Source organism: Actinosynnema sp. NPDC020468, assembly GCF_040642015.1.
In the GTDB taxonomy this organism is placed as follows: Bacteria; Actinomycetota; Actinomycetes; order Mycobacteriales; family Pseudonocardiaceae; genus Actinosynnema.
In genome coordinates this window covers 1-57,671 of sequence record NZ_JBFAEO010000043.1, presented here as the reverse complement: position 1 = coordinate 57,671, position 57,671 = coordinate 1, and the positions used below count along the sequence as shown (strand labels likewise).

Below are 57,671 nucleotides of genomic sequence, written 5' to 3'. Positions count from 1 at the left end.
AGTGCCTGAAGCCCGCCCACCAGCTCCCGGCGCGAGGAGCCGATGACGACGGCGCGGTGCGGGAAGTGGGTGCGAGTGGTCAGCGTGTGGGCGATGTCGGCCGTGGTGCCCGGCGCCCCGTCGGCGAGGTGGCCGAGCACCCGGGCGGCCTGCGCCCGCAACGCGGCGGGGGTGGTGGCCGACAGCACCCACGGCAGCGGCACGTCCGGACCCTCGGTCCGCGGCGGCGGTGTGGTGACGGGTGGTTGTTCCAGGATGAGGTGGGCGTTGGTGCCGGAGATGCCGAACGACGACACCCCCGCACGCCGCGGCCGACCGTTACCCACCCACGGCCGCGGCTCGTGCAGCAGGGCGACGTCGCCGGTGGTCCAGTCGACGTGACTCGACGGCGTGCCGGCGTTGAGGGTCGCGGGCAACGTCTCGTGCCGCAGCGCCAGCACCATCTTCAGCACACCCGCCACCCCGGCGGCGGCCTGCGTGTGACCGATGTTCGACTTCACCGACCCCAACCACAACGGCCGATCCCGATCACGCCCGTAGGCGGCCAACAACGCGGCGGCTTCGATCGGGTCACCCAACACCGTGCCGGTGCCGTGCGCCTCCACAACGTCCACATCGGACGGACGCAACCCCGCATTCGCCAACGCCTGCCGGATCACCCGCTCCTGCGCCGGACCACTCGGCGCCGTCAACCCATTGCTCGCACCATCCTGGTTCACCGCCGAACCACGAATCACCGCGAGAATCGGCCGACCAGCGCGACGAGCGTCGGACAACCGCTCCAGCACCACCACCCCGACGCCCTCGCCGAGCGCGGTCCCGTCCGCGTCGGCGGAGAACGGCTTGCAGCGGCCGTCCGGCGCGAGGCCTCCCTGCCGGCCGAGTTCCAGGAACGTGCCGGGGGTGCTCATGATCGTGACGCCGCCGGCCAACGCCGCGGACGACTCACCCGACCGCAACGACTGGCACGCCAGGTGGATCGCCACCAACGACGACGAACACGCGGTGTCCACGGTGACCGCGGGGCCTTCGAAGCCCAACGTGTAGGAGATCCGGCCGGCCATGACGCTCGCGGTGTTCCCGGTGGCGATGAAACCCTGCAACTCCGCCGGTGCGTTGCGGAGCAGTGCCAGGTAGTCCTGGCCGTTCGTGCCGGTGAACACCCCGGTCGGCGTGGCGCGCAACGAGGTCGGGTCGATGCCGGCGTTCTCCAGCGCCTCCCACGAGGCTTCCAGCAGGTGCCGCTGCTGCGGGTCGAGGGCCAGCGCCTCGCGGGGACTGATGCCGAAGAACTCCGAGTCGAACCCGGCCTCGTTCCCGGTGAAGTGCCCGTGCCGGGTGGTCGTGGTGCCGGGGTGGTCCGGGTCGGGGTGGTACAGCGCGGAGAGGTCCCAGCCCCGGTCCGCGGGGAACGCGGCCGTGGTCTCGCGTCGGGCGAGGAGTGCTTCCCACAGCCCTTCGGGTGTCGTGATGTCGCCGGGCAGGCGGCACGCCATGCCGGTGATCGCGATCGGCTCGTCGGTGGCGGTGGCCGGGCGCGCCGGTGCCGCGGTCGGGTGGGCGGCGGTGAGGACGCCGAGCAGGTGGTGGGCGAGGGCGTCGACGGTGGGGTGGTCGAAGGCGAGCGTCGTGGGCAGGTCGAGACCCGTCGCCCGGCGGAGGCGGTTGCGCAGTTCGACGGCGATCACGGAGTCGAAGCCGAGGTCGCGGAACGCGCGGGACGGGGCGACGTCCGTCGCGGAGGCGTGGCCCAGGACGGCGGCGACGTTCTGGCGCACGAGGTCCCGCACGGCGGCACCTCGGTCGGGGACCGCGTGGAGCCACCGCGCGTCGCCCGTCTCGCGGCCGGGCCCGGTGTCGGTCAGCGCCCGGACGTCGGGCAGGTCGCCGAGGAAGGGGCTCGGCCGGGCGGCGGTGTAGGCGGTGTGGAAGCGCGGCCAGTCCAGGTCCGCGATCGACACGACGTCGTCGCCGTTGGCGATGGCTCGTCGGAGCGCGGTGAGCGCCTGGTCGGGGTGCATCGCGCGGGCGCCGTGGCGCCGGGCGAGTTCGCCGATCGCGCCTTCGCCGACGCCCTGGCCCGTCCACAGCCCCCAGGCGACGGCCGTCGCGGGCAGACCCAGCCCTCGCCGGTGCTGCGCCAGGGCGTCGAGGAAGGCGTGCCCGGGGGCGTAGTTGCCTTGACCGGGGGCGCCGAACGTCCCGGCGAACGACGAGAAGAGCACGAACGCGGACAGGTCGAGCTCCCGGGTCAGCTCGTGCAGGTGCAGCGCGCCCTCCACCTTCGACCTGGCCGCCGCGCGCAGCCGGTCGGGGGTCAACGCGTCGATCGTGGCGTCGTCGAGAACTCCGGCCGCGTGGACGACCGCCGACAGCGGGTGTTCCGACGGCACCGCGGCGAGCAACCCCGCCACCTGGTCGCGGTCGGCGACGTCGCAGGCGACCGCGGTGACCTCGGCGCCGAGGTCGCGCAGGTCGGCCGCCAACTCGGCCGCACCGGGACTCGCCCCGCCCCGCCGGCTCGCGAGCAGCAGGTGCGGGGTGCCGTTGCGCGCCGACCAGCGCGCGAGTTGCCCACCCAGGCCGCCGGTGCCGCCGGTGATCAGGACGGTGCCCGCCGTGGGCCAGGCGGCTCGCGGGGTGGCGCGCCGCCGCGCGCGGTCGAGCCGGCGACGGCGGATGCCCGAGTGCCGCAGCGCGACCTGGTCCTCACCGTGCCCCTCGCCCAGCACGGCCGCCAGTTGGCGACGGGTCCGCCCGTCCGGGTTCTCGGGCAGGTCGACCAGGCCGCCCCAGCGGTCGGGGTGTTCCAGTGCCGCGATCCGCCCCAGGCCCCACACCGCCGCCTGACCCGGATCGCGCACCGGGTCCGCGGCGTCGGTCGAGACCGCGCCACGGGTGACGTACCACAGCGGCGCGGCGATCCCGCTGTCACCGAGCGCCTGGACGACGGTGAGGGCGGTGGCCAGGTGCCGGTGGGTGGTCTCGGCGTCCGGACGGGCGGCACCGCCGGCCAGGGTGGCCAACACCCCGGTGATGTCCGGGTGGGCGGCGTGGACATCCCGCAGCCGGCCCGCCAGGTGGGCGCGGTTCGTGGCGTCGTCGGCCGCTACGGACACGACCTGCGCACCGTGTTCACCGAGCGCGGTGACGCACAGATCGGTCGTCGGCCCGCCCGGTGGTGCGAGGACGAGCCACTTCCCCGCGAGCGCGGCGGCGCGGACGTCCAGGAGCGGCCAGACGACCCGGTACCGCCAGGAGTCCAGGACGTCGTCGGGTTCGGTCGAGGTCTCTTCCGGGCGGAGCCAGTAGTCCTGGTGCCGGAAGGGATAGGTGGGCAGGTCGGTGTGATGTGGTTGGTGGGGTTGGAGAACGGGCGTCCAGTCGACGGGGACGCCTCGGGTGTGCAGGTGGGCCAACGCGGTGAGGATTTGAGTGGTGGTGCCGTGGTCGCGGCGCAGGGTTCCGGTCACCGTGGCCGTGTCCTCGGTGATGCGCTCCACCGCGGTGGTCAACGTCGGGTGCGGGCTGGCTTCCACGAACGTCCGGTAACCCTCGGCGTGCAACGCCTCCACCGCCCGGTGGAACCGCACCGGCTGCCTCAGGTTGTCGAACCAGTACCGCGGAGTCAAACCGTCGGTGTCCTGCCACTCCCCCGTGACCGTCGAGAAGAACCTCGTGCCGGTGGTCTTCGGGGTGATCCCGTCGAGCTCGGCCGACAACCGCTCGCGCAACGGCGCGACGTGGACCGAGTGGGAGGCGTAGTCCACGATCCGCTTGGCGCGGACACCACGGGACGCACAAAGCCGCTCGACGCGCTCGATACCCGCCAGGTCGCCGGACACCACCGTCGACTCCGGTCCGTTGTAGGCGGCCACGGTGACGCCGCCGTCCCCGATCAGGTCGACGGTCTCCTCCGCGGACAGCGCCAGTGACGTCATCGCGCCGGGGGTGTCGAGCACCAACCGAGAACGCACCGCCACGACCCGCGCCGCGTCCTGCACGCTCAACGCACCCGCCACGCACGCGGCAGCCACCTCACCCTGCGAATGACCCACCACCACCGACGGCACCACACCACACGACCGCCACACCCGAGCCAAACCCACCATCACCGCGAACAACACCGGCTGCACCACATCGGTCCGCGACAACAGATCACCCGAACCCCGCAACACCTCCACCAACGACCACTCCACGAACGGCGCCAACGCCTCCCCGCACTCCTCCACCGCCTCCGCGAACACCCGCGAAGAACCCAACAACGCACGACCCATCCCCACCCACTGCGAACCCTGCCCCGGAAACACCATCACGACCTTCTCGCCGTGATCGACAACCGTCCCCCGGACGACCGTCGGGGTGTCCCGACCGGCTCGCACCGCTTCGAGCCCGCCCAGCAGTTCCTCGCGGGACTGGCCGACGACGGCCGCGCGGTGCGGGAAGTGGGTGCGCGCGGCGAGGGTGTGCGCGACGTCGGCGGTGCTGCCCGACGGGTCGGTGGCGAGGTGGGCGTGCAGCCGGGCAGCCTGTTCCGCCAACCCGTCCGGGGTTTTCGCGGACAGGAGCCACGGGAGCGGCGTGTCGGGATCCTCGGTTTGTGGTGGGGCGACGGGTGATTGCTCCAAGATCACGTGGGCGTTGGTGCCGGAAATGCCGAACGACGACACCCCCGCACGCCGCGGCCGACCGTTCCCCACCCAGGGCTGCGACTCGTGCAGCAAGGAAATGCGACCCGCGTCCCAGTCCACGTGCGGCGACGGCGTGCCGGCATGCAATGTCGCGGGAAGTTCGTTGTGCCGCAACGCCAACACCATCTTCAGCACACCCGCCACCCCCGCGGCGGCCTGCGTGTGACCGATGTTCGACTTCACCGACCCCAACCACAACGGCCGATCCCGATCACGCCCGTAGGTCGAGAGCAGAGCGGTGGCCTCGATCGGATCGCCCAGGACGGTGCCCGTCCCATGGGCCTCCACAGCGTCCACATCGGACGGTTGCAGACCCGCGTTCGCCAACGCCTGCCGGATCACCCGCTCCTGCGCCGGACCACTCGGAGCCGTCAACCCATTACTCGCACCATCCTGGTTCACCGCCGAACCACGAATCACCGCCAGAATCGGCCGACCATGGCGACGAGCGTCGGACAAGCGCTCCAACACCACCACCCCGGCACCCTCGGACCACGCCGTGCCGTCCGCGTCCGCCGAGAACGACTTGCACCGACCGTCCGGAGCCAACCCGCGCTGCCGGCTGAACTCCACGAACGTCGCCGGAGTGCTCATGATCGCGACGCCACCGGCCAACGCGAGCGACGACTCACCCGACCGCAACGACTGGCACGCCAGGTGGATCGCCACCAACGACGACGAACACGCCGTGTCGACCGTGACCGCGGGCCCTTCCAGCCCGAAGGTGTAGGAGAGTCGACCCGACGCCACCGACCCGGCGTTGCCGCTGCCGAGATGACCCTCCAACCCGGCGGGCACCGAGCCGGGCCGCAACCTGCTCGCGTAGTCGTGGTACATCACCCCGGCGAACACGCTCGTCGCCGAACCCCGCAACCCCACCGGATCCACACCCGAGCGCTCCAACGCCTCCCACGACACCTCCAACAACAACCGGTGCTGCGGATCCACCGCCACCGCCTCACGCGGACTCACCCCGAAGAACCCCGCGTCGAACCCCGCCGCGTCGTGCAGGAACCCGCCCTCGCGGACGTAGGACCGGCCGGTGGCGTCCGGGTCGGGGTCGTACAACGCCTCCACGTCCCACCCGCGGTCGACCGGGAAGCCCGAGATCGCGTCACCCGACTCGGACAGCAGCCGCCACAGCTCCTCGGGCGTCGTCACGCCGCCGGGAAACCGGCACCCCATGCCGACCACGGCGATCGGTTCGGCGGTCGGCGCCGCGGCGACGGCGGTTTTCGGGCGGTCCCCGGCCGATTCGCGGTGCAGGTGCTCGCCCAGCCGACCCGGCGTGGGGTGGTCGAACACCACGGTGCTGGGCAGCCTCCGCCCGAGGGCGGCGTTGAGGCGGTTGCGCAATTCGACCGCGAGCAGGGAGTCGAAGCCGAGTTCGAGGAACGGGCGGTCGTCGGGGATGTCCGCCGGGTCGCGGCGCCCGAGCACGACGGCCGTCTCCGCGCGGACCAGGCGCAGCAACTCCTCGCGGCCCAGGCCGTCGCGGTGGGTCGTGCGTCGACCACGCGGCACCAGCCGGTCGAACAGCGGGGGCAACGCGGCGCGCCGCGCACCGGCCAGGTCGAGGTGCAGCGGGATGAGGTGCGGCGACTGCGCGCGGTGTGCCCGGTCGAACAGCGCCAACCCCTGCTCGGTGGTCAAGGGGAGGACACCGGCGCGGGCGACGCGCTCGGTGGTCGGTCCGGTGGCCATGCCCTCGGCCGCGGCCCACGGTCCCCACGCCAGGGACGTCGCGACCTGTCCGCGCGCGACGCGGTGGTGCGCCAGGGCGTCGAGGAACGCGTTCGCGGCGGCGTAGTTCGCCTGCCCCGGGTTGCCCAGGCACGCGGCCGCCGAGGAGAACAACGCGAACAACGCGAGATCGTGGTCCCGGGTCAGTTCGTGCAGGTGCCACGCTCCCGACACCTTCGGCGCGAGCACCGTGCGCACCTGGTCCGCCGTGAGGTTCTCCAGCGTCCCGTCATCGATCACCCCGGCCGCGTGGACCACGCCGGTCAGCGGGCGCTCCTCGGTGGCCCGGGACAGCACGCGGGCGAGGGCGGCGCGGTCGGTGACGTCGCACGGGACGACGCTCACCCGCGCGCCGAGCCCGCGCAGGTCGTCGAGGACGGGATCGGGCAGCCTGCCGGTCCGGCTCGTGAGCACCAGGTGGCGGACGCCGTACGAGGTCACGAGGTGGCGGGCCAGCGCACGCCCCAGCGCGCCGGTCCCGCCGGTGACGAGGACGACCCCGTCCGGGTTCAGCGGTCGGGGTTCGGCGTCGCCGACGACGCGGGTCACGCGCGGGGCGAAGCACGCGCCGTCGCGCACGGCGGTTTGCGGTTCGTTGGCGGCCAGCACGCCGGCGAGGCGCTCGGGCGGGCAGGTCTCGTCCAGGTCGACCACGACGAACCGGTCGGGGTGCTCGTTCTGCGCCGTGCGCACCATCCCCCACACCGGTGCCGCGGCCGGGTCGGGTGCGTCCCCGGGCCGGGCCGCCACGGCGTTGCGCGTGACGACGACCAGTCGGGTGCCGGCGAGTTGCCCGTGGGCCAACCAGCTCCGCAGCAGCTCGAGCAGGCGGTGGACGCCGTCGACCGCCGCGGTGGGCACGGCGGTGTCGGGGGTCGGCGCGCAGTGCAGCAGGACGGTTCCCGGCTCGGGGTTCCCCGCGTCGACGGACTCGGCGAGCGCCGTGATGTCCTCGGGCGCGCCGATGGTCGTCCAGTCCGGGGTCGCGGCGGAGATCGGGACCGGAACCCAGTCCAGGCGGTAGAGGGAGCCGTGGGCGGTGGTGTGCGTCGCCGGGCGCAGCGTCAGCGATCCCACGGTCACCACCGGGCGTCCGCCCTCGTCCCACGCGGTCAGCGCGAGGGTGTCGGTGGCGGTCGCGGTGACCCGGGCGCGGAGGTCGGTGGCCCCCTTGGCGTGCACCCGGACGTGCCTCCAGGTGAACGGCAGGCGCGGGGTGTCGTCGTGCCGGGCGGGGTGGGCGCCGTGCAGGACGGCGTCGAGCAACGCGGGGTGCACGGTCCACCGGTCGGCGCGCTCACCGCCCGTCGTCGTCTCGGTGAGGACGTCCTCGCCCTGCCGCCAGGCGTGCCGGAGCCTCCGGAACTCGGGCCCGTAGTCGAAACCGGCCCGCGCCAGGTGGTCGTAGCACTCGGCCGGGTCGAGGGCGACCGCGTCCGCCGGCGGCCATTGCGCCGGCGGGGCGGGAGGTTCGGCGGTGTCCGGGGCGACGAGGGTGCCGGTCGCGTGGGCGACCCAGGTGTCGTCGGTGTCGCGGCGCGCGTGGACGTCCAGGCCGCGCCGGCCGGTGGCGTCGGGAGCGGTGACGCGCACCCGGAGGGCGATGTCGTCGTGCCCGGTCGGTTCCAGCGGCGTGTGCACGGCGAGTTCCTCGACACCGCCGCAGCCGAGTTCGTGACCGCTGTGCAGCGCCAGGTCGAGGAACACCGTGCCGGGCACCAGCACCGCGCCGCCCACGACGTGGTCCGCGAGCCACGGTTGCGCGGTGAGCGACAGCCGACCGGTGAACACCGTGCCGTCCCCGTCGGGCAGGTCGACCCGCGCGGTCAGCACCGGGTGGGACGACCGGCGCTGGCCGAGCCCCCGGGCGTCACCGCCGCCCGCCGGGGCCTGCGCCCAGTAGTCCTCGTGCTCGAAGGCGTAGGTGGGCAGGTCGACGTGCCGGGGCCGGTGGTCGCGCAGGGCCGCGGCCCAGTCCACGGCGGTGCCCCGCGCGTGCAGGCGGGCGAGCGCGGTGGTGAAGGCTTCGGGCCGGTCGGGCCGCAGCACCGGGGTGCCGTCGTCGAGCAGGGCGGTGAGCGTCGGGTGGCCGAGTTCGAGGAACTCGACCTGGTGGTGCTCGGTCAACCAGGTGACCGCGTCGTGGAACCGCACGGGGTGGCGCGCCTGCCGCACCCAGTAGTCGGCGGTGGCGATGTCCGGGTCGGGTCGACCGGTCAGGGTGGACACGACGGGGATTTCCGGCGGGCGGAACGCGACGCCGTCGAGCACTTCGCGGAACTCGGCGGTGATGGCGTCCACGTGCCGGCTGTGGAAGGCGTGCCGCGTGCGCAGTCGCCGCGTCCTTCGTCCCTGCCGGGTCCAATGGGCGACCACGTGGTCGATCACGTCCGGGTCGCCGGAGACGACGGTGTCGGCGTCGGTGTTGACGGCGGCGACGGCGATGTCGCCGCAGTGCGCCAGGACCTCCGCTTCGGTGGCGTTGACGGAGGCCATCGCCCCCGGCGGGAGTCGTTCCATGAGCTGCCCGCGGGCCGACACCAGGCGGCAGGCGTCGGGCAGCGTGAGCACGCCGGCGATGTGCGCCGCCGCGACCTCGCCCACCGAGTGCCCCACGAGGAAGTCGGGCACCAGGCCGAACTCGGCGGTCAGCCGGTGGAGGGCCACCTGGAGCGCGAACAGCGCCGCCTGCGTGCCGCCGGTCGAGTCGAGCAGGTCCGGGTCGGCGACGACCACCGACAGCGGCCGGGCCAGGTGCGGGTCGAGTTCCGCGCGGACCTCGTCCCACGCCCGCGCGAACGACGGGAAGCGGTCGTACAGCTCCCGGCCCATGCCCGGCCGTTGGGCGCCTTGACCGGGGAGCAGCACGACCAGGCGGCCGCGCTCCTGTCGGGCCGTGCCCTGGACGACGCCGGGCGCGGTGCCGCCCTTCGCCAGGGTGTCGAGGCCGTCGAGGAGTCGGGCCCGGGTGTCCCCGAGGACCACCGCGCGGTGCGGGAAGCGGGTGCGGGTGGTCAACGTGTGCGCGATGTCGGCCGTGGTGCCCGGCGGACCGGTGTCCAGGTGGGCGCGCAGCCGCGCGGCTTGCGCCCGCAGGGCGCCGGGGGTCTTGGCGGACAGCACCCACGGCACGGTGGTGGCCGGGTCGTCGCCGGCCGGCTCCGCGCCGGCGGGCGGTTGTTCGAGGACGACGTGGGCGTTGGTGCCGGAGATGCCGAACGACGACACCCCCGCACGTCGCGGCCGACCGTTCTCGACCCACGGCTGTGGCCGGTTCAGCAGGGAGATCCGGTCCGCGTCCCACTCCACGTGGGGAGACGGCGTGCCGACGTGCAGCGTCGCGGGAAGTTCGTTGTGCCGCAACGCCAACACCATCTTCATCACACCTGCCACCCCGGCGGCGGCCTGCGTGTGACCGATGTTCGACTTCACCGACCCCAACCACAACGGCCGATCCCGATCACGCCCGTAGGTCGAGAGCAGAGCGGTGGCCTCGATCGGATCACCCAACACCGTGCCCGTGCCGTGCGCCTCCACAACGTCCACATCGGACGGACGCAACCCCGCGTTCGCCAACGCCTGCCGGATCACCCGCTCCTGCGCCGGACCACTCGGAGCCGTCAACCCGTTGCTCGCACCATCCTGGTTCACCGCCGAACCACGAATCACCGCCAGAATCGGCCGACCAGCGCGACGAGCGTCGGACAACCGCTCCAACACCACCGCCCCGGCACCCTCGGACCACGCCGTGCCGTCCGCGTCCGCCGAGAACGACTTGCACCGACCGTCCGGAGCCAACCCGCGCTGCCGGCTGAACTCCACGAACGTCGCCGGGGTCGACATCACCGTCACCCCGCCGGCCAACGCCAGGCTCGACTCGCCGGACCGCAACGACTGGCACGCCAGGTGGATCGCCACCAACGACGACGAACACGCCGTGTCCACGGTGACCGCCGGGCCTTCCAAACCCAGGCTGTAGGACACGCGGCCCGACGCCACCGACCCGGCGTTGCCGCTGCCCAGGTGGCCCTCCAACCCCGGGGGTACCCCGCCGGCCATCAGCCGTGCCGCGTAGTCGTGGTACATCACCCCCGCGAACACGCTCGTCGCCGAACCCCGCAACGCGACCGGATCCACACCCGACCGCTCCAACGCCTCCCACGACACCTCCAACAACAACCGGTGCTGCGGATCCACCGCCACCGCCTCACGCGGACTCACCCCGAAGAACCCCGCGTCGAACCCCGCCGCGTCGTGCAGGAAGTTCCCGTGCCGGGTGGTCGAGGTGCCCGGGTGGTCCGGGTCCGGGTCGTACAGCGCGTCGAGGTCCCAGCCGCGATCGGTCGGGAACGTCGTGGTGGTGTCCCGTCCGGTGCGCAGGAGTTCCCACAGCTGGTCGGGGGTGCCGACGCCACCGGGGAGGCGGCAGGCCATGCCGGTGATGGCGATCGGCTCGTCCGAGGACGTGCGGACCGGTGCCCGGGCGGTGCGGGCGGCCTGCCGGGAGGTGTGGAGGTGTCGGGCGAGCGCGGTGGCCGTCGGGTGGTCGAACGCGGCGGTGGTCGACAGCCGCAGGCCGGCGGCGCGGTTGAGGCGGTTGCGCAGGTCGACCGCGCCGAGCGAGTCGAAGCCCAGGTCGCGGAAGTTCCGCTCCGGGTCGACGTGCCCGGGTCCGGGGTGGCCGAGCACGATCGCCAGGTGGGTGCGGACCAGGTCGAGGCACGCCTCGAAGTCGTCGTACCGGCCGACCGGCGCGGCGTCGGGAACCCGCGGCCGGGCCGGGACCAGTTCGGCGTAGAGCGGCAGGCTCGCCGCGTGGGCGCGGAGCGCGGCGAGGTCGAGGTGCAGCGGGACGACGTGGGGCAGCGGTGTGCGGCGCGCCCGGTCGAACAGCGCGAGCCCCTGGTCCGCGGTCAGCGGGCGGAACCCGGTGAGCGCCATGCGCCGGACGTGGGTCGGCGCCAGCCGCGCCGACATCCCCTCGGCCGTGGCCCACGGTCCCCACGCGAGCGAGGTCGCGGGCAGCCCCAGGGCGTGCCGGTGGTGGGCCAGCGCGTCGAGGAACGCGTTCGCGGCGGCGTAGTTGCCCTGTCCCGGGTTGCCCAGGCACGCGGCCGCCGAGGAGAACAACGCGAACAGCGCGAGATCGTGGCCCAGGGTGAGTTCGTGCAGGTGCCACGCTCCCGACACCTTCGGCGCGAACACCCCGCGCGTCCGGTCCGGCGTCAGGGTCGCCACCGTCGCGTCGTCGACGATCCCGGCGGCGTGCACCACCCCCACCAGCGGGTGCTCCGCCGGGATGTCGGCGAGCACCGCGGCCAAGGCGGCCCGATCACCGACGTCGCACGCGGCGATCGTCACCTCGGCGCCCGCGGCGGTCAGCTCGGCGCGCAACTCCCGCGCCGCCCCGGCTCCGCGCCGGTTGAGCAGGAGCAGGTGTCGGACACCGTCGTGGGCGACGAGGTGGCGGGCCACGTCCGCGCCCAGCGCGCCGGTCCCGCCGGTGATCAGCACCGTTCCCGCGGCGTCGAGTGCGCGGGGTTCGGCGGTGCCCGTGACCCTGGTGAGGCGCGCGCCGCGGACGACGCCGGCGCGCAGGGCGAGCTGCGGCTCGGTGGTGGCGGGCGCGGTCGGCGGGTCGTCGGCGTCGAGGTCGAGGAGGGTGAACCGGTCCGGGTACTCGGCTTGCGCGCTGAGCAGCAGGCCGCGGACGGCGGCGCCGACGGGGTCGACGGTGTCCTCCGGCAGGACCCCGACCGCGGTGCGGGTGGCGAGGACCAGGTGGGTGTCGGCGAGCCGGTCGCAGGACAGCCACGCCTGGAGCAGCTCCAGGTAGCGGGTGGTCAACGCCGCCGCGGCGGTCGGGACGTCGAGCTCGGGCGCGGGCGGCAGCGGTGCCAGGACGACGGTGTCCGGCGGTGTCGCGCCGGACTCGACGTCGCGGACGAACGCCGCGAGGTCGTCGGTGGTGGTGTGGTCGCGCGCACCCGGCTCGAGGCTCAGCGGGGCCCACGTGACCCCGAACAGCTCGCCGCCGCCCGGGGTGGCGCGGCGCAGGGTCAGGGCACCGACGGTGAGGACCGGTCGACCGGCCTCGTCGTGGGCGCGCAGCCGCACCGTGTCCGGTCCCGTGGCGGTGAGCCGGGCCCGCAGCACCGTCGCGCCCGCGGCGAGCGGCCGGACGTCCTCCCAGGAGAAGGGAAGCCGGGCGGCGGTGTCGTCGGCGGTGAGCGAGGCCGCGTGCAGGGTGGCGTCGAGCAGCGCCGGGTGCACGGTCCACCGGTCGGCCCGCGCCACGTCGGTCAGGACGGCCTCGGCCAGGACGTCGTCGCCGTCCCGCCACGCCCCGCGCAAGCCCCGGAACGCGGGACCGTAGTCGAATCCCGCGTCCGCGAGCCTCGGGTAGCAGTCGGCGAGGTCGACCGGCTCGGCGCCGGGTGGCGGCCACGCGCCCGAGTCGACGAGCGCGTCCTCCTCGGCGCGGTCCAGGGTTCCGGTGGCGTGCCTGACCCATTCGTCCTCTGTGGACGGACGGGAGTGGATGGCGAGCGCGCGACGACCCTGGTCGTCCGGCGGGTCCACCACGAGTTGCACCGCGGTGGTGTCGTTGTCGGGCAGGACGAGTGCGGTGTGGAGGGTCAGGTCGGCGAGCCGGTCGCGGCCCGAGTCGCGCAGCGCGTGCAGGGCGAGGTCGAGGAAGGCCGTACCCGGCAGGACGGCGCGCCCGTCGACCCGGTGGTCGGCGAGCCAGGGCTGGGCGAGCGGCGACAGGGTGCCGGTGAACACGGTGTGGCCGGTGTCGGGCAGGTCGAGGCGGGCGGTCAGGACGGGGTGCCGGGAGAACTGCCGGCCGAGGCTCTGCGGGTTCCCCGTGGCGGCGACGTGCAGCCAGTACCGCTCGCGTTGGAACGGGTAGCCGGGCAGGTCCACGTCACGGGGGTCGTGGTCGCGCAGGACCGGGGACCAGTCGACGGTGCCGCCGGTGGTCCACAGGTGCGCCAAGGCGCCGAGCAGGCCGTCCGGCTCGGACCGGTCCTCGCGCAGCACGGCGAACGCCGGGTCGCCGAGGGTGGCCGGACCGAGTTCCAGGAAACGGGTGGTGCCGTCGGCCTCGAGCCACCGCAGCGCGTCGTGGAACCGGACCGGTTCGCGCGACTGCCGCGCCCAGTAGGCGGCGGTGGTGAGATCGGTGTCGGGCCGGCCGGTCAGGGTGGACACGATCGGCGTGCTCGGCCGGTGGAAGGCGACCCGCTCCAGCGCCCGGCGGAACGGGTCGAGGACGGCCTCGACGTGACGGCTGTGGAACGCGTGCCGGGTGCGCAGCCGGCGGGTGCGCCGGCCCTGCGCCTCCCAGTGCGCGACGACCCGGTCGACCGCGTCGGCCTCACCGGAGACCACGGTGTGCCCGGCGCTGTTGACGGCCGCGATCTCGACGTCACCGCCGTGGGCCAGGACCTCCCGTTCGTCGGCCTGGATCGACGCCATCGCGCCCGGGGGCAGGGTGGCCATGAGCTTCCCGCGGACGCCGACCAGGTGGCAGGCGTCGGCCAGGGTGAGCACGCCGGCGACGTGCGCGGCGGCGAACTCGCCGACCGAGTGGCCGACGAGGTGGTCGGGGACGAGGCCGAAGTCCCCGAGCAGCCGGTGCAGGGCCACCTGGAAGGCGAACAGGGCGGCCTGGGTGTACTCGGTGCCCGCGAGCCGGTCGTCGGCGCCGAACACCACGTCGGTCAGCGGCAGGTCGAAGTGCTCGCACACCTCGTCCCACGCCCGCGCGAACACCGGGAAGCGGTCGTGCAACTCGCGGCCCATCCCCGGCCGTTGGGCACCTTGGCCGGGGAACAGCAGGGTCAACCCTCCCCCGGGCCGCGCCGTGCCCCGGACCACCCGGGCGTCCTCCCGGTCTGCCGCGAGCGACGTGAGCCCGGCGAGCAGGTCCTCCCGCGTGGCGCCGAGGACGACGGCCCGCTCCCCGAAGGCCGTCCGCCTGGTCGAGGACAGGGCGATGTCCGCCGTGCCGCCGGGCGCGCCGCCGGCGAGGTGCTCGTGCAGCCGCGTGGCGCACGCGCGCAACGCGGCGGGGGTTTTCGCGGACAGCACCCAGGGCAGGGGTGTGCCGGGGTCCGGTGCGGGCGGTCGTGGTGTTCCCGGCGGTGACTCGAGGATCAGGTGGGCGTTGGTGCCCGAGATGCCGAAGGAGGAGATGCCCGCCCTCCGGGGTTCTCCCCGATCCGGCCACGGTTGCGGACGGGCGAGCAGTTCCAGCGCGCCCGAGGCCCAGTCCACGTGCTCGGTGGGGCGGTCGGCGCGCAGGCTGGCGGGCAATTCGCCGTGCTGGAGCGCGAGGGTCATCTTGATGATGGCGGCGACACCGGCGGCGGCCTGGGTGTGGCCGATGTTGGACTTCACCGAACCCAGCCACAGCGGCCGGTCCCGGTCGCGCCCGTAGGTCGCGAGCAGGGCGTTGGCTTCGATCGGGTCGCCCAGCACCGTGCCGGTGCCGTGCGCCTCCACGGCGTCCACATCGGACGGACGCAACCCCGCGGCGGCCAGGGCGCGCCGGATGACGTCCTGCTGCGCGAGCCCGTTCGGCGCCGTCAACCCGTTGCTGGCGCCGTCCTGGTTGACGGCGCTGCCCCGGATGACCGCGAGCACGCGGTGGTTGTTGCGCCGGGCGTCGGACAACCGTTCCAGGACCAGCGTCCCGACGCCCTCGGACCACGCCGTGCCGTCCGCGTCGCGGGAGAAGGGCTTGCAGCGCCCGTCCGGCGCCAGGCCGCGCTGCCTGCTGAACTCCACGAACACGAACGGCGTGGCGATGAGCGTGACGCCGCCGGCCAGGGCGAGGGTCGACTCGCCCGAGCGCAGCGACTGGCACGCCAGGTGCACGGCGACCAGGGAGGACGAGCACGCCGTGTCGACCGACACCGCGGGGCCTTGCAGCCCGAGCGTGTAGGAGACGCGGCCGGAGGCGACGGAACCGGCGCTGCCGCTGCCGATCGAGCCCTCCAGGCCCTCCGGGATCGGGTTGGTGATCAACCGGCCGCCGTAGTCGTAGTACATGATCCCGGTGAACACCCCGGTCCGGCTGCCGCGCAGGTCGGTCGGGTCGATGCGGGCGCTTTCCAACGCCTCCCAGGAGGTCTCCAGCAGCAGCCGCTGTTGCGGGTCGACGGCCAGGGCGTCGCGGGGGCTCACGCCGAAGAACCCGGGGTCGAAGTCCGCCGCGCCGGTCACGAAGTGGCCGTGCCGCACGGAGGACTTCCCGACCGCGTCCGGGTCGGGGTCGTGGATCGCGGGGTCCCAGCCGCGGTCGGTCGGGAACTCCGAGACCGTGTCGCGGCCGGCGGCCAGCAGGTCCCACAAGCCCCCGGGCGTGGTCACGCCGCCGGGGAACCGGCAGGCCATGCCCACGACGGCCACCGGTTCCGCGGTCTCCGACTCCCGCAACCGCCGGCGGGTCTGCCCCAGGTCGGCGGTGACCTTCCTGAGGTAGTCGCGCAGCTTCTGTTCGTTCGACATCGGCAGCCTTCTCCCCGACCGGTCGTCAGGGTGCTTCGAGTTGGTCGATCAGGCGGAAGATCTCGTCGTCGGTCGCCGACGCCAAGTCCAGGTCCCGAGCACCGTCGGCCGGGGCGTCCCAGCGCCTCAGCAGGGACCTCAGCCGCGCCGGCAGGTCGGGGTGGCTCCCGTCGGCCGCCGCGAGGGTGGCCAGGGCCGCTTCGACGGGGTCCGGTTCGGCGGCCGCGGGATCGGGCGCCCGGTCCTCGACCACCTCGGCGAGGACGTACTCGGCCAGGTGCTCGAAGGTCGGGTGGTCGAACAGCAGCGTGCTCGGCATCCGCAGGCCGGTCGCGGTGGCGAGCCGGTTGCGCAGTTCCACCGCCGTCAACGAGTCGAAGCCCAGTTCCAGGAACGGCCGGTCGACGGCGAGGGTGTCCGGCGCCGGGTGGCCGAGCACGACCGCCGCGTGCGACCGGACCAAGGTCAGCGCGGTCTGCCGACGCTGGTACCCGGACTGCCCGGCGAGCGTGTCGGACAACGAGGCGCCGCCGGTGTCACGGCCGGTCGCGGGCCGGGCCGGGATGAGGTGGCCCAGCAACGGCGGGATCGGCTCGACCGCCGCGTAGGCGCGCAGGGCGGCGAGGTCGAGCAGCAGCAGGACCAGGCTGTCGCGCGCGGTGGCCTGCGCCGCGTCCATCAGGGCCAGGCCCTGCTCGACCCGGAAGGGGACCATGCCCGCCCGCGCGATCCGGTTCCGGTCGACGGCGGCGATCTGGGAGGTCATCCCGCCGACCGGCTCCCACGGACCCCACGCCAGGCACGTCGCCGGGAGCCCCCGCGCGCGCCGGTGGCGGGCGAGGGCGTCGGGGAAGGCGTTGCCCGCGGTGTAGTTGGCCTGGCCGGGGCTGCCCACCACGCCGGTGCACGAGCCGAACAGCACGAACTGCGCCAGGTCGAGGTCGCGGGTGAGTTCGTGCAGGTTCCAGGCGCCGGCGACTTTGGGCGCCAGCACGGTGGCCAGGTGGCGCGAGGTCAGGCTCTCCACCACGCCGTCGGCCACGACGCCGGCGGTGTGCACCACGGCGGTGAGCGGGTGCTCCGCCGGGATGTCGGCGAGCAGCGCCGCCAGTGCCCGGCGGTCCGCGACGTCGCACGCGGTGATCGTGACCTCGGCGCCCGCCTCGGCGAGTTCCCGCCGCAACCGCGGCGCGTGCTCGGCGTCGCCGCCGCGCCGACTGACCAGGAGCAGGTGCCGGACCCCGCGCCGGGTGACCAGGTGGCGGGCCACCTCGGCGCCGAGGCCGCCGGTACCGCCGGTGATCAGGACGGTGCCGTCCGGGTCGGGCTCGCGGGGGAAGGTCAGGGCGATCTTGCCGGTGTGGCGCGCCTGGCTCATGTGCCGGAACGCCTCGCGGGCCTGGCGCACGTCCCACGCCCGCACCGGCAGCAGCCGCAACGCGCCGGACTCGAACAGGTCGAGCAGTTCGCCGAGCAACCGGTTGAGGTGGCCCGGCGGGATGCTCTCGAACTCCAGGACGTGGTACGCGGTGCCGGGGTGGCGGGCGGCGACCTCGGCGGGGTCGCGCAACTCGGTCTTGCCCAGTTCGACGAACCGGCCGCCCGCGCGCAGCAGGTCGAGCGAGGCGTCCAGCAGCGGCCCGGTCACCGAGTTCAGGACCACGTCGACGCCCGTGCCGCCGCTGGTCGCCGCGAACCGCGCGCCGAACTCGGGCGTCCGGCTGGAGGCGATGTGGTCGTCGTCCAGGCCGAGGTCGCGCAGCACGGACCACTTCGCGGGGTGGGCGGTGGCGAAGACCTCGGCGCCGAGGTGCCGGGCGATCTGGACGGCGGCCATGCCGACGCCGCCGGTGCCCGCGTGGACGAGGACCTTCTCCCCGGCCGCGAGCCCGGCCACGTGGCACAGGGCGTGGTAGGCGGTGAGGAACACCGCCGGCACGGTCGCCGCCTGCGCGAACGACCAGGCCCGGGGCATCCGGGCGAGCAGGAGGCCTTCGACGCGCACGTGCGTGCCGAACGCTCCCGGCACGACGCCGAACACCCGGTCGCCGACGGCGAGTCCGGACACGCCGGGACCGACGGCCGTCACGACGCCGGCGCCCTCGGTGCCCAGCGGCGGTTCACCGGGGTACATGCCGAGCGCGTTGAGCACGTCCCGGAAGTTCAGGCCCGCCGCCCGGACGGCGACCTCGACCTCCCCGGCGCGCGGGGCGCCGTCCGGTTCGGGGCACGGTGCCGCCACGAGGTTCTCCAGCGTGCCGCGGCCGGTCGTGTCCAGCCGCCACCGGTTCGACGGCGGCGTCAACCCGTCGTGCGGGTCCACTTTGGCCAGTCGCGGCACGTACGCGGTGTCCTCCCGCAAGGCGACCTGCGGTTCGCCGACCGCCAGGGCAGCGGCGACGTCGGCGGCGCGCAGTGGGCCGCTCCGGTCGAGCAGGGTGACTCGTCCCGGGTGTTCCGCCTGCACCGAGCGGACCAAACCCCACAGGGGCGCACCGCACAGGTCCGGCGTCTCCCCCGGCCGCACCGCCACCGCGTCGCGGGTGGTGAGCACGAGGTGGGTATCGGCGAGCGCGGGCTCGGCGAGCCAGCCCTGCACCAGGCGCAGGCACCACCGGGTCGCGTCGCCCACCGCGACCGGCACGTCGGCGGCGTCGGTCCCGCACACGACCAGTGCCGTCGCCGGTGCGGGCGTCCCGGACTCCACGGCCCGCGCGAGGGTCGCCGGATCCGGGTGGACCGGGAAGCCGGCGAGGTCCTCGGGATCGCCCACCACCACCCAGTCCCCCGGTGCGGCCGACGGCGAGGCGGCCGGTACCGCGGTCCAGCCCAGTTCGAGCAGACCCCGACCCGCGGCGCCCGCCGTGCTCGTGCGGCGGCCGACGAGCGAGGTGACGGTGACGACCGGGCAGCCGGTCCGGTCCGTCGCGGTGATCGTGACCTGGTCGCCGGTCGTGGTGACCTTCGTGCGCAGGTGGGTGGCCCCGGTGGTGTGGAGGCCGACCTCGTTCCAGGTGAACGGCAGGAACGGCGTCGTGTGGCGCTCCAGGTCGACGAGCAGTGCCGACTGGAGCACGCTGTCCAGCAGCACGGGGTGCAGCGCCCAGCCGTCGGCGGTCTGGTCGGGTCCGGGCAGCACCGTCTCGGCGTAGAGGTCGTCGCCGTGCCGCCACGCCGCGCGCAACCCCCGGAACCCCGGCCCGTACCGGAACCCGGTCCGCTCGCCGATGTCGGTGTAGAAGTCGGTCAGGTCGACCGCGGTGGCGCCGGCGGGCGGCCACTCGCCGAGCGGCGGGTCCGGTGCCACCCGCTCGACGGCGAGGGTCCCGGTCGCGTGCGGCGCCCAGGTGTCCACATCGGATGGTCGGGCGTGGACGGTGATCCCGCGGCGGCCGGCGTCGTCCGGTGCGGCGACCGCGACCTGGACCGCGGTGTCGGTGCCCTCCGACAGGACCAACTGGGTGTGCATGGTGAGTTCCTCGACGGCCGGGCAGCCGAGTTCGCGTCCCGCGTGCAGGGCCAGGTCCAGGAAAGCGGTACCGGGCAGCAGGACGTTGCCGCCCACGACGTGATCGGCGAGCCACGGGTGGGTCGCCGCGGACAGCCGGCCGGTGAACAGGGCGCCGCCGTCGGGCTGGTCGACGCGGGCGGGCAGCAGGGGGTGGCCGCCGGCGCGTTGGCCGAGCGCGGTGAGGTCGCCGCCGGTCGGCCCGAAGTCGGGCCAGTACCGCTCGCGCTGGAAGGCGTAGGTCGGCAGGTCGACCGACCGCGTCCGGTGGTCGCGCGTCGCGGCCGTCCAGGTGATGTCCGTGCCGGTGGTGTGCAGCTCGGCCAACCCGGCGAGCAGGCTCTCCGGTTCGGTCCGGTCCCTCCGGAACAGCGCGGTGGCCGGTGCTCCCCCGACCAGGCGGGTCAGCGTGGTGGGCCCGGCTTCGAGGAACCGGGTGGCGTGCCGGCCGGTCAGCCAGTCCAGCGCCTGGTGGAACCGGACCGGGCGGCGCAGCTGCCGGATCCAGTAGGCGGGCGTGCCCAGGTCGGGGTCGGGCGCCCCGGTGAGGGTCGACACCACCGGGATGGTCGGCGGGTGGGCCACGACGCCGCGCAGCGCCTCGGCGAGGGAGTCCGCGATGCCGTCGATGTGGTGGCTGTGGAAGGCGTGGCGGGTCCGCAGCCGCTGGGCGTCCCGACCCAGCGCCCTCCAGTGGGCGATCACCCGGTCGATCGTGTCGGGTTCGCCGGAGACCACGGTGTCGACCGGACCGTTGGTGGCCGCGATGTCGAGCTCCGGGCTGTGGGCGAGGACCTCCTGTTCGGTGGCGTTGACGGTCGCCATCGCGCCGGGCGGCAGGTCCTCCATGATCCGTCCCCGCAGGGCGACGACGGTGCACGCGTCCCGCAGCGTGAGGACGCCCGCGACGTGCGCGGCGGCGATCTCGCCGACCGAGTGGCCGACGAGGTGGTCCGGCGTGACACCGAAGTCCGCCAGCAGGCGGAAGAGGGAGACCTCCATCGCGAACAGCGCGGTCTGGGCGTAGACGGTGTGGTCGAGCAGTTCCCGGTCGCCGCCGTCGACCACGTCGGACAGCGGGCGGTCCAGGTGCGGGTCGAGCATCGCGCAGATCTCGTCCCAGGACTCGGCGTAGACCCGGAACCGGTCGCGGAGCTGTCGGCCCATGCCCGGGCGCTGCCCGCCCTGTCCCGGGAACAGCAGCGCGAGCCGGTGCCGTTCTCCGCGGACCTCCCCCGCCACCACACCGGCGGCCTCCCGGCCCTCGGCGAGCGCGTCCAGCCCGTCGAGCAGGCGGGTCCGGGACGCCCCGACGACGACCGCGCGGTGCGGCAGGCCGGTCCGGGCGGTCAGGGCGTGGGCGATGTCGGCGGTGCTGCCCGGCGGGTCGGTGGCGAGGTGGGCGCGCAGCCGGACGGCTTGGGCCCGCAGCGCTTCGGGGGTCTTGGCCGACAGCACCCACGGCAGCTCGATCGCGGGATCGTCGTCGGGTGGCGGCACGCCGTCGTCGGGTGCCTCCTCCAGCACCACGTGGGCGTTGGTCCCGGCGACGCCGAAGGACGAGACGCCCGCGCGTCGCGGCCGCCCGTTCCCGGGCCACGGCCGCGACCGGGTCAGCAGGGCGATGTTGCCGGTGTCCCAGTCGACGTGGGGCGAGGGCGGGTCGGCGAACAGCGTGGCGGGCAGCTGTCCGTGCCGCAGTGCCAGCACCACCTTCATCACCCCCGCCACCCCCGCCGCCGCCTGGACGTGGCCGATGTTGGACTTCACCGAACCCAGCCACAGCGGTCGGTCGGCGCGCTGCCCGTAGGTGGCCAGCAACGCGGTGGCCTCGATCGGGTCGCCCAGCGTGGTGCCGGTGCCGTGCGCCTCGACGGCGTCCACGTCGGAGGGCAGGAGGTCGGCGTCGGCCAGCGCCTGGCGGATCACCCGCTCCTGCGCCGGCCCGTTGGGTGCGGTCAACCCGTTGCTCGCGCCGTCCTGGTTCACCGCCGAACCGCGGATCACCGCCAGCACCGGGTGACCGTTGCGGCGCGCGTCGGACAGCCGTTCCAGGACGATCATCCCGACGCCTTCGCCCAGGCACATCCCGTCGGCCCCGGCCGAGAACGGGCGGCACTGGCCGTCGGGGGCGAGGTTGCCCAGCCGGCTGTACTCGACGAGCAGCGACGGCGTGGCCATCACGGTGACACCACCGGCCAGCGCGAGCGCCGACTCGCCGGACCGCAGCGACCGGCACGCCAGGTGGATGGCCGCCAGCGACGACGAACACGCGGTGTCGACGGTGAGCGCCGGTCCTTCCACGCCGAGCTTGTAGGCGACGCGACCGGACATGACGCTGCCGGCGGTGCCGGTGCCCACCAGACCTTCCAGCTTGGCCGACCGCCCGTTCACCAGGAACGTGTAGTCCTGTCCGTTGGTGCCGGCGAAGACGCCGGTGGCGGTGCCGCGCAGGCTCGCCGGGTCGATGCCGGCCCGTTCCAACGCCTCCCACGACGTTTCCAGCAGCAGCCGCTGCTGCGGGTCCATCGCCAGGGCCTCGCGCGGCGAGATCCCGAAGAACCCGGCGTCGAAACCGGCCGGGTCGCGGAGGAAACCGCCGTGCCGCACGTGGGTGGTGTGGGGTGTCTCCCGGTCCGGGTGGTGGACGTCCGGGCTCCAGCGGCGGTCGGTGGGCAGTGCGGAGACCGCGCTGCGGCCGGCCGCCAGCAACTCCCACAGCCCTTCCGGGGAGTCCACGTCGCCGGGGAAGCGGCAGCCCATGCCGATCACCGCCACGGGTTCCCGGCGCCCCTGCTCGGCCTCGCCCAGCCGCCGCCGTGCCTCCCGCAGTTCACCGGTCAGCCTGGCGAGCAGGTACCGGGTCCGGTCGTCGGAGGCGTCCCTGTCAGACAATCCCGAACTCCTCTGCGATCAGGCCGACGATCTCGTCGTGCGACGCGGTGTCCAGCCGATCGGCGACGTCGCCGCCCTGGACGGGGATGGCGCCGCCGCACGCGGCGAGGAGGGCGCGGGCCCGGTCGGCCACCGCCTTGCGCTCCGCGGCGGACAACTCCGCCGCGGCCAGGGCGCCGTGGAGCCGCTCCAGGTCGGCCAGCGCGGACGCGGCGGTCGTGCGCGCCGCGGGACGCAGTTCCTCGTCGAGCCTGCGGGCCAGCGCGGCGGGCGTCGGGTGGTCGAACAGCAACGTGGCGGGCAGCCGCAAACCGGTGAGCGCGTTGAGCTTGTTGCGCAGTTGCAGACTGGTCAGCGACTCCACGCCCAGGTCCTTGAACGCCGAGTCGACGGCGGCCTCGGCCTCCGAGGCCAGGTTCAGCACCGCGGCGGTCGTGCTCTGGACCACCTCCTCCAGCGCGCGCAGCCGCTCCCTGCCGGTGAGACCGTCGAGTCGGGCGATCAGCGCCGGGACGTGGTCGTCGGGTGCGTCCTCCGCCCGTCGGACCGCGGGGTGGTCGCGCAGCAGCGGGAGGCGGCGCAGGTCCGGGTCCGTCCAGTGGCTCTGGACGTAGGTCAGCGAGGTTTCCCGGCGGCCCAGCAGCAGGGCCAGCGCCGCGCCGAGGAACTCCGCGCGCAGGGCGGGGTCCTGCCGGCTGTCGGGCCGCTCCCAGCCCAGGACCGCCGCCGGCAGGCCCAGCGCGCGCCGGTGCCAGGCCAGCGCGTCGAGGAACGCGGCGGCCGGCGCGTGATCACCGATGTCACCGGGCTCCCAGGTCTTCGCGGTCGGCGAGACGAGCACGAAGGCGGCGAGGTCGTGCCCCCGGGTCAGCTCGTGCAGTCGGACCGCGCCCGCGACCAGCGTCGAGTGCCGGACGTCGCCCGCCTGTTCGGCACCCGCCTCGACGGCGTGGAACACGGCGCCGAGCGGTTCGTCGTCGGGCACGGCGGCGAGGACGGCGGCCAGGGCCGGGCGGTCGGCGACGTCGCACTCGACGACCGAGGCGGTGACACCCCACGTGGCCGGTTCGGCGGCCAGGTCCACGCCCTCGGTGCCGGGCTCGCAGACCAGCAGGAGGCGCGTGGCGCCGTGCCGGGCCAGCCAGGCCGTGACATCGCGCCCGGTGACGCCGGCGGCGCCGGTGACCAGCACCGTCCCCGAGGGGGTCCAGTCGGCCGTGACGTCGGCGGCGGGCACGGGCACCAGCCGCCGGGCGCACAGGCCCGCGTCGCGCACCGCGATCTCGTCCTCGTCGTGGTGCCCGACGAGCACGTCGACCAGGCCGGCGACCACCGCCGGGCTCGGCGTGCCGGGCAGGTCCACGGCGGCGCAGCGCCACTCGGGGTGCCGTGCGCCGATCACCTGGCGCACACCCCAGACGAGGGCTTGGCCCGGACGGGTGGTCGAGTCGCCCGAGCCGGTGGACACCGCCTCCGTGGTCAGGCACCACAGCCGCGGCTGCGCGCCCAGCTCGAACAGCGCCCTGGCCAGCGCGGCGGTGGCGCCCTCCGCGCCGACCGGCCGATCCGGGAACGCGTCCTCCGCCAGGGCGAACAACGACACGACGTCGGTGGCCGCCTCCCCGCGCAGCAGTTCCACCAGGTCCGCCTGTCCGGTCCGGTCCGGCGGCACGACCACGCGCCGCGCGGGGACACCGGCGTCCGCCAGCCCGGCCGTGAGCGCGTCGAGCCACGGGTGGCCGAGCGCGGCGGCCGGCACGACGAGGAGCCGGCCGGCCGCGGCGGACCGCGCCGGACCGACCTCCACCCGGGTCCAGCCCACGCGGTGGCGCATCGAGTCGGCGGCCGCCACGCGCCGCGCCCGACCGCGCCAGGCGGTCAAGGCGGGCAGCAGCGTGACGAGCGAGTCGCGGGCCCGCCCGTCGGCCAGGTCGAGGGCACCGGCGAGCTCGTCCGGGTCGGCGCGGTCCACCAGGTCCCAGAACCCGCCGTCGGCGCCGCCGGCCGCGGTGGACGCGCCCGAGCCGGTCGGCAGCGGGAGCCAGTAGTGCCGGCGCTGGAACGGGTAGGTGGGCAGTTCCACCTCACTGCCGCCGGGCAGGGCGGCCCGCCAGTCGACCGTGCCGCCGCGCACCCACCACTCGGCCACCGATTCGAGGAACCCGCCGTCGTGGTCGCGGCGCAGCGACGCCACCACGGTCGCCTCGGCCTCGCGCTCGTCGAGCACCTCCTGGATGCTCATGGTGAGCACCGGGTGCGGGCTGACCTCGATGAACGCCCGATGGCCGTCCTCGACCACGCGGCGAACGGCCTGCTCGAACAGCACGGTCTGCCGCAGGTTGCGGTACCAGTGCTCGGCGGCGAGCCCGGCGCCGTCCACCACGGCGCCGGTGACGGTGGAGTAGACCGGTATCCGTGCCGGTCGCGCGGTGACGTCGCCGAAGCCCGCCAGCAGGGGTTCGCGGATGCGTTCGACCTGGTGCGAGTGCGAGGCGAACTCGATGATCCGCTTGGCCCGGACCCGGCCGTCCCGGCAGTGCCGGTGGAGCTCCTCGACGGCGTCGACGTCACCGGAGACCACCACCGAGCCGGGGCCGTTGCACGCGCCGACGGTGAGCCGGTCGTCCCACCGGGCGATCAGCTCCCGCGTCCGCTCCGCCGACAGGTCCACCGCGAGCATGGCGCCGCGCCCGGCCAACTCCCGGTGCACCAGCCGGGACCGCACGGCCACGATCCTGGCCGCGTCCTCGAGGGAGATCGCCCCGGCGACGTGCGCGGCGGCGATCTCGCCCTGGGAGTGGCCGAGGACCGCGGCGGGCCGCACCCCGTGGTGCTCCCAGAGCCGGGCGAGGCCGACCATCATCGCGAACAGCGCCGGCTGCACCACGTCCAGGCGGTCGAGGCCCGGAGCGCCCGGCGCACCCCGCAACGCGTCGGTGAGCGACCAGTCGACGTGGGGCGCCAGGGCTTGCTCGCACTCGTGGACGGCGCGGGCGAACACCGGCGACCGGTCCAGCAGGTCCCGACCCATGCCCACCCACTCCGAGCCCTGGCCCGGGAAGACCAGGACGACACCGTCGTGGCCGCTCCTGCGGGCGCGGCCGGTGGTCGTCCCGGGTGCCTCCCGGCCGGCGGCGAGGGTGTCGAGCCGGTCGAGGAACTGCTCGCGCGACGCGGCGACGACGACGGCGCGGTGCTCGAACCCGGTGCGAGTGGTGGCGAGCGACCACCCGATGTCCGCGGTGGAGCCCGCACTCCCGCGGCGCGCGTGGTCGCGCAACTGCGCCGCCTGCGCCCGCAGCGCGTCGGCCGTGCGCGCGGACAGCACCCACGGCAGCGTCGAGTCCGGGTCGGGCGACGGGAGCGGAGCCGGGTCCGGGGGCTGCTCGAGGATCAGGTGGGCGTTGGTGCCCGAGATGCCGAACGACGAGATCGCCGCGCGGCGCGGCCGGTCGTCGGCGGGCCACGGGCGTGCCTCGGCGAGCAGGCCGATCGCACCGCCGCCCCAGTCGACGTGCGGGGACAGCGTGCCGGTGTGCAGGGTCGGCGGCATCACCCCGTGCCGCATCCCCATGATCAACTTGATGACGCCGGCCGCGCCCGCCGCGGCCTGGCTGTGCCCGATGTTCGACTTGACCGAGCCGAACCACAGCGGTCGGTCCGGCGGGCGGTCCCGGCCGTAGGTCGCCAGCACGGAGGCGGCCTCGATCGGGTCGCCCAGCGTCGTGCCCGTGCCGTGCGCCTCGAGCACGTCGACGTCCTCGGGCCGCAACCGGGCGTCGGCGAGCGCCGACCGGATCACCCGCTGCTGCGCGGCCCGGTTCGGGGCGGTGAGGCCGCTGCTCGCGCCGTCCTGGTTGACCGCGCTGCCCCTGATGACGGCCAGCACCCGACGGCCCTCGCGGCGCGCGTCGGAAAGTCGTTGCAGCACCAGCATCCCGGCGCCCTCGCCCCACGCGGTGCCGTCGGCCTCGGCCGCGAACGGCTTGCACCGCCCGTCGGGCGCCATGTTGCGCTGCGCGCTGAACTGGACGAACGTCGACGGCGACGTCATCACCGTGACTCCGCCCGCCAGCGCCAGGGTGATCTCGCCGGAGCGCAACGACTGGCACGCCAGGTGCACCGCGACCAGCGAGCCCGAGCACGCGGTGTCCAGGGTCACCGCGGGCCCCTCGAGGCCGAGCGCGTAGGCGATCCGCCCCGAGATCACGCTGCACGACGTGCCGATCATCAAGGGGCCCTTGGCGTTGTCCTCGGCGGGCTCGTGCAGGCGGGGTCCGTAGTCGTGGTGGATCGCGCCCACGAACACGCCGGTGCCGCTGCCCGCGAGCCCGGACGGGTCGATCCCCGCGTGCTCCAGGGCGGTCCACGCACTCTCCAACGCGAGCCGCTGCTGGGGGTCCATCATCGTCGCGTCGCGCGGGCTGATGCCGAAGAACGCCGCGTCGAACCCGCCCACGTCGCGGACGAAACCGCCGCTGCGGGCGATCGACCTCCCCGGCCGGTCGGGGTCCGGGTCGTAGAGGTTCGCCACGTCCCAGCCCCGGTCGACGGGGAAACCCGTCGTCGCGTCGACACCGCCGATCACCAGGTCCCACAACCGCTCCGGCGAGTTCGCGCCGCCCGGCAGCCGGCAGGTCATCCCGACCACGGCGATCGGTTCCCCGGTTTCCAGTTCCTGCACGCGGGTGCGCAACCGGGCCAGGTCCGCGATCGCTTTCTTCAGGTAATCGCGGAGTTCGTCTTCGTTCGCCATCGGGCATCGCTCCCCCGGGCAGGCCGATAGACGTGCCGCGTCGAGTGGGCTTGGGGTGATCTGCGCATTCGATCCTGGCCCGGGCGGGAGGACGCGGCAACGAATCCGTGCCACATGGACCCGCGAGGTTGTCGAGATCACTCGATCAGGCCGAGGTCGATCACGATCAGTAGTTCACGGCCGAGGGACGACCGAATGTGCTGGTATATCCGCACTTCGGGTCATCCGGCGGACTCCGCGTTGCCGACGGTCGAGCGGTCGGCTAGCTTGGCCGGAAAGGCGGTTTCCGCCATTTCTCCCAGCGCTCCGCGCAAGACGACGGAGGTAGCTCATGACCGTTGAGGGTGTGCGGGACCTCACCACTCTGAACCCCGACGCGGAATTCCAGCGGAATCTGCACGACGTGCTCGCCGACTGGCGGGACAACGGCCCCGTGCGCTGGGTGCTGCTGCCCGACGGCCGCCGCTGCGGCGTCGTGACGCGGTACGCCGACGCGGTCGCCGTGCTCTCCGACCCGACGATGAGCAGCGATCTCCCGCGCGGGGCGCGGGAATTCGGCCCGCCGCTCGACCCGGAGGTCCTGCGCACCTTCGACGTCATCCACGAAGGACTGCTGTTCACCACCGACCCGCCGGACCACACCAGGCTGCGCAAGTGCATCGTCCGCGAGTTCACCGCCCGCCGGGTGGAACTGCTGCGCCCGCGCGTCCGGCAGCTCGCCGACGAGTTGCTGCGCCCGTTGGCGGACCGGTCCGGTCCGGTCGACCTGATCGGCGCCTACACCTACCCGCTGGCCGTCACCGTCCTGTGCGAACTGCTCGGCATCCCCGAGGGCGACCGGTCGGACTTCCGCTCGTGGATCGACACCGCCATCGGGTTCGTCGGCGACCCGCGGGACATCCCCCGGGTCGTCGTGGCGATGGACTCCCTCAACGGGTACTTCTCCGACCTGCTCGCCGCCAAGCGCCGCGACCGGGCGCAGGACCTGCTCGGGGCGCTGGCGCGGAGCAGCGAGCAGGGCGAGCTGCTCACCGACCGGGAACTGCTGCACCTGACCCGGATGCTCTACATCGCGGGCCACGAGACGTCGGTGCAGGCGGTGAACCTGGCGTTGCTGGCGCTGTTCGACAACCCGGACCGGCGACACGCCCTGGCCGCGGACCCCGAACTCGCGTCCACCGCGGTGGACGAGTTCCTCCGCTACGACGGCCCGGTGGTACCGGGCCTGTTCCGGTACGCGACCGCCGACGTGGAGGTCGGCGGCGAGCCCGTGCCACGCGGTTCGCTGCTGGTGGTGTCCCTGTCCGCGGCGAACCGCGACCCCTCCCGGTTCCCGGCGCCCGACGCGCTGTGCCCGGCCCGGGAGGACAACCCGCACCTGGGGTTCGGGTGGGGCATCCACTACTGCGTCGGCGCGAGGTTGGCCAAGGCCACCGCGGAGATCACCATCGGGTCGCTGCTGCGGACCTACCCCGAGATCGAGCTCGCGATACCCGCCGCCGAGCTGCGCTGGCGCCCCGGTTTCATGCGCGCGATCGAGGAACTGCCCGTCCTGCTGCCCGGGCCCGCCGGAGGGGAACGATGAAGACACCGTTGCGGCACACCAGGTACGACCGCGTGTTCCAGCTCCTCGACGGCGACGGGGACGGGGTAGTCCGGGCCGTCGACGGCGACGTCTCGGTCGACAAGCTGCTCACGGAGTTCGGCGTGCCGGGCGATTCGCCGAAAGCCGTCCGGTTGCGCGACCACCTCGCCGCCATGTTCGAGGACTTCCTGGGCCCGGACTTCCGCGACCGGGCCGGCACCCGCGAGGAGTTCCACGCGTACATGCGCGGCCACCCCGACCGCCTGGAGCGGATGGTCGAGGTGACGACGGGCGCGGAGTTCGACGTCGCGGACCACGACGACGACGGCGTCCTGGACAGGCCGGGTGTGCACCGGATGTGGCGGGCGTTCGAGCTGACCCCGCAGGACGCCGAGGCGGCGTTCGAGTACATGGACACCGATCGGGACGGTCGCGTGACCCGCGCGGACTACGTCGGGATGTGGCTGGACTTCCTGCTCGTGGACGACGAGGACTCGCCGGTCGCGAAGGTCGCAGGGCAGGAAGGCGGCGCCGGTGGCGGTCACGGACGACCGTAGTCGCGACGACCCGTCGACCTCGGCGGCCGCCCCGGTCCCGGCGGGCTACCGGACCGACGTCCAGGCGCTGCGCGCGGTCGCGATGGTCGTGGTGCTGCTCTGCCACTTCTGGCCCGCGCTGCTCATCGGCGGGTACGTCGGGCTCGACGTCTTCTTCGTGATCTCCGGGTTCCTCATCACCGCGCAGCTCGACCGGGAACTGCGCCGCACCGGTTCGATCCGACTGACGCGGTTCTACGCCCGCCGCGTCCGGCGGCTGCTGCCGGCCGCGACCGTCGTGCTGCTGTTCTGCGTCGTCGTGACCTTCCTGGTCCTGCCTCCCGCGCGGTGGCCGGGCACCGCGCGGGAGGTCGTGGCGAGCGCGACCTACTGGGAGAACTGGGTGTACGCGGCGCACCCGGTGGTGGACTACCTCGAGCTGTCACCGGTCGCGCACTTCTGGTCCCTGTCGATCGAGGAGCAGTTCTACGTCGTCCTGCCGCTCACGCTGCTGGTGCTGTTCCGGTTGCGGCGGCGGGCCGCCCAGGTCACCGGCATCGCCGTCGTCGGCGCCGTTTCCCTGGCCTACAGCGCCTACTACACGCACGTCTCGCCGTACCAGGCGTACTTCGACACCTTCGCCCGGGTGTGGGAGTTCGCGGTCGGCGCGCTGATCGCGTTGACGGGCGGGAAACTCGTGCTCGGTCGGCTCGCCGCCGGACTGGCGTCGGCCACCGGTCTCGCCCTCGTCCTGCTGGCCGCGGTCGCCTTCGACGACCGGACACCGTTCCCCGGCGTCGCGGCCCTGCTGCCCACCGCCGGCGCGGCCTTGGTCATCGTGTCCGGCAACCGCCCGGGACGCCAGTGGCACACGGCGGTTTCGGCGTCCCGCCCGGTGCAGTTCTTCGGCGACATCACCTACTCCGTGTACCTGTGGCACTGGCCGCTGCTGCTGATGGCGCCGTTCGTGCTCGGGGTTTCGGTGTGGGACGGCTCGATGGGCACGGGGCAGCGCCTGGGGGTCCTCGGGGTTTCGGTGGCGCTGGGCGCGGTGAGCAAGATCTGCGTGGAGGACCCGGGGCGGACGTCGACAACCCTGACCCGCCGCCCGAAGGTCACCTTCGCGGTGGGACTCGGTTGCACGGCGGTCACCCTCCTGGCCGCCACCGCCCTCCACCTGGCCCGCTGACGTCCCGGATCGGAACCCATGCGCGCAGTGCACATCACCAGGTTCGGCGGCCCGGAGGTGTTGACCCCGGTCGACCTCCCGGAGCCCACACCCGGTCCGGGCGAGGTGGTCGTCACCGTCGAAGCCTGCGGCGTCAACTTCATGGACGTCCACCGCACGTCCGACACCTACCTGAACCCGACCGAACTCCCCCACGTGCCGGGCGGCGAGGTCGTGGGCCGAACCCCCGACGGACTCCGGGTGATCGCGTTGATGGACGGCGGCGGCTACGCGGAGAAGGCGGTGGCCGACCACCGTCTCGTCGCCCCCGTCCCCGACGACCTCGACGCCGCGCGAGCACTGGCCCTCGGTGTCCCAGGCCTTTCCGCCTGGCACCTGCTGCGGGGCAGCGCCCGGCTCCGCGCGGGCGAAACCGTGGTGATCAACGGCGCGAGCGGGGGCGTCGGCACGATCGCCGTACAACTGGCGAAGCTGTTCGGCGCCGGCCGCGTGATCGCCGCAGCGTCCACAAAGGACAAACGAGCCCTGGCGCGCGACCTGGGCGCGGACGTCACGATCGACGGCTCAGCACCCGGTTACGCCGACCGGGTGCTGGAGGCCAACGGAGGCAACCGCGTCGACGTGGTCCTGGACCCGATCGGCGGCGCGGTGTTCGACGCGGCCCTGGACACCCTGGCGAGCACCGGCCGAATGGTCACCTACGGCGCGACGAGCATGACCATGCCGACACCCCTGACCATCGACCACCTCATCACCCGCAACATCTCGATCACCGGTTTCTGGCTGACCCGGGTGACCACCCTGCCCCACATGTACCGAGAACCCCTCGCCCGACTCCACGAACTGGCCCTCGCCAAACGCCTCGTGCCCGTCATCGGAGGCACCTACCCGCTGGCAGAGGCCCACCGAGCCCACGAAGCCCTGCTCTCACGCCGCACCCAAGGCAAACTGGTCCTGATCCCCTGACCCCGACCAGCAGGGTTTCCTCGGTGCTACTCCCCCAACGGGTCCCAGTGGCCGCCGTAGCGGAGGAGGGAGTGGGCGAGGTCGGGGTGGGTGGCGGCCCACGTCGTGTCGAAGAGGAACCACTGCCGGTGGCCGAAGTAGGTGTCCACGTGCATCGCGAACTGGGCCAGGTGGTCGTCGACGCGCAGCAGGGACGCGCTCGGGTCGCGGCCGTGGGCGAACGTGGTCGCGAGGTTCGGCAGCGCGGCGGCGTGGGCGGTCGGGTGGTCCCGGGCGAAGGTCGGGTCGTTGTAGTCCGGCCAGTGGTCGCAGCGGGCCAGGGCGGTGGCGAGGTCGTCGGTTGTCAACGCCCACAGGACTTTCAGCTCCACCGGCCAGTCCTCGTCCAAGGTCGTGGACGTCAGGTGGGCGGCCAGGTTCGGCAGGTCGACACCCGGGAACGACAGCGGCGGGGTGGTGCCCAGGCTGTCGCCGTCGTAGAAGGTGAGGAACAGGGCGTAGGTGGTCGACGTGCCCCCGCCCGACCCGGTCGCGGGGAGCACCGGGACGTCGGGGGTGAACGACGTGGCCCCGCCCGCGGTGTGGGGCAACGGCCAGGACTCGTGCAGCAGGTACGCCAGGCGGGACGGCTCCTCGGCGATCACGTGGTCGTCGAGGAAGTAGTACGCCAGCTCGACCTCGTCGTCGTCGGTCCGGACGCGGAGGCTGTGGTCGTCCAGGCGGATGTCGTCCTCGTCGCCCTCGACGTAGAGGTGCTCGTGCAGCACCGCCCTCAGCTCGCCGACGCTCCCCGGCACGGGCAGGTCGTGGCTCAGCACGGCGCGGAAGACCGACCCGAGCCCGTAGACGTCACCACCCAGTTCGGTCGACGGCCAGTCCTCGCCCGCCGTCCAGCCCCGCCGGAACCACGCGAGCACGGAGTCGTCGGGCAACGTCACGACCCGCTTGCCCAGCGGGCCTTCGTAGTGCGACCGGTAGACGAAGAGCACGGTCGCGACGGTACCTCGCGCGCGGTCACCGGCCTCCGCGGGTCTCCTCGAGAAAGCCGCGCCGGCCGGGGTGGCCGCCTGCTCCGACGTGATTAAAGTCGGCCGGTGACCAACACCCACAGCCGGATCGCCCGCGGCGGGATCGAGGCGTACGACGTCGCCGCCGGACGCGACCCGGTCGCGTTCTTCCCGCTGCCGGAGGCGGCCGCGTCCGACGGGCACGCCGTCGCGCCCACCCTCGACCGCGCGGTGCACACCGGTCCCGACCACGTCGTGTGCGTCGACCGGGACGGAAAAGTGTTGTGGCGCACCGGTTTCGGGCACGCCGAGTTCTCCGCCGACGGCCGCGTGGTGTGGTTGTACCAGCCGGGCGACGGGGACCGGTGGGTGGTCCTGGACGCGGCGAGCGGGGTCGAGCGGGCGGGCGTGGACCTGACCTCCGAGGGCGTCGCGGGTGTCCACTTCGTCCACCCGGACGGTCGGCACGTGCTGCTGTCGGTCGGCGAAGGCCAGGACGGCGTGCAGGTGTACCTCGGCTCGTTCGACGGCACCGCGATCCTCCACACCGCCTACCCGTGGCACGACCGCGTGGTCCTGGGCTTCTCCCCAGGGGGCGGCGAATTCCTCAGCGTGGCACACGACCAGACCGACCTGGAGATCCACCGCTTCCCGACCGGTGACGTGATCACCCGGGCGACGGTCGAGGACCTGGGCTACGACAACGAGATGTGCTTCGACTGGACCGGCGCCTTCCTCGACGCCGACCGGGTCGTGGTCGCGGTGATCGGAGACGACTGGTCCCGACACGCGGTAATCGACGCGCACACCGCCCGGTGGCTGGCGGAACTGCCCACCACGGGCGACATCGTGACCCCCGGCGACGGCACGTGGTGGACCACCGACCCGCCCACGAGGTGCCGGTGACCACGAGCCCGCACTCCCGCGAGGCGCGGCTCGAGTCGTACCGGCCGCTCAGCGCGGCGATCACGCCGAGCGCACCCACGCCGTCCGACGGAACCCCGCCTTCACCGTCACGACCACGTCGGTGAACGACGCCGGGTACCTCGCCGACCCCACCCGTTGATGCCGGGGTGGATCAACCCCGCGCCGTCCCTCGACGCAGGACGGCGATCAGTTCGCCCAATGCCGCGAGGGTCGCGTATGACCCGACGCCCGCTTCCTCGCGGGCGTCGGGTCATACGGCTAGGTGACCTTCCTGGTCACCGGACGATCGGGCGGGTCGACCCGTGCCCTCGCCGCGCGTGGGTGACGCCCGGGGAGTTCGGAGGTCTTGCGCGTTTGCGACCGGCGGACCGCCTGCGCCACCGGCCCCGTCCGTCCCGCAATGCGCGGATGATCTCCGGACGGTCCGACGGCTCGGCCTTTCTCAGGGCAAGCCATATGGTGAGAATCTCCAGTCCGAACATCAGGGGCGGCTTAGGCGCAGGCGCTGCATCGACCGCCCACCAGGCCATACGCGCGCGCGGACCGCTCCGCGACGATCGCGCGACACCATGCCGACCGTGTCGCAGTGATTCACCCCTCTTTTTATCGCACGGAACAGACTCCGCAGAATTCGTACTCGAGTCGAATTCGCGGCATATGCGCATTCCCGAGACACGAGCCACCCTCTTGTCGCCCAGGAACTCGCCCGGTGGTCTCGTTTCGCCGTTGTCGGATCCCCTCACTGAGGGACCCCCAGGCAACAGCCCGGCCCGTATGCGGAGCACGCCGGGGGCATGCGCCGTCGCTGTGCCTACTGGGGCGTCGCGAAGGTCACCGAGTCGCCGGCCGGCGACACGTTGTTCGCCGCGTCCGCCGCGCGGATGTAGATCGTGTGGGAGGTGCCGCCCGCCAGGCCGACGAACTCGTAGGTCGTCACGCCGCCCGCCACGGTGGCGCTCGGCGTGATCGAGTTGCGGTAGATGCGCTACTGCGTGACGCCGACGTTGTCGGTGGACGGATTCCAGGTGATCTTGAGGGTCGTGCTGGTGACTCCGTTGAGCGTGGGCGGACCGGGCTTGGTGGGCGGAGAGGTGTCGGGACCGGCCGAGTACAGGGGTACCGGGTCAAGTCCACAGTGGACCCACCGGATTCCGCTCGGCGAGGGCATTTCCGGGTCGAGCCGTGACCGGAACCGCCGCGGCTCCTCCCGGACGAACCCCAGGCGTACGGGTAGCGGAGCCGACGCCGACCGCGCTACCGGCGAACGGCGCCGGCGCGACCGGCACGCCGACCGCCATGATGGTCCCCCGGCCGGTGGGGCACGCGCTGTCCACCGGTTCAGCGCGAATCTCCGGAAGGAGATCGACCGTGAGGCGCGTCTCCGTCATCCTCGCCGCGACCGTGATCACCCTGCTGTCCGTCGTCGTACCGACCCAGGCCGCCGCGCTGCCGCCGGCCTGCTCCTCGCCCGACACGTACAAGGATCAGCAACCGCCCTACTACACCCACTGGTTCATCGGGGAGCACACCTACGGTGGCGGACCGGTGCCCGTGTTCACCTACCGGTACTGGCTGACCGAGGACCTGACGAGCAGCCCTCCGCGCTTCATCTCGACCTCGTACGCGGTGTGCGCGAGCTTTTCCGGCACCGAGTACCGGATCGCACCGGCCGACGACACGTTCGGCCAGTCGTGCTCGGCATCCGGCGACTACAGCACGGTCGTGGCCGGCCGGTTCATCTTCCACCGACTCATCGGCGACCGCCACAGCCCGCCGGTCCGACCGCCCGCGGTGAGCCACACCTATCGGTTCTGGGCGCACGAGTACGACGACCGCAATCAGAACAACACCGTCTCGCGCTGCGTCTGAGGACAGGGCCGGGTCAACACGGCGCGCGTTTCCGTCTGCGTCCTTCACCGCCCCCAGGCGGGCCCGGTAAACCGGCTGGGCAGTTCCTTGGCGCGGTCGCCGACGTCGCCGCCGGTCAAGCCGGCCACCGACTCCCCGGCGTTGTACGCCAGGTTCCAGTCGCAGGGGGATGTCCGGGTTGGGCAACATCCGGTAGGCCGCGACGGCGCTCCGGTTCGACCTCTCAGCTGTGCGAGAACTCGAACGACGCACCACTGGAGATCGAGAAGTCGGTGTCGACGGCCGGGGTTGCGATGCCGAACCCGAGAGGCGTGGCGGTCAGCAGCGTGTCCACATAATTGATGCGCCCGAAAAGGGAAAACCTAGGGCGGGTACGAGGAATTTTCTTGCACCCGCCCTAGGTTGCAGAATCGACCACCTGCTACAGCACTTCGAAGAGGTCGTCGAACTGCATTGGCGCCAGTGCCGTGAGTGCACCGCCGATGAAAACGGGCCCCGGCAAGAGTTCTCCCGACTTCACCCTGGCTACCGTTGAGCGGTTGAGGTCCATTGCTTTGGCCAGGGCGTAGTCGGAGGTGAAGCCGGCCAGGCGGGCGGCTTTGGTGAAGGCCATGGCGCGGAGTCTGATGGTGTGGGGCATGGCGACCTCCCCTGGGCGGGTGATCTGGGATGTGATGCCGCCGGGGTTGGCGGTCCTGGCGGCACGACATGGTTCAGGGGTTGTTCGGCGCTACCTGGATGGTGCGGGCGGTTACACCTTCGTGGGCGAAGTGGGTTGCGGCGTGGTCGAGGTTCTGGAGGCTGGCGCGGTAGTTGCCCTCGGTGGAGATGACCTCGACGTGGGTCGGGAAGGTCATCGCCCAGGCGGCGACTCGGGCGTTCTGGGAGTCGGACGGTTCCTGGACGATCGCGGTCAGGCCCGGGGCGGTGAGCATGACCATTTCCTGGACTGCCGCCTCGTAGGTCTCCGGGTCGCGCAAGGCCTTGAGGTAGGGGTTCTCCTCGGGCTGGTCGTCCGGCTCGTTGAGGGTTGCGGTCATGGGGTTTCCTCTCGGTGGTGCTTGCCCGGCGGTGCGCTGGGGTCCGATTTGGTTCGGAGTTCGTCCAGTGCCCACGCGGCTGCTGTTGCGCTTTCTTGGCATTGGCGCACGTACCGGCGGCCGAGGGTGGCGACGTAAAGCGGTGGGAGGGTTAGCCAGAGGATGAACAGGGTCAGGCCGACCGCATCCTTGGCCAGGTTGCTCCACACCACGGTCATCACCACCACTGGTCGTTTCGCGTGCGCTGGTTCAAGGATGGGGAATTATTCCGCGTGGGCGAACGTCCAGTGATCGCCATCCGGCGACCTGATGCGTCCACACACTCGTTTGGGTGACGCCGATGGGCGAGCGTCGAGTGCGGGACGGGACGGAGGGAGGTGGCACGCACCGGTCCCGTGCTCGCGCGTTTCGGGCCGGCAGGACAGGAGTACCGACTCGGCGTCCCATCGCGTTCGGGCTGTTGAAAGGGCGTTCGGAGGTGTCCGGGGGCGGGACGGTGGGACGGGCTCCACGTGCCGCGTGGGACGGGTTGGGCGGATGTCGAGCTGGGGCTAGCCGCGACGTGCGACACTGAAATCAGAAGAAGATCAGCTATTGATCAGCTTTCGGGTCACTAGTCGGCTTGATGCGGGGGAATTGGCTATGCGGACGTTCCGGACCGTGCTTGAGCAGAAGATCCATGAGCGGCGGATGAGTTTGGAGGAGTTCGTCCAGTTCGCCGGGGAGTTCGCGCGGGAGCATCGGGAGCCCGGGACGTTGGGGCTTCGGCATCTTCAGCGGCTGGTCACCGGGAAGCGGGAGAACGGGGAGCCGTTGGGGCGGGTTCGGTTGGTCACCGCGCGGCTGCTGGAGGGGATCTTCGGGATGGGGATCGAGGAGTTGTTGCGGGAGCCCGTTCACGAGCCCGTGGCGACGGTTGGTGGGCCGCCTGGTCAGGCTGTGGTGGATCTGGCTGTTGCGGTGGATTGGCTTGATGAGCGGGCGGGGTGGTCCAGTGGCACGGCTCGGGAGAAGGTGCACGTCGCGGCTCGGAAGCTGGAGTCCGATGTGTTGTTGGACCGGCAGGCCTGGCGAGGCAAGGTTGGGCGGTCTCAGCTCGTCGGGGCGTTGCGAGCGTTCTACGGGGACGTTGACGGATACGGGATGTACCGCGCGCGGTTTGGTGGCGTGGATGTTGCTACCACCGTGTTGAGTCGGGCCGAGTGGGTCGGGTTGTCCGCGTCGTTGATGGACGCGGGTGAGCGGTGGACGTTGGCGCTGGGGCAGGCGCCGCGCGCTGAACTCGGGGCTGTTGCGGCGGAAGCGGCCGTGGCTCGGTTGGCCGAGTCGGCGGTGTTGGGGGTTCGGTTGGCGAACTTGCCGTTGTACCGGCTGTTGGGGTTCGAGAGTGACGGCACGGTTTCGGGGACGTTGGGGCAGGTGCCGTTTGTCGAGTACGCGTTGACGGCCGATCTGTTGGAGAACGAGCTGGTCGACGCGGTTCGCGCGCGTAGTGCGGTGTTGCCGCTGCGCAGCGAGTACCTGCCAGACCTTGAGGCCGTGCTCGACCTGCCTGGGCGGGGGTGTGCCGGTGGGGTTGTCGCGTTGTGTGCCATCGCGCGGCCGCACGACAGGTTTCGGGGGCCGGCGGACTACGCGCTGTTGGTTCAGGAGCGGTCCGGGCACGTGCTCAACACGGTGGGGCAGCTCGCGGTCATTCCCAAGGGGTTCCACCAGCCGTTGAACGATCTGCGGGGTGACTCGCGGATTGGTGCCACGCTGCTTCGGGAGTTGGAAGAGGAACTGTTCGGACGGGGCGAGGTGGATACGACCTTGGGCGGTAGTCGTGCTGCCGCACCGATGCATCCCGGGCGATGGTCGGAGCCCATGCGGTGGTTGGCCGAGGATGCCGGGCGGTTGCGGGTGGAGTGCACCGGGTTCGGGCTCAACCTGATCAGCGGGAACTACGAGTTCGCCGGGTTGGTCGTGATCGAGGACGAGGAGTTCTGGCCTCGGTTCGGTGGGCAGGTCGAGACGAATTGGGAGGCGGCCGGGTTGCGGCTGTTCTCCAGCCTTGACGGTGACCTGGTGACCGACCTCGTGGGGCAGGAGTCCTGGAGCAACGAAGGGGTGTTCGCGTTGCTCCAGGGACTTCGGCGGCTTCGGGAGGTCGGGGGTGAGCGGGTTCGGTTGCCCGCGGTGGAGGTGTCAGGTTTGTGACGGCCAGCGGACCGTCATGACGGTGGATTCCGCCAGGGCTTCCCAGGAGTGGTCGATGCCCGGTCCCCACATGATGTAGTCGCCCTGGGCCGACATCGTGGAGCTGCCCTCGGTGAGGTCCACCCGGAAATGGCCCTGTACCAGGATGACCAGGGTCGTTCGCTGGTCGTCCGACGTCCACTCAGGACGCTTGTCACCCGCGGGGTGGGTGGCCCACTTGACTTCCACGTCCTTCTGCGCGCGGACGCCGTCGGGGATGAAGTGGCCTACCAGCCAACCGCGTGTGGGGGTTCCGTCTGCTGCGGCGTTGCCGGCTTGCCAGTTCTGGGTCACTTGATCTCCCATTCGATGGTCGGCAGGTTCACCCGGTCGCCTCCCAGTTCGCGGAGGCGGCGGAGGCCTTGGAGCAGGGCGAAGAGGCCTTCGTTGCTCCACGCTACGTCGCTCGCCAACCGGGCCAGCAATTCCGGGTCCTGGCTGGAATATTGGCGCAGGGTCGCGGATTCCCAGTTGGCTTGCACCTGGCCGCCGTGACGGGTCCAGAACTCTTCGTCCTCGATGACGATCAGACCGGCGAACTCGTAGTTGCCGCTGACCGCGTTCAGGCCGAAACCGGTGCACTCCATGCGGAGGCGGCCCGGTTCTTCGGCGAGCCAGCGCATCGGGTCCGAAAGGCGGCTGGGGTGCATGGGGTCCGCGTGGCGTTGTTCGCCGACCGTGTTGTCGATGTCGTCACGGCCGAACAGTTCCTCTTCCATCTCACGGCGGAGCGTTGCGCCGATTTGGGCGTCTGCCCGGAAGTCCGTGAGTGGCTGGTGGAAGCCCTTGGGGATGACGGCCAGGCGGCGGGCGGCGTTGATCACGTGGCCGGAGCGTTCCTGGATCAGGAGCAGGTAGTCCGGGCCGCTGCGGAACGGGTCCGCGGGGCGGGCGATCGCCGTCAGGGCCAGGGCTCCGCCGGCGCACAGGCGGTCTGCGACGTCGAGGATCGAGGGCAGGTCAGGGAGGTAGGTGTCCCGGAGGGGAAGGGCGCCGGGAGTGGTGGGGTTGCCGGTGGTGAGCGCGTCGACGAGCTCGCCCTCCAGCAGGTCCATCGTCACCACGTACCCCACGAAGTTCGTCACGCCCACAGTGCCGCTCAGGGAGTGCCTGCGCACGTCCACGTCCAGGAGGCGGAACAGCGGCATGTTGACCATTCGGTTGCCCAGTGCCAGTGACTCCGCCAACCGTTGGGCGGCTCGCCCCGCGGTCTCACCGTCCATCGTCAGGTCGTCGGTCGAGGTTACGCCGGAGAGCCTGAGTTGGTCGTGGGTCGGGATGAGCGGACACGCCAGGTCCAGCCAGTCCGGGTGGGTGATGACGGTGGTGGACGCCTCGGTGGTCGCGCCGAACTTGGCGGTGTAGCGGCCGTGGCCGCGGTGTGGGGTTCCGTAGTAGGCAGCCAGTGCCTGGGCGATGTCCTGTTGGTTCACCCGGCTTCGGCGGACGCCGCGGTCCTGGAGGGCTCGGACGTCCAGGTCGACCAGGCGGGCGGCTACTTCCCGCCGGGCGGTTCCGGGTTCCCAGTGCGCGTGATCGTCCAGCCAGTCGAGCGCGGCCACGATGTTCGGATCCGCGCTCAGGCGTAGCTCGGCGTCGGTGGCCGCGCCTTCCGGGAGACGGAGGGGTGTGGTCTGGGCGGTGAACCTCGTTCGCGCGGCCCGATCTGCGCGGGCGAGTGCCGTGTCCAGGAGCTGTTGGACCTCGGGTCGGGGCTTGAGGTCCGGTTTCTGGTGCCACGCCGCGACGGTGCGCACGGCCACACCCAGGTGTTCGGCGAACGCCTCGTTGCTCAACCTCAGCGCGGCCTGCAACGCGCTGGCCGATCGGCCGTTCCAGCTCTCCGTCAGGCTCATGTCGGCACTCCCCCCAGTGCGAACCGCACTGGAACTGCACTGTTCGTGCACTGCTCGCGCATGGGAACCTCGGCGTATCCGCAGTGGAATTGACGGCATGGGAAAGAGCCGGTTCCACCAGCGGGAATGGTCGTCGCTAGCGGCGGTCGCGGACGTGGTCGAGCACGGTGGCGAGGCCGGATTTCAGGTCGTCCAGGCGTTCGGTGATCTCGGTGAGGCGGTCTTCGAGACCGTCCAAACGGGACCAGAGGGTATCCGTGGGGTCGGCAACCGGCTCGCTGGGCTCGGGCGGTTTTCGGCCGTGGAGAACGGCTTCCAGGTGTTGCGGGTGCAGACCCATCGCGGTGGACAGGGATTCGAGGGTGCGGGGACTGCGTCGGCGCTCGACCACGTGGTGCTGGATCTCGCGGACGATGGCCTGCGAGACGTGCGAGCGTTCCGCGAGCTCGCGCTGACGCCAACCCAGCTCGTTGACCCGCTGGTTGATGGCCTTGGCGACTGCCGCCCAGTCCTCCGACACGTATTCCTCCGCGCTCCGCCTTCGGCGCTGAGATTAGCCGTCTTTCGATAACTCGCCAGCAGGCGCGGCGCATTTATGCCGCTGGTGATCAAACGCGTCGTTGAATGAGCTGAAATCAGCACTATGGTGTTGATTTGATCCAGAAGGGCTTTTCTGTGCGTGCTTCTGCGGGGTACAGCGTTCGTCAGGTCGCGTGGTTGCTCAGGGGTGCGGCGTGAACCTCGTCGGGATCGCTTGGGCGTTGGACCGGCTTCGGTGGGTGCCGACGTCGGTGTTGGAGACGGTCGTCGGCCGCGACGGGTTGTGCAGGTGGGCGTACTCCGGCGTGCCGCCGTGGGGCGACGCGGTGCTGGCGGACGCCGAGTTGGCGGCGCGGATGTGCGGTGGGTGTCCGGTGCGGGACGAGTGCTTGGAACTGGAGTTGCGGGCCTCGGGTACCGACACGGTCGGGGTGTGGGGCGGGATGGCCGCTGGGGATCGGCGGGAGTTGGTGCCGCACTGGCTTCGGCGTGGTGAACGGTGGGAGCGGCCGTGATCGCTCCGGGGTACGTCGTGGCCGGGGTCGGTTTCGTGGTCCTGGTGTGGGTGTGGCGGGCTTGGGTTCGGCGGGTGCGGGCGGCGCGGGCTTCGATTCGGGTTCGGCCGGTGTCGTTGGCCGGGCGGGTTGTGGTGAACGCCGGGTTGATCGTGGCTACGCAGTGGGTGGTCAGCTCGCGCGGTGGTGGTTGGTTGCTGCTCGTGGTGTTGGCGGTGCCGGCGTTGTTCGCCTCGTACGCGTTGATGCGGGCGTTGACTGTGACCACCTATGAACCTCGGAGGCTTCGGCGGTGAGCGAGTCGGTCAGAGTCATCGTGCTCGCGGCGGCGCTCGTGGCGGACGGGGGCCTGTCGTGAACGGCGACCTGGTGCCGGTGGAGCGGGTGTTCGGGGAGCCGGTCGGGCGAGGGGTTCGGGACGTTGCTCGGGATGTTCTCGGCTGGCTTGTTCGGGTTCCGCGTCGGCTGGTGTGGGCTGTCGGGCGTGGGGCGGTTGTGGTGGTGCGGGTGTGGCGGCGGTGGGTTCGGGTTCAGGACTACCGGGTGGCGGCGGAGCAGTCGGAGAAGTTGGCGGACAAGTTCGTGGAGATCCGCGAGTTGACGTTGTTCCGGTGGAAGGTGACCGCGGCCGTGGTGGGGTTCGTGGGTGTCGTCCTGACGGTGGGGCACCTCGTGTACGGGTCGGTCGTGTTGTGGGGTGCTGGTGGTGTCGGGGTGGCGGTGCTCGCGGTGGTCGGGCGGTGCGAGGACGGGCCGGCGGGGCGTAGGGCGGTGTTGGGCGGGCCTCGGGTGTTGACGTGGACGATGGACGCCCAGGTGCTCGTGGACGCGTTCCGGGACGCGAAGTTGATCGGCAGGGACGAGACCTTGCGGGTTGTCGAGCGGGCTCGGCGGGTGGGTGCCGGGTGGGCGGCGACCGTGGACCTGCCCGCTACCCGGAAGGCGGCGGACGTGATCCGGGGTCGGGACGCGCTGGCCTCGGCGTTGGCGGTGGATGAGGTTCAGCTCACCGTGGAACGGGTTCGCGGGCGGGGTGGTCACGCTGGGCGGGTGTTCTTCTGGGTGGCCGACGAGGACCCGTACGCGGGGCCGCCGTTGCGCACGCCGTTGGTGGAGGTCGAGCGGTGGGACGTGTGGCGGGCGGTGCCGTTCGGGGTCGACGCGCGCGGGCGGCGGGTGGAACTGCCGTTGGTGTGGACGTCGTTGTTGGTGGGCGCGATTCCCCGGCAGGGCAAGACGTTCGCCACCCGGCTTGCGGCGGCCGGACTCGTGTTGGACCCGCATGCGCGGCTGTACGTGTTCGACGGGAAGGGCGGGAAGGACTGGACGGCCGTCGAACAGGTCGCCTACCGGTTCGTGTGCGGCGACGGGCGGGAACACGCCGAGGCGGTCCGGGACCATCTCGTCGGGCTCGTTGCGGAGGTTCAGGACCGGTACGCGCGTATGGCCACTGTGGACGATTCCGTGTGTCCGGAGTCCAAGATCACGCCGGCGATGTCGCGGGATGTCGCGTTCGGGATGCCGGTGACCGGGGTGGTGATCGACGAGGTCCAGGTGTTCCTGGAGAACACCACGCCCCAACTGATCGGTGGCCGCAGGGCGACGCTCGGCGAGTACGTCGCGGACCTGTTGACCTACTTGGCTCGCAAGGGTCCGGCCGCCGGGGTGGTTGTGGTGCTGGCGACTCAGCGGCCGGACGCGGGGACGATTCCTTCCCGGTTGAGGGCCGTACTCGGATCGCGGTTCGCGTTGCGGGTCATGGACTGGCGGGACTCGAACATCGTTCTCGGCGACCAGATGAACACCCGTGGGTACGACGCGTCGACCCTGCTTCCCGGCCACAAGGGTGTCGGCATTCTGCGACCGGACGGAGAGGCGGACGTGGTCGCCATGACCGTGCGGACCCACTACATGCCCAACGCGGACTGGCAGACGATCTGCGCACGCGGACGACTGTTGCGCGAGGCCGCGGGCACGTTGGCCGGTCATGCGGCCGGGGACGACGTGGTCGGATCGGTCGACGCGCAGTCGGTGGCCCGGGTGCTCGACGGCGGCACGGCGGACGGGTGGGTCGTGCAACTGCCCGAACCCCTGGCCTCGGTGGTGCACCACCTTGGCGCGGAGCTCCACGAACGCGAGTTCGTGCCCACAGCCGAGCTGGTCACCGCGCTTGAGGTCGAGGTGGGGGCGTTCGCGCGGGAGATGGGCGAACTGGGGTGTTCACCGCTCCGCCGGTACGTGGCCGGGGAAGACGGCGCGCGGCGGGTCCGCGGCTACCTCACCGCCGACATCCGCACGGCAGTCGGCCGCGCCGGTGCTGAAATCGGCTCTGGTCACCGTGACTGACCGGGAGGTGATCGTGACCGTGCCCGCCGAGCCTCCAGCGCTCAACTGTGCTGCGATCCGAGTACTCCTCGCCATGCTGGTGGAGCTGGCCCAAGTCGAGGTCCTCGAAGGACCTCCGGGGAGGGGTGGGCGTGACTGCTGAAATCAGCAATAGCCCGTGGGCGACGCTGAACGAACTGCTCGGCGTCGAGGTTGCCGAGGTGGCGGAAGACGGCATCGGGCCGATGGCCGCCTATGGGCGGTGTTCGACGGAGGACAACCAGGACCCGGAGACGTCGCGCGGGTGGCAGTTCGGCAACGCGGGCAAGTTCGTGGAGGCGTTCGGCGGGGTGGTCACGGAGGAGTTCTTCGACGTCAGCCAGTCGCGCTCGGTGCCGTGGGACCGGCGGCACGCGGCGTCGCGACTGCTCGCGGCGCTGAAGAACCCGTATCGCGGGTGAGGGGACGCGGTGTTGGTCCGGGAATCAGTTCTCGCTCATCGCGCCCCGGTTCGAGGCGTAAGGGGTGGACCTGCGGGTGCCGGAGTTGGGAGGCAAGTACGACCCGCGCAACCCGGCGCACAAGATGCGGACCACCGGCACGGCGTTCGGGCGGATCTCGATGGTTGCCGGTCCCCACGTCCGCAGTCCGCCGGTCAGTGCCGTGCCAGGCGCGGTCGGCGTCGTGTCTGTGCCACGGGTGAAGGGCACCGCGGTCGGTGACCGTGACCGGCCGAGCGGCGGCGTCCGACCTCCGCTCGCATCGACGCCGGTCACGAGCGGAGCGTTCTTAGGTCCGCGTCCCGGGGGACGGGGAGTGGGCATGGAGGTCGGGATCAGCAGTCGAGTTCCCTGCGTGCCTGGGCACGGACGGTGTAGTCGTGCCAGTCTGGTGCGGGCTCGGCGCAGGAGACGGTGCCCGTCTCCATGTAGCCGTAGGTCGTGTACACCACCCGAGCGTCTCGCGCCCACGTTCCGAAGAATCCGTTGCACCAATAGGTCTGTGCGATGCCGGTGGCCGCGCGGGTGCCCCTGAAGAGGCCGTAGTGGCCCGGTTTGTTGAAGCTCCATCGCATCGTGGTCGATTCGGTGGAGGTGGTCGACTTGGTCGTCTGGACCGAGAACCCCACCTTCACTCCGACCTTTTTCAGGATCGCGTTGCCGGCGTTCGAGATCTCGGCGCTGCCCGCGACGGTGGTCGTGACGGTGTTGGTGATCGAGAGGGTGTCGGTGCGCTCGCCTGCGGTGCCGTCGGCGATGGTGAAAGCCGCGTAGTGGGTGATCACGGGTTGCCATCCCGCGCTGATGACCATGGAAGGGGCGGGGTCGTACCAGATGCAGGGTTGCCCCTCCGGGTTTTCGTCGTCGGCGTGCGCGGTGCCTGTTTGCAGCGCGACAGCGGCGGACGCGATCAGCAGTAGGGTGCCCGCGCGGGCGGACAGATGTCTGAGAGCGCTTTCTCGGCGGCGCACAGGGCTTCCTTTCGGGAGCACGGATCCGGCGACAGTCGGCACCCGCACGGCCGCCGTCCCCGAATCGAGGTGGGGTCGCGGTCGTCGCTGGTCGCCGGAAGGATGACACCGGTCGACACTGATCGACGTTAGCCGGCGACCCGCCACGGGCGCGACCGCCTCCAGGCGCAACGCTTCCACCGGTTCCGTACTGCGCGCACGGATTCCTCTGTGGGGCAATGGCATCAAGCCTGCGAAGGTCCTCGTCGTGATGGGCCGATCACCGAGGTCTGCGCCGACGTGGCGATCACGGCCGTCGGTGCGGATCACGTGCCGGTGGGGCGGTGGCCCGGTTGTCGCCCGCGCGGTGTCAGGCCGAGTCGGGGTGGAATCGACGCGGGCGTCTGGGCGGTATCGGGGGCAGGGCCAGGTCGGCGCGTCCTGCCGGGTGGGTGTACGGCACGAGGCGTGCCCGGCCTGAGGTCTCCCCTTGCGGCACTTCGCGTGTCGGCTGAATGGCGCTGCGGGTACCCCCGAAGGGGTGGGCGTGGTCGTCCGCGGCGGACCTGCACCCACACCCGGACCCGCTACGCAGGAGGAACAATCCCGTGGTGGCACTGGAACTCTGGTACGACGCGTCCCACGAAGTAGTTCAGCACGGCCGCGTCGGATGCCGGCACCCACCGGGAGGAGAAAGGCCCGTACTACTGCGTGGACGGCAGCACCGGGTTCCCCGGCGACCGCGAAATCCCGCTGGACACGATGCGCCGAGCCGCGCCCGAGTACCCGGCGAACCGTCGGTCCGCCCGGTCCGCCCGGTCCGCGGGGGCCGACACCGCCAGGCGGTCGCGAGGTCAGGACGCGAGCAGGTCAAGGCCGAACCCGACGACGAAAAGGACGAACGCGACCCGGCGGAGCGGATGGCCGGGGTCAGTGCGGTCGAAAGCCCGGGCGAGTCCGTTGACGAGCGGGATCAGGAGCCCGCGGGTCACCGCGATCCAGGCCAGCATGGGAACCCCGCTCACGACGAGGACAAGCAGGTATCCCATCAGTGGCGGAGCCCCTTCATCCTCCCGGATGCGGGTCAGTCGCCTCAGGGCCACGAACCCGATCGACACGAAACACAGCACGACGCCCGTGACACCGGCCGGGCCGCGCACCAGACCGGTGATCACAGGGGAGACAGCCTGCGGTGGATGCACGACGTCGGAACCGACCAGCAGCAGGAGATAACCGGCCAGGAACAACGTCACCCCGGTCATGACCGGCTCGTCCAGTCTGTCGGCGAGCCGCCGCCACGACGGAGGGCGCAGCCGGTTGCCGAACTCGCGCAGGCGCTCCGGGCCGACCAGGTCCAGGACGACCGTGAGACCGGCCGCGAACTGGAGGAGTTTGCCCGTTCGCCCCCACACCAGCATCGGCAAGCCCCATAACCGCGCATCGTCGACCTTCTCGCCGGAGAGCCACCGGCCCCACAAGCGCAGAGGTTCACCGACAGCCTTCCCGACGTGCCCGCCGACAACCACGAACACGACCGCCGCCGCGCACACGCCGACCATCGTCCACCCGAGAAGTCTCCTGGACACAGTGTTCGCCCCCTGCGTCGGTGCCCACGCGCGGCACGTTCGAGCCTGAGACGCACGCGATGCACACCTCGTTGCGCAGGCGAGAGCACGGGACCGGCGGGGCCGGCGGCGGCCGTACTTGTCGTAGACGTGCTGGACGACCTCCTCGCGCCGGTCGGACTCGATGTCGATGTCGGGCGGCCCGTCGCGTTCCACCGCACCGGGGTGGCGGGCGAAGCGGGCGGCCATCCGTTCCCCGGAGCGCAGCGCGGCCTGCCCGGGGCGGCCACCCGGTCAAGCCCTCCACAGTGGAGCGTGCCCGCACCGCGGCCATCGTGGCGGTGACCTGTACGGAGCGCGGGTGGGCGTAGTGCACGGCGTTGGTCGCCACCCCGCACCGCGCGGGCAGTTCCGCGAGCAGGTCGTTGCGGGTGGAGTCCTCGGGCAGGGCGTGGTCGACCAGCTCCACCGCCACGTGGTCACGGTCGAACCCTCTCCGGCCTGGTCGTGCCTGCGGCATCGCCGGTGGACCCCTGACGCGGCCGCCGCGGGTTCTCCGAACGGCTGTTCGACGAACTGGCCGAGGTGTTGCAGCGGCCCAGGATGGAGACCTGGTTGCCGTAGCTCAGGGGTGCGGTGCAGCTGGACGCCCTGGATCAGCGGCGATGTGTGCGGCGGCAGAGTTGCCAACAACGTGAACCATCGCCCTGTTCGGCGTCACAACCCCGACAACGGACCGTTGCCACCTGCTCTGACCAGATACCCGGCCCACCGTCACTTCCCGTCACCGCCCCGGCTCCGGGCCTGGACGCTGCTCGCCGAGCAGCCCGACCTTGAAGACCTCATTGACCAGCACAAACACGCCACCGCCCGTCGGCGACCGGACCCGATTTTGCCCATCAATGACGATCATGTAATCTATGTCCACACCACGGCGAGAGCCGAGTCCGGGTGGCGGAATGGCAGACGCGCTAGCTTGAGGTGCTAGTCCCCGAAAGGGGGTGGGGGTTCAAGTCCCCCCTCGGACACATCAATTGCCCCACGAAGTATTTCCAGGTCGATCGGGAATCTTCGTGGGGCAATTTGTTTGAGTGTCCTTCCTTCGTGAGTTGTCCTGTCCGGTTTGCTGGGCGGGTTGTGGTCGTGCCGGTGGTGAAGCAGGGGTTGTCGCGGCGTCGGCCTCGGTACGCGGGGTTTACGGTCGCCGCGGGCTGCGGCTCCCTGTTGGTCGAATGTCCTCCGCGCGGTGTCTCTCGTGGGCGCGGGATGTCCTCCGCCGGCACGTGACTCCAGGTGCGCCCGGCGGCGACGTGCTGGCGGCTGGAACGGGGTACGTCGTCTCGGCTGGGCAGCGCGTTCGCTTGTGGATTTCCGCAGTGACGGGCTTCGAAATCCCCGACGCGATCGTCGGGGGCCTGCCGGTCGGGGAAAGTCGTGGTGCAGGCAAGGTCGAGAAGGAGTTGGCCGCCGCCGTCGCCTGCCGGAGTCGATCCGAACGCGCGTCGTGCTCGTCGTGGGCCCGGCTTCGTGGTTGGCAGGTATCGCGAGGCGGGTGTGATTCCGGCGTTGTCGCAGCGGAAGACCAGGTCGAGTTCGGTGACCAGTCGTGCGGTCTGCGCGTGGTCGGGGTAGACGGTGACTCCGGTGGTGGTGAGGTGCGCGGCGATGCGGCCGAGGAGATGGTCTTCGCGGAGGTAGAGGTTGCTTGGCGCGTCATGGGGTTGGGCGTGGGCGCTGGTGTGGCCGTGTCGGCATCGGTAGGCGGCGCGGTTGTGGACGCGGTGGGAGTCCATCCTTCGTCCGCATAGTCCACACTGGAGTCTTTCTGCGAGGTAGTAGACGTTGTCCTGCTCGCCTGGCGTGTTCTCTGCGGCCCTCTCCCTGGCCTCCTGGATGTTCTGTGCGGCCCTCTCCCTGGCCTCCTGGATGTTCTGTGCGGCGATGAAGTCCTGTTCGGACACCAGTGGAGGGTGGGCGAGGTGGTGGGAGATCGCCCACGCGGATAGGTCGTTGCGGACGCTGGGGCGGCGTCCGGTCGGGGAGCGGTCGGTGCGGTCGTTGCTGGTGCGGTTCCAGACCTGGTGGCCGGTGTAGCGGGGGTTGCGGAGGATCTCGGCGACGGTGCGCGACGACCAGCCCGGCTCGAGGTGGCGCTGCGCGCGGCTGGGATCGCTGTGGGACGGAGCTGGCATGCCTCGTTCGTTGAGGTGGCGGGCGATCGCGGCCCTGCGGTATCCGGTCAGGCGTAGGCGGAAGATCAGTCGGACGACCCAGGCGGTGCGGGGTCGAGGGCGAGTCGTTGTCACCGGACGCCGCTTCGGGCCAGCGCGCGGTTGGGGTAGGGTCCGGCGTCGACGAGCCAGTAGCCGTACGGTGGACGGCCGCCGAGGTAGCGGCCCTGCTCCACGGTCTGTCGGCGCGGTCGTGCGCACGCTTCAGTACGTCGAGCGGCTGCGCGACGCCGGGGTCGTCGTACTCGACGCGGCCGAGTGGGAACCTCGCACGGGATGCGCGGCGTATATGCGGCGTGAGTGGTCGGAGTAGTGCGTGGGGTCGGGACCAACAGTCCCAGCCGAGCCTACAGCTCATGGGTCGGAACCTCCTGACGCACGTCGCGATCGTCGAACGTCCTGCGCCACAAGCAACACCAGCACGCCGACTCATCCTGAATTGATCACTTGCCGCGGCGGGCCGCTCGCTGTAGTAGGCGCAACAACAGGTCGGCGGTCTGCACCACCTCGGCCGCCTCCACGGCATCATCGAAATGCACGGTGCGGTGGCTGGAGGGGTTCTTGAAAGCCCCGATCGCTCCGGCGAACAGCTCCATGATCGCCACCTGCTCGCCCTTGTGGGCGTCGCCATCGGCGAGAGGTCCACCGTCCGGCTTGAACGCCTGACGCATCAAGTCCACGCCGATGACGGCGTTGTCGAGACCTGCCAGTCGACGTACCTCGACCTCGACCGTCTTCATCGCGGCGAAACACGCTGTCTCGTAGTCGCCCAGGTTGAAGATCGGACGCACTCGCTCCTCCAGGATCGGGTGCAGGGAGCCCGCCAGGCGGTCACCGGCCCACAACTTGGTCAGAGCGGCGGCATCAGCCTTGGCCTCGTGCCCGGCGCTAGTCAGCCGCTGCCACGCGGATGCCGTGTTGCGGGCACTCGGGCCGATCAGCCCATGCGCCTCCAACCACGCCCAAGCGTCCGAGAGCCGCTCCAGCAGTTCGGTCACGTCCGACTCCTGGTTGTGCTCGAACGCCTGCTCCGCACCCCGAAGGGTGTTGCTCGCGTTCACCTCGTCGGCTGTCAAGCTCGCCAACACTCGCAGGGCAAGCTCTGGGGTGGCCGACCGTCTGATCTCGTCAGCCGGCACAGGGCCGGGCACGCGCATCGTCATGCCCAACGCTAACCTCCGGCCCTGGCTCAGCCTGATGGGCAAGGCCCACTGCATCGTGTTGCGAACCTGGCCACGGTGCCCGTCGTCAGGTCGTGGCTGCTGGGCCGGGCCACCGCGAGATGTCGGGCTCGGGTGTCGCTCGTTTTGTCGGTCCCCTGTTGCACACTTCCGTGAAGTCCCCGAGCGGGATTGATCGGGAGGTGATGCACATGACCGGTGGCACGGTGTCCGCAGCCAGGGCGGTGGGGCCGGGAGGCGAGACTCGGGCCGTCTCCGAGACCGTGGCGCGGCAGGTGTGGGTGGCCGCCGGTGGACGGTGCACGATCTGCAACCGGTATCTGCTGGCGGACCCGGTCACCGGCCAAGAGGTGTCGATCGGGCAGTTGGCGCACATTGTCGGCTGGTCGACCGCTGCTGGTTCGCCGCGTGGAGATCACGATCTGCCCGTCGGGCAGCGCAACTCGGCGGAGAACCTGATGCTGCTGTGCCACGACCAGCACCGGGTCATCGACCACAAGAGCCTGTGGGAGCTGTTCGACGTCGACACGCTGCGGGGGATGAAGCGCCGGCACGAGCAGCGCATCCACAGACTGACCGGGCTGAACCACGACAACCGCACCACGGTGCTGCGGGTGGTCGGCAACATCCACGGCAGGCCTGTCGAGCTCAACTCCTCCAGTGTGACCTCCGCTCTGCTGGCCCGCAACCGATTCCCCGACTGGGTCCTGCGCGGCGCCGACGAGTTCGAGATCGACCTGCGTGCACTCCCCGGCGAGCAGACCAACAGCCCGACGTACTGGGCGGCTGCCCGCAGCCACTTGGAGGACCGCTTGGCGCACCTGCTCACGCAGGTACGCAAGGAGGTGGTCAACCACGTCTCGGTCTTCGCCCTGGCCCGCATCCCGGTCCTGGTGCTGCTGGGCACGTACCTAGACAAGATGCTGCAGGTCGACATCTACCCCAAGCGCCGTGAGGGCCCCAGGGTGTGGGGGTGGGACGAGGTCGGCACGCCGGTGCACTTCACCTCGGAGTTGCGCCGGGACGGCAGCGACCCCACACGAGTGGCGGTGATGTTCTCGATCTCGGGAAGCGTGGACGTCAACCGCCTCCCGCCCGACGTGCTCGACTCGCACACCGTCTACGAGCTGCGCCCCACCTCGGCGCTTCCGACACCGGAATTGATCAACACCCAGGAGACCCTGGACCGCTTCTCCCGCGCGTGGCGCACTCTGCTGTCCGCCATCGAGGTCGACCACCCCGACACCTCCGCCATCCCGATCTTCCCCGCGGTGCCGCCTGCGGCGGCGATGGCCATCGGACGTCACCTCCTGCGCGCCGCGCACCCGCCGCTGCACATCTACGACCGCGCCCCCGGCTCCCACGCCTACCTGTTCACCACCGACACCAACGGCTGATCCCTTCTCAAGGAGCACCACGCCCATGACGGACTCCCCCGAGGACATCATCTCCACCCTGCTCACCGGCGCCGTCGAACACCTCGACATCCCCGACGACCTGCTGGACAAGACCGTCAGCTGTTACGAGGACGTCGGTGCCTGGCTGCTGGACACCGGCGGTGAACTCTGGTCGGTCTACCCGCAGGGCTCGTTCACCCTCGGCACCGTCACCCGCCCTCCCGACGACGACGGCGAGTACGACATCGACGTCGTCTGCCACAAGGCGGTCAAGAAGACCAGCACCACCCAGGAGAAGCTGAAGAACGAAGTCGGCGACATGCTCGAGGAGTACGAGCAGCACAAGCTCGACGACGACAGCGACGACATCCCCATCCTGTCCGTCAACGAAAGCCGACGCTGCTGGACCCTGGGCTACGACGGCTTCCACCTCGACGTCGTGCCCTGCGTGACCGACGAGGACCACCCTCCGACCAGCATCCTGCTCACCGACTTGAAACTACGGCCCTGGCACCACAGCAACCCCAAGGGCTACGCCGAGTGGTTCCGCAGCCAATCCGCCGAGATGACCCGCGCCCTGGAGGCCAAGGCCGAGGAATCCGGTGTCCCCGCAGTCCCCAACTGGACGGTGCGCACCACGCTCCAGCGCCTGGTGCAGGTGATCAAGTGGCACTGCGCGCTGCACTTCGCCGACGACCTCGACGACCGCCCGCCGTCGATCCTGATCACCACTCTGGCCGCCCACGCCTACGCCGGGGAGGCCGACCTGTTCACCGCCACCGTGAACGCCGTCGCCGGCATGCCGCGGTTCATCACCGAGGAAGGCGACAAGTGGTGGGTACGCAACCCCGCCCACGAGCTGGAGAACTTCGCCGATAAGTGGAACGAACCCAACCAACGACGAGAGAAGTTCCTCTCCTGGCTCGACACCCTCGCCGGCACCCTCGACTACGCCGGGAAATCCGCCGGCAAGGGCCTCGACCACCTGGTCGACCGCCTCGGCGGCACCTTCGACCTCGGTCTGCTCCGCAAATCGGCCCAACGCATGGGCCTGGAGACCAGGCAGTTCCGCGACGCGGGCAAGCTGGGCATGACCCGCAACGCCGGAGCCCTCACCACCCTGCCCACCGCCACGACCCACGTTCGGGATCACGAGTTCCATGGTCCGACGCAGCGGTAGAGCCGTCCTCACCCCGGCACAACAAGCCCTCGGTCTGCGCCGCGCAGTCGCCGACTGCCAGTGCCGCATCAGCGCAGGCGTACTGAGCTGCGTAGTGGATCTACAACCCACGCCTATCTCACGTCGGTACACCGTCAAGATCACACAACAACCACCCCGCACACCGAAGGTCGAAGTCCTCGCACCCGCTCTGCGCCTACACCCCGGCGCCACAAGATTGCCGCACGTCAACCACGACGACACGCTGTGCCTGCACCAGCGCGGCGAATGGCGATCCAACATGCCCATCGCCGACACCGTCCTGCCGTGGATCAGCGAATGGTTCTACTACTACGAAATCTGGCTCATCACCGGCGAATGGACAGGAGGGGGTGACTGGCCCGCAGCCAGAGTTACCTGACCTGACGAGATCGTGAGCCGCGCTGCCCTTCCCTCCGACTCCTACCCTCCGGAACTAGCCACCACCCCCTCGGTCGTGCTCACGCGACGCGATTGGGAGTTCCTTTTCGACCAGCTGCACTCCACCCACGCCGTGCTGGACTACCTCCTCCGCACGGTCGGCGATCGCTGCGAACTGGACGGAGAGGTGCAGCGCTACCACGAGTTCGCCCTGGCCGACCAGCAGGCCGAACCCGACCCGCCGGCGCAGGGAACGTGGATGCCCACCCGTTGCCGCGGATGATCATGGATGACATCGCGGAGACGCCGGTGCCGCACGACGGTGAACCGGACCAGCTGCGCGCGCCGGCGCGTCTGGGCGGCCTGCCCGTCGACGCCAGGGACGAACTGGGCGAGACGCTGCTGGGGTTCGCGAGGACCCTCGCCTCATGGGATGGCGAAGGAGTCCGGACCGAGACTCGCATCGTGGCATCGAACCCCGACGCCTTCAGTCCGATGGTGTTCACCGTCGCCTCGGCCCTCAACGACCACATCCGCGGGGTGTTCCACGGACGAGTCCACCTTGCTCACTACGACCATTACGGTGAGAACGCCACCGACGACCAGGCGGTGGTAGGTGTACTGCTGACCCCGACCGCCCATCCATAACGCTTTTGGGACACCACCCTGTTCGCCGTGGAAGGTCCGTGCGGCTACCAGCCGGACGGGATAGGAGATCCGCGCGGAGTTCACCCGAAATCGACTGTGACCGCCGCGCACCCGATCGGCCCGGCGTGTCAGTCCCGCACCACGGCTGCCCGACTGCTGCGAATGACCCTGTCCAACAGCAGGTTGGCCCGTGCCGAACGAAACCGCGGTGCAGCCCGCGGCACCCGTTCTCCGACCTGGATCCCGCGTCGCCTCGATCACTGCCGCAGGTCGGTGAACCGGGAGTAGTGCAGTTGGTGGGCGAAGTTCTGGCCGAATGGCCCGCGCGCTACGACCTGGCTACCGGCGCGCCGCGTGGTGAGCTGTTCGTCCACCTGGGTTCGGGTCACCTGGTCGTCGACGAGGCACTGCCTGGGTGCGGGCCTGGTACGACCGCGTTGATCGCAAACCGCACCCGGCTTTGCCGCAGGCCCCGTCAGTCCTTGCAGAGGGTCGACGGTAGGTGAACCACGCGGCGGCCGCGGCCGGTGTCGCCACCGGCGTTCTCGACCTGACCGAGGGCGGCGGACTCTGACCGACACCGGCGATTTCCGGCCGACCCGCGGAACTGCGACCTCGTGGACCTCTCCGGGGCTCGGCGATGTCCTGCTGGGACAACCTGTCCGAGGGCGGCGGGGGCCGTTCACCTCGCGCTTCCAACCACCCCAGGGGTCGCCGGGCCGGAACGTCGCCAGTGCACCAGGTTCGCGCGGGGTACGCGGCGAGCGCGCAGGTCACGACGCCGGACTGGCCGAGCCACGACGCGAGGTGGTGCCGGATCTTCAGCACGTGCGGGTGGTCCGGCGAGAAGCAGTCGCCCGCCGCGCGGCGCAGGTCGCGGAAACTGGTGATCGCGGCGGCCACCCGGCCGTTCTCGCCGAGCGACCGCGCGACCTGGAACAGCACGTCGTGCGGTCCGCCGTCCCACAGCGCGTTGCCCGCGCACAGGGCGTCCGCCGCCGACCGCAGCACCCACGCCAGGTCCGGGCTCGTCGTGTCGGTCTCCGGCCAGGTCGCGCACAACGTGTCCGCGGCGGTGCGGGCGGACGTGTGCCGGGCCGTCGCGGACGGCGCGCTGCACCAGCGCGTGCACGGCGACCGTGCGGACCTCGCTCGCGGGGTTCAGCGACACGAGGCTGAACTCGTGCAGGCGGCCCAGCCTGTCCTCCGCCCCCGGTCGCGTCGACCGGGCGGACGGTCAGCCGGGTCAGGTGGTCGAGCACGGGACGGCTCGTGAACAGCGAACGAGGGACGCCGTCCGGGTCGAGCAGGCTCGCGAGTTCCAGCAGCGGACGGGTCGGGCCGGGCGGCGGCGACTCGTCGGCGCGTTCGACGGACGGCGACCACCACCGCTCGGTGCTCGTCGGGCAACTCCGCCGAGGTCGGCATGACCTCCGCCGACGTCCGCCGCCGGACCGGCGAGGTCGTCGTGGTCCGCGTCGGGCAGCGCCCGCGCGCGAACGCGGAGTCGCGCCGGCGGGTCGTCACCACCGCCCGGGCGTGCGGGGTGCACCACGATCCTGGCGCCGGAGGCGACGCCGCTCTGCCCGTCTACCGCCCGCCCGTGGATCGACCTGCCGCAACTGGAGCGCGGACGGCCGCCCGCGGCAACGCGCTACTGCGGTCTCGACACCGCGCGGGTCAAGCCGAGGACCAGGACCAGCAACGTCAGCGCGGTGTACAGGTAGGACGCCGGGGACTGCTCGGTGGGCACGGCCCGGTAGAGCAGGAGCGCGCCGATCGCCATCGTCGCGACCAGCTCGCCGCGGTGGTCCGGCGAGGTCCGCAGCGGGTGCAGGGCGAACGCGGCGGACAGCGTGATCAACGTCCAGTCGTGGTCCCGGACGTTGCCCGTGATCAACACCAGCACGGTGATCGCGGTGACCGAGGCCAGGAACAGCGTGGACCCGAGCCACCGCGAGCGGGGAGTTCCACGCTGCCACCAGTCGAGGGCGACGAGACCCGCCTGCACCACGAGGATCACGACCGCGAGGATCGGCCAGGTGGCGCTGGGATCGGAGTCCGAGTCGAATAGCGCCGGTTTGCCCAGGGCCAACGCGGTCATCAGCACGAACGGCACGGCGGGGGCGGCGGCGAGCAACCTGCGGTCGGCGGCTTCCAGCGCGCACGCCAGGACGCCCAGGGCGGCGGCGCACGCCAACAGCATGCCGGTCGAGGTCAACTGGAGCCCGCCGTACAGCGGGCCGGGCGAACCGCTCACGAACGGCAGATACACCAGGTCCACGAGCACGACGAGCGCGCCCGCGATCCCGATGCCGGGTACGAGCACCCGACCGGGGCTTCGCGCGGGCAGCCCCACGAGCGCCACGAGCGCGCCGACGAACAACCACAGCGCCACCGTGTCGACCGCACCGGGGTGCCAACTCCCGCCGCGCAGTTCGACGACACCGGCCCGGCCGGCGGTCGCGGCGACGAGGAAGGTCACGAGCGCGAGCGACCGGACCAGGGCGCCGCGGACGCCGCCGAAAGTGTCCACTGAGGACGGTGAGGGCTCGGCGAAGTCCCCGGTTCGGTCGGCGGTTCGGGTGACGGAGGCTTCGGGGTCGGCGGTTGTCGGGGTGTCGGTCGGCCCGGGATCGGGCGCGGTGTCGGAGGTCGTCGGGGCGACAGGCGGTGGCTCGGTGGTGGGCGGTTCCGGGTCGCCGAGGGCCGCCCGCGCGGCGGCCGAGACCTGGCGGCTGTCGTCGTCGCGCAACGTCGTCAACTCCAGCGACGCGGCCAGCGCCAGCCCCTGGTGGCCGCCGCGCAGCAGCGAGCGGAGTTCCGCGACCGCCGCCACCCTCGCCGTCGCCAACCCGCTGGCCACCAGCACCGTCAACTCCGCCGGCAACGGCGAGGGCACGGTCACCGGCCTGGCGCGACGGGCGAAGCGGAGGCTGCGACCCTCCTGGTCGAGCACCGAGATGCCGGGTGTCTGGTCCGGGGTCGTGCGGCGCACGTGGCTGTACACGTAGTCGTACAGCTCGTTGAGGTTGACGTACCCGTCCTGGTCCCGGTCGGCGTCACCGGTGAGCAGGCCCTCCACCAGCGCGCTGGTGAACACCGACGTGCCGCGCTCCTGGTCGTCGACGACCTCCAACCCCTCGAAGGCGTACTCCAGGTCGCTGGAGGCGGTCAGCACGACCTTGCCCACCCCCTCGAACTGCTCCTGCACCGCGACCGAGTCGCCCGCGCGGTGCGCCGCCCCGCGCCGGAACGCACCGGCGTAGCAGCAGTCCAGCAGCAGGACGACCCGGCTGGCCCAGGTGCGCGCCAGGCGGTCGCTCACGAACCGGCCCGACACCGCCGTGGACTCCAGGACCTCCAGGTCGGTGTCGGCGGTCGCGAAGTACAGGTCGCCGTGGGTGTCCTTCACGCCGTGCCCGGACACGTAGAGCACCAGCAGGTCGTCGTGGCCGCGGTTGTCGAAGAACCTCTGGATCGCCTGGTTCGTGGCGGACGCGCTCTCGTTGAGCACGGTGGACACGGTGAACCCGCCGATCGCCGGGTCCGCCAGCACGGCGGCCAGGTGCCGGGCGTCCCGCGCGGGCGCGCGCAACTTGCGCAACCCCGCGCCCCGGTAGTCGTCGTTGGCGATGATGAGCGCGTGCCGCCCACCCGACCCGAACGCCCGCAGACCGTCCACGTGCCGTCCCTCCCCGATCCGCCCACCGCCGATCATCACACCGGACGAACGCGCGGGGAGCCGTACCCGACGACAACACCGTCCGCGACGGCCGTGCTCACCCGAACAGCCCATCGCCGACACGCCGAGATCGGTGCCGTCGAGGTGTGCGCGGACGAAGAGATCCTCACGTGAGGTCGCGAATCGAGTCGGTGCGCGGCGGCCGGCGGTAACCTTCCGCTTGTGGA

Annotated in this window: 35 protein-coding genes, 1 tRNA gene and 1 pseudogene (1 of these 37 running past the window's edge); 19 read left to right on the top strand and 18 right to left on the bottom strand. The window is 71.8% G+C overall.

Annotated elements, in window-relative coordinates; all coding sequences use genetic code 11:
• The 3 genes in view from AB0G50_RS26965 to AB0G50_RS26955 are tightly spaced (at most 25 nt apart) and all read right to left on the bottom strand, a layout consistent with a single transcriptional unit that may run on beyond the window.
• Positions 1–15,956 carry the 5' portion of an SDR family NAD(P)-dependent oxidoreductase gene (locus AB0G50_RS26965; protein ID WP_360113519.1) on the bottom strand. It extends 5,296 nt beyond the left edge of the window, so 15,956 of the gene's 21,252 nt are visible here — the first part of the coding sequence; its start codon is at positions 15,954–15,956; its stop codon lies off the left edge, out of view.
• A 25-nt stretch (positions 15,957–15,981) separates the two neighbouring features.
• On the bottom strand, positions 15,982–22,359 hold the full coding sequence (locus AB0G50_RS26960; protein ID WP_360113517.1) for a type I polyketide synthase: 6,378 nt from the start codon (positions 22,357–22,359) through the stop codon (positions 15,982–15,984).
• Positions 22,352–27,115 carry a type I polyketide synthase gene (locus tag AB0G50_RS26955; RefSeq protein ID WP_360113515.1) on the bottom strand — a complete coding sequence of 1,588 codons (4,764 nt, stop codon included), beginning with the start codon at positions 27,113–27,115 and terminating at the stop codon, positions 22,352–22,354. The genes AB0G50_RS26960 and AB0G50_RS26955 overlap by 8 nt, the downstream gene beginning before the upstream one ends.
• A gap of 331 nt (positions 27,116–27,446) precedes the next feature.
• Between AB0G50_RS26955 and AB0G50_RS26950 the strand changes: the two genes are divergently transcribed.
• Genes AB0G50_RS26950 through AB0G50_RS26935 form a run of 4 tightly spaced genes read left to right on the top strand, consistent with a single transcriptional unit; the run spans position 27,447 to position 31,391 of the window.
• Entirely contained in the window at positions 27,447–28,700 is a 1,254-nt protein-coding gene (locus AB0G50_RS26950) for a cytochrome P450 (protein WP_360113513.1), read from the top strand.
• Entirely contained in the window at positions 28,697–29,257 is a 561-nt protein-coding gene (locus AB0G50_RS26945) for an EF-hand domain-containing protein (protein ID WP_360113511.1), read from the top strand. The genes AB0G50_RS26950 and AB0G50_RS26945 overlap by 4 nt, the downstream gene beginning before the upstream one ends.
• Positions 29,235–30,425: an acyltransferase gene (locus AB0G50_RS26940; RefSeq protein WP_360113509.1), complete on the top strand. Its 1,191-nt coding sequence runs from the start codon at positions 29,235–29,237 to the stop codon at positions 30,423–30,425. Before AB0G50_RS26945 ends, AB0G50_RS26940 begins: the two co-directional genes overlap by 23 nt.
• 18 nt (positions 30,426–30,443) lie before the next feature.
• Positions 30,444–31,391 (top strand): NADPH:quinone oxidoreductase family protein, encoded by a 948-nt coding sequence (locus AB0G50_RS26935; protein WP_360113507.1) that lies wholly within the window; start codon positions 30,444–30,446, stop codon positions 31,389–31,391.
• 26 nt (positions 31,392–31,417) lie between these two features.
• On the opposite strand, the gene AB0G50_RS26930 is transcribed toward AB0G50_RS26935, so the two are convergent.
• Entirely contained in the window at positions 31,418–32,380 is a 963-nt protein-coding gene (locus AB0G50_RS26930) for a hypothetical protein (RefSeq protein ID WP_360113505.1), read from the bottom strand.
• Between the two features lie 105 nt (positions 32,381–32,485).
• On the opposite strand from AB0G50_RS26930, the gene AB0G50_RS26925 reads away from it, so the two are divergent.
• Positions 32,486–33,304: a hypothetical protein gene (locus AB0G50_RS26925; protein WP_360113503.1), complete on the top strand. Its 819-nt coding sequence runs from the start codon at positions 32,486–32,488 to the stop codon at positions 33,302–33,304.
• A gap of 832 nt (positions 33,305–34,136) precedes the next feature.
• Here the strand turns inward: AB0G50_RS26925 and AB0G50_RS26920 are convergent.
• The gene (locus AB0G50_RS26920; protein ID WP_360113501.1) at positions 34,137–34,262 is read right to left on the bottom strand and encodes a hypothetical protein; all 126 of its coding nucleotides are present in this window, start codon (positions 34,260–34,262) and stop codon (positions 34,137–34,139) included.
• A 431-nt stretch (positions 34,263–34,693) separates the two neighbouring features.
• Here AB0G50_RS26920 and AB0G50_RS26915 point away from each other — a divergent pair, with 431 nt between their 5' ends.
• Entirely contained in the window at positions 34,694–35,194 is a 501-nt protein-coding gene (locus tag AB0G50_RS26915) for a hypothetical protein (protein WP_360113499.1), read from the top strand.
• A 421-nt stretch (positions 35,195–35,615) separates the two neighbouring features.
• Here the strand turns inward: AB0G50_RS26915 and AB0G50_RS26910 are convergent, their stop codons facing one another.
• The 3 genes from AB0G50_RS26910 to AB0G50_RS26900 form a co-directional block, all read right to left on the bottom strand.
• Complete coding sequence (locus AB0G50_RS26910; protein WP_360113497.1) at positions 35,616–35,807, bottom strand: transcriptional regulator; 192 nt, start codon at positions 35,805–35,807, stop codon at positions 35,616–35,618.
• 100 nt (positions 35,808–35,907) lie between these two features.
• The gene (locus AB0G50_RS26905) at positions 35,908–36,234 is read right to left on the bottom strand and encodes a hypothetical protein (RefSeq protein ID WP_360113495.1); all 327 of its coding nucleotides are present in this window, start codon (positions 36,232–36,234) and stop codon (positions 35,908–35,910) included.
• Positions 36,231–36,452: a hypothetical protein gene (locus AB0G50_RS26900; protein ID WP_360113493.1), complete on the bottom strand. Its 222-nt coding sequence runs from the start codon at positions 36,450–36,452 to the stop codon at positions 36,231–36,233. The genes AB0G50_RS26905 and AB0G50_RS26900 overlap by 4 nt, the downstream gene beginning before the upstream one ends.
• A gap of 442 nt (positions 36,453–36,894) precedes the next feature.
• Between AB0G50_RS26900 and AB0G50_RS26895 the strand changes: the two genes are divergently transcribed.
• Entirely contained in the window at positions 36,895–38,433 is a 1,539-nt protein-coding gene (locus tag AB0G50_RS26895; RefSeq protein ID WP_360113491.1) for a transcriptional regulator, read from the top strand.
• Here the strand turns inward: AB0G50_RS26895 and AB0G50_RS26890 are convergent.
• The 3 genes from AB0G50_RS26890 to AB0G50_RS26880 all read right to left on the bottom strand — a co-directional run bounded on the left by AB0G50_RS26890 (position 38,422) and on the right by AB0G50_RS26880 (position 40,848).
• Positions 38,422–38,766: a signal peptidase I gene (locus AB0G50_RS26890; RefSeq protein ID WP_360113489.1), complete on the bottom strand. Its 345-nt coding sequence runs from the start codon at positions 38,764–38,766 to the stop codon at positions 38,422–38,424. The genes AB0G50_RS26895 and AB0G50_RS26890 overlap by 12 nt on opposite strands.
• Positions 38,763–40,328, bottom strand: coding sequence for a transcriptional regulator (locus AB0G50_RS26885; RefSeq protein ID WP_360113487.1), 1,566 nt, complete (start codon positions 40,326–40,328; stop codon positions 38,763–38,765). Before AB0G50_RS26885 ends, AB0G50_RS26890 begins: the two co-directional genes overlap by 4 nt.
• A 136-nt stretch (positions 40,329–40,464) precedes the next feature.
• Positions 40,465–40,848 carry a helix-turn-helix transcriptional regulator gene (locus AB0G50_RS26880; protein ID WP_360113485.1) on the bottom strand — a complete coding sequence of 128 codons (384 nt, stop codon included), beginning with the start codon at positions 40,846–40,848 and terminating at the stop codon, positions 40,465–40,467.
• A gap of 214 nt (positions 40,849–41,062) precedes the next feature.
• Between AB0G50_RS26880 and AB0G50_RS26875 the strand changes: the two genes are divergently transcribed.
• From AB0G50_RS26875 to AB0G50_RS26860, 4 genes are all read left to right on the top strand, one after another.
• A complete protein-coding gene (locus tag AB0G50_RS26875) occupies positions 41,063–41,383 on the top strand; it encodes a WhiB family transcriptional regulator (protein ID WP_360113483.1) in 321 nt (106 codons plus the stop codon).
• Positions 41,380–41,679, top strand: a complete 300-nt coding sequence (locus AB0G50_RS26870) for a hypothetical protein (RefSeq protein ID WP_360113481.1) — start codon at positions 41,380–41,382, stop codon at positions 41,677–41,679. Before AB0G50_RS26875 ends, AB0G50_RS26870 begins: the two co-directional genes overlap by 4 nt.
• A gap of 88 nt (positions 41,680–41,767) precedes the next feature.
• Positions 41,768–43,729, top strand: a complete 1,962-nt coding sequence (locus tag AB0G50_RS26865; RefSeq protein ID WP_360113544.1) for a cell division protein FtsK — start codon at positions 41,768–41,770, stop codon at positions 43,727–43,729.
• Positions 43,730–43,860: 131 nt separating this feature from the next.
• Complete coding sequence (locus AB0G50_RS26860) at positions 43,861–44,169, top strand: hypothetical protein (protein WP_360113479.1); 309 nt, start codon at positions 43,861–43,863, stop codon at positions 44,167–44,169.
• A gap of 374 nt (positions 44,170–44,543) precedes the next feature.
• Here AB0G50_RS26860 and AB0G50_RS26855 read toward each other — a convergent pair whose 3' ends face one another.
• From AB0G50_RS26855 to AB0G50_RS26845, 3 genes are all read right to left on the bottom strand, one after another.
• The gene (locus AB0G50_RS26855) at positions 44,544–45,179 is read right to left on the bottom strand and encodes a hypothetical protein (protein ID WP_360113477.1); all 636 of its coding nucleotides are present in this window, start codon (positions 45,177–45,179) and stop codon (positions 44,544–44,546) included.
• Between the two features lie 833 nt (positions 45,180–46,012).
• Positions 46,013–46,972, bottom strand: a complete 960-nt coding sequence (locus tag AB0G50_RS26850; RefSeq protein ID WP_360113475.1) for a hypothetical protein — start codon at positions 46,970–46,972, stop codon at positions 46,013–46,015.
• Between the two features lie 535 nt (positions 46,973–47,507).
• On the bottom strand, positions 47,508–47,636 hold the full coding sequence (locus AB0G50_RS26845; protein WP_360113473.1) for a hypothetical protein: 129 nt from the start codon (positions 47,634–47,636) through the stop codon (positions 47,508–47,510).
• Between the two features lie 32 nt (positions 47,637–47,668).
• Between AB0G50_RS26845 and AB0G50_RS26840 the strand changes: the two genes are divergently transcribed.
• A tRNA-Leu gene (locus tag AB0G50_RS26840) sits at positions 47,669–47,751 on the top strand.
• A 348-nt stretch (positions 47,752–48,099) separates the two neighbouring features.
• Positions 48,100–48,531, top strand: coding sequence for a hypothetical protein (locus tag AB0G50_RS26835; protein ID WP_360113471.1), 432 nt, complete (start codon positions 48,100–48,102; stop codon positions 48,529–48,531).
• On the opposite strand, the pseudogene AB0G50_RS26830 reads toward AB0G50_RS26835, so the two are convergent.
• Positions 48,439–49,029 (bottom strand): annotated as a pseudogene (locus tag AB0G50_RS26830) (recombinase family protein); the annotation flags it as partial. The gene AB0G50_RS26835 and the pseudogene AB0G50_RS26830 sit on opposite strands and share 93 nt — an antisense overlap.
• A 368-nt stretch (positions 49,030–49,397) precedes the next feature.
• Positions 49,398–50,117, bottom strand: coding sequence for a TIGR02391 family protein (locus AB0G50_RS26825; protein WP_360113469.1), 720 nt, complete (start codon positions 50,115–50,117; stop codon positions 49,398–49,400).
• Between the two features lie 209 nt (positions 50,118–50,326).
• Here AB0G50_RS26825 and AB0G50_RS26820 point away from each other — a divergent pair, with 209 nt between their 5' ends.
• The 5 genes from AB0G50_RS26820 to AB0G50_RS26800 all read left to right on the top strand — a co-directional run bounded on the left by AB0G50_RS26820 (position 50,327) and on the right by AB0G50_RS26800 (position 53,759).
• Positions 50,327–51,532, top strand: coding sequence for an SAVED domain-containing protein (locus tag AB0G50_RS26820; RefSeq protein WP_360113467.1), 1,206 nt, complete (start codon positions 50,327–50,329; stop codon positions 51,530–51,532).
• 25 nt (positions 51,533–51,557) lie between these two features.
• On the top strand, positions 51,558–52,712 hold the full coding sequence (locus AB0G50_RS26815) for a nucleotidyltransferase (protein ID WP_360113465.1): 1,155 nt from the start codon (positions 51,558–51,560) through the stop codon (positions 52,710–52,712).
• Positions 52,713–52,806: 94 nt separating this feature from the next.
• Entirely contained in the window at positions 52,807–53,112 is a 306-nt protein-coding gene (locus AB0G50_RS26810) for a hypothetical protein (protein ID WP_360113463.1), read from the top strand.
• Between the two features lie 75 nt (positions 53,113–53,187).
• A complete protein-coding gene (locus AB0G50_RS26805; RefSeq protein ID WP_360113461.1) occupies positions 53,188–53,394 on the top strand; it encodes a hypothetical protein in 207 nt (68 codons plus the stop codon).
• Positions 53,395–53,396: 2 nt separating this feature from the next.
• The gene (locus tag AB0G50_RS26800) at positions 53,397–53,759 is read left to right on the top strand and encodes a hypothetical protein (protein ID WP_360113459.1); all 363 of its coding nucleotides are present in this window, start codon (positions 53,397–53,399) and stop codon (positions 53,757–53,759) included.
• A 257-nt stretch (positions 53,760–54,016) separates the two neighbouring features.
• Here the strand turns inward: AB0G50_RS26800 and AB0G50_RS26795 are convergent, their stop codons facing one another.
• Entirely contained in the window at positions 54,017–54,148 is a 132-nt protein-coding gene (locus tag AB0G50_RS26795; protein ID WP_360113457.1) for a hypothetical protein, read from the bottom strand.
• A gap of 344 nt (positions 54,149–54,492) precedes the next feature.
• Here AB0G50_RS26795 and AB0G50_RS26790 point away from each other — a divergent pair, with 344 nt between their 5' ends.
• On the top strand, positions 54,493–55,035 hold the full coding sequence (locus tag AB0G50_RS26790; RefSeq protein WP_360113455.1) for a hypothetical protein: 543 nt from the start codon (positions 54,493–54,495) through the stop codon (positions 55,033–55,035).
• 378 nt (positions 55,036–55,413) lie between these two features.
• Here AB0G50_RS26790 and AB0G50_RS26785 read toward each other — a convergent pair whose 3' ends face one another.
• Positions 55,414–57,444: a caspase family protein gene (locus AB0G50_RS26785; protein ID WP_360113453.1), complete on the bottom strand. Its 2,031-nt coding sequence runs from the start codon at positions 57,442–57,444 to the stop codon at positions 55,414–55,416.
• Between the last annotated feature and the right edge of the window lie 227 nt (positions 57,445–57,671).

What these genes read in the sequence shown, in the direction of transcription:
- AB0G50_RS26955 (WP_360113515.1), bottom strand. Translation starts at nt 27,115, where the DNA reads ATGGCGAACGAAGACGAACTCCGCGATTACCTGAAGAAAGCGATCGCG.
- AB0G50_RS26950 (WP_360113513.1), top strand. Translation starts at nt 27,447, where the DNA reads ATGACCGTTGAGGGTGTGCGGGACCTCACCACTCTGAACCCCGACGCG.
- AB0G50_RS26945 (WP_360113511.1), top strand. Translation starts at nt 28,697, where the DNA reads ATGAAGACACCGTTGCGGCACACCAGGTACGACCGCGTGTTCCAGCTC.
- AB0G50_RS26935 (WP_360113507.1), top strand. Translation starts at nt 30,444, where the DNA reads ATGCGCGCAGTGCACATCACCAGGTTCGGCGGCCCGGAGGTGTTGACC.
- AB0G50_RS26910 (WP_360113497.1), bottom strand. Translation starts at nt 35,807, where the DNA reads ATGGCCTTCACCAAAGCCGCCCGCCTGGCCGGCTTCACCTCCGACTAC.
- AB0G50_RS26905 (WP_360113495.1), bottom strand. Translation starts at nt 36,234, where the DNA reads ATGACCGCAACCCTCAACGAGCCGGACGACCAGCCCGAGGAGAACCCC.
- AB0G50_RS26900 (WP_360113493.1), bottom strand. Translation starts at nt 36,452, where the DNA reads ATGACCGTGGTGTGGAGCAACCTGGCCAAGGATGCGGTCGGCCTGACC.
- AB0G50_RS26885 (WP_360113487.1), bottom strand. Translation starts at nt 40,328, where the DNA reads ATGAGCCTGACGGAGAGCTGGAACGGCCGATCGGCCAGCGCGTTGCAG.
- AB0G50_RS26850 (WP_360113475.1), bottom strand. Translation starts at nt 46,972, where the DNA reads ATGGCCGCCCGCTTCGCCCGCCACCCCGGTGCGGTGGAACGCGACGGG.
- AB0G50_RS26845 (WP_360113473.1), bottom strand. Translation starts at nt 47,636, where the DNA reads ATGATCGTCATTGATGGGCAAAATCGGGTCCGGTCGCCGACGGGCGGT.
- AB0G50_RS26825 (WP_360113469.1), bottom strand. Translation starts at nt 50,117, where the DNA reads ATGACGATGCGCGTGCCCGGCCCTGTGCCGGCTGACGAGATCAGACGG.
- AB0G50_RS26820 (WP_360113467.1), top strand. Translation starts at nt 50,327, where the DNA reads ATGACCGGTGGCACGGTGTCCGCAGCCAGGGCGGTGGGGCCGGGAGGC.
- AB0G50_RS26815 (WP_360113465.1), top strand. Translation starts at nt 51,558, where the DNA reads ATGACGGACTCCCCCGAGGACATCATCTCCACCCTGCTCACCGGCGCC.
- AB0G50_RS26800 (WP_360113459.1), top strand. Translation starts at nt 53,397, where the DNA reads ATGGATGACATCGCGGAGACGCCGGTGCCGCACGACGGTGAACCGGAC.